This is a genomic window from Vibrio sp. 1457 (genome assembly GCF_033340195.1).
Lineage (GTDB): Bacteria > Pseudomonadota > Gammaproteobacteria > Enterobacterales > Vibrionaceae > Vibrio > Vibrio alginolyticus.
Genome location: NZ_JAWOWA010000002.1, coordinates 1 through 57671, shown reverse-complemented (window position 1 = coordinate 57671; position 57671 = coordinate 1). Strand labels below are relative to the sequence as shown.

The following is a 57671-nucleotide window of genomic DNA, read 5'->3' as shown; positions in this document are numbered from 1 at the left end:
CAACTGTTCGATACCTTTGCACAAGGTCGTAAGCGTCGCCGCCGTTCAGAACAACACGAGAAAAACTGGCTTCGTTTGGCTGGCTTTGCACTGCGTCCGGGCTTTGGCGATCCAACCGACTCATGGCGTATTGAGCAAGTTTGGGGTCTCTACCAACAAAACATTCAGTTTAAGAACCATCAAGGTTGGACCGACTGGTGGGTGTTCTGGCGTCGTATTGCCGGTGGTTTAAGCCAAGAGCAACAAGAGACCATCTTGGCGGACATCGCGAAATACCTACATCCTGGTGCGATGAAAAACCCACAATCCGCCAAAGCGGCACAAGATATGGGTTACGAGTCGATGGTGCGCTTGTCTGCCTCTCTGGAGCATTTAGAAGTCGAAGACAAAGTTCTATTGGCAACGTGGTTCTTGAGCAAAGCCATCAACCATAACCAGTTCGAACAAGCACACTGGTGGGCAATGGGTCGCTTGGCATCACGTACGCCTTTATATGGCAGTCAGCATAACGTCGTTCCTCGTGAACAAGCGGAACAGTGGTTGCCTAAGCTGCTAGAGCAGAACTGGCAGAAAGAGCCAATGATCGCTTTCGCAGCCGTAATGATTTGTCGTAAGACGGGCGACCGACTATTCGATATCTCTGACGACTACCGTGAGCAAGTGCTGGCTAAGTTGAAGCAAACCAAGGTACCTGAATCTTGGGTATCATTGGTTGAAGAAGTCAAAGAGCTATCTGAGAGCGAATCGAAGCGTATCTTCGGTGATGCACTGCCAAGCGGTCTGACGCTGGTAAATAACTAGGCTCTCACGCTTATAAACGCAACAAAGCCCTTCTCGTGAAGGGCTTTGTTTTATCTAATTCTAATAGCTGACGAAAGAAGACTCGTTAGTTCATTTCCGTATTGATCACCACATCACGCGTTTCGTTATCCATATCGCTGATGCCGACAACTGAGATTTCACGGTCAGATAAATTCTCAATCATGCTGTCTTCTAACCCACCGTCCGTCATCCACGCATAGAATTTTTCTGCAATACGATCCGAACCTTCCCCGACAAACGTTAATGTGACCTTCTTCATTTGTGACACTCCATCAATTTACGATTCAGCCACTTAAGCGTAGTATGTTTCGCAAATATCGACATAAACTAGGACTAACTTCTTTTATGAGTATCGAAAAATTTGACGCGATTTATCAGCGCGCTGCCGAGCGTAAAGGTGGTGAAGATCAACTTGAAGCGCTTTTGTCTCATCCACTAAGCAAAGAGGAACTGGCTGCGATTCCAGATGACCGTTGGCTGGCCGCTTTTTCGATGAAGGTATTCCAAAGTGGGATTTCATGGAGCGTGGTTCGCAACAAATGGCCGAACTTCGAAGAAGTGTTCTTCGGATTTAAGATTGAGCCGCTGTTGATGCTGTCAGACGAGCAATGGGAAACCAAAGCAACCGACAAACGCATCATTCGCCATCTCACTAAAGTCATGTCGATTCCTGCCAACGCTCGTATGATCCACGAAGCAAAAATCGAATACGGCTCGTTTGGCAAAATGGTTGCCGATTGGCCGCAAGAGAAAATCACCGACCTATGGGCATATTTAAAGAAACGCGGTAATCGCCTAGGTGGGAATACCGGTCCTTACACACTTCGCCAAATGGGCGTTGATACCTTTATCTTGTCTAGTGACGTCGAGGCTTACCTGCGCAATTGCAAAATCATTGAAGGTGGCAAAGATACGAAAAAATCGCTCGATGCAACCAACAAAGCGTTTGTTCAATGGCAACAAGAAAGTGGTCGAAGCCTGACTGAGATCAGCCAAATCATTGCGTTCAGCACCGGCGATAATCGCATTTAATCCAGACTGAACACAAAATAAAAAACGGCGCACCAAATATTGTATTTAGTGCGCCGTTTTTATTTTCATTGGTTCAATTACACACTTACTTTGAAGCTAGTGATTCCCACTCAGTCAGTAGCTGCATAATACGGTGAGAGTCTTCCCATGTTGCACAAGGGTTTTCTAACGAGGTACGCCCTGCTTCAACCGCTTGGCGAATATTGTGCACTTGATAGAAGAAAGCGCCCCCTGCAGCCGGTACAGACACTTCACGCTTCGACGTCTCGTAAATTTCCACACTAAACTGGTTTTCTTGCGTTGGTAGCCATGGGTTTGAATCTAACGTAATACAGCCTTTGCTACCCAGAATGGTGAATTGGTGTTTCAATCCATGATCTTCGGCGGTGTGTACGCTCGCCGTTTGTTGCTCACCGAATTGCATCATCAAACTCGATTCACAGATATTCCCATCGTTACCTCGTCGACCAATCGCCGTCATAGAGCGGTTTCCAAAGGCTTGTTCACCCAACATGGTTTTCACCACCAAATGCACCAATGACATTGGGTAGCAACCTAAGTTATACAAAGCACCTTTACTGTCTGGATTAACAAACTGCGCAATCGACGCAATATAAGACGTGTGGATGGAGCGAAGTTCACCAATCTCTCCCGATTTAAGCACAGAAACCAACTCGCTAATCAACGGGTGATGTAAGTACATCAAACCCTCAGTAAAGAATACCTTGTGCGTTTCGACTGCTTTTAGTGCCAACTCGGTTTTTTCCATATCTACCGACAGTGACTTTTCACACAGGATCGCTTTTCCCTGCTCTGCCGCTTTAACGATAAAGTCATGATGAAGGTGATTTGGCAATGCGATGTAAATAATGTCGACTTGCTCATCGGCAATCAACGCATCGTAATCGTTGAACGTATTCTCGATGCCATATTGCTCAGCGAATGTCTTTAAGTTCTGCTCCGAACGCCCAGCAACCGCGTACAGTTCACTCTTGTCATCGCCTTGGATTGCCTCAGCCATGACACCTGAGATAAAGCTTGTGCCTAAAATACCCCATTTCATGTTCGCCTCTCCTATTGAGCTTGGGTTTCGAATGCTTGAACTAACTCTGCCATTTCAGCCGCAATAAACGCTTGTGTATGCGGCATAGCAAAATGCGCTTCAATCGCGGTGCGGTTTTCATATCGCTCCCAAAGAATCACACGTTGTGGATCTTTAGAATCGTAGGTCGCATTCGCTTGCAAGCACCCCGCTTCGCTTTGCATATCAAGGCAAAATTGTTCAATGGCTTCAACCACTTGTTGTCTTGGCTTATCGGCATTCATTTTCAGTTCGGCGGTAACAAAAATCGTCTCGCTCATGATGGATCTCTTTCTCCATTCTTAATCATACGCCCACTGTAATTAACCTCATTTGATTGATAAACTCTGCTTTAGTTATTTCTTTATCAACTCTGGGTGTGCAATGGATAAATTAACAAGCATGAAAGTTTTCGCTTACGTGGTCGAACACGGCAGCTTTCGTAATGCAGCACACCACTTTGATATTTCACCGACCATGGTTGGCAAGCACGTGAACTTTCTTGAGCAAAGCTTAGGTACACAGCTGATTCATCGCACCACGCGCAAACAGTCCCTGACCGAAGCTGGCAGACTCTACTACCAAGAGTGCCACCGCATTATTGAAGACATCACCAACGCAGAGAACCTGATCCAGACGCTGATCAACCGTCCAACCGGAACTGTAAAAGTTAACTGCCCTGTCACGTATGGTAAAAAGGTGATTGCGCCCATCGTGGCTGACTTCTTAGCAGAATTTCCCGAACTGAACGTTGAGTTAATGTTGGATAACAGTTTGATTGACCCATATCGAAGCGAAGCAGACGTGATTATTCGTATTGGTGAGTTGGTCGATTCATCGTTAGTTGCAAGAAAACTCGGGCAATACGACATGACTTACTGCGCCTCACCCTCTTATCTTAAGCTGCATGCCCCTATCCAATCGCTTGATGACCTTGAACATCATCATTGTTTGGGATTTCAGTACCACCAAGGGGAAAGCCAACAGGTGGTGAACATGCCATCTAATACCTTTGGAAACAGCAACACCCGATTAACGTCTAATAATGGTGATGTGCTTAAGTTTGCCGCGTTAAAAGGCTCTGGTGTTCTTCTTCAACCAAAGATCTTAGTTGAACAGGAAATTCAATCTGGTGCCTTGGTAGAAATTCTCCAGCAACATACTCCCAAGCCAAAACCGATCCACCTGCTTTACCGTTCAAAACAGCTTTCCCTTAAAAACCGCACCTTGGTTGATTTTGTTCTTTCGCATGTGAATCCGTAACACCACCTCATAAAGCGGCGACAATTTAACCACTCAATCAACTTTTATTGTCGATATGACAAATATTATTGCTTGTTAATTGTCTTTATTTTTCAGGCCGTTAGTATAGAACGCTCACTTAGTGAACACTATTTGTTGATTCCCATCAATTGCATTGCTCTGACAAAGTGACTAGGATTGCCGCCTTTCCTGAGTGAACTATCAAAAAATATCGAGAAATTTAATCTAATTTCTCTTCCTGTTCGTGTGCAATCACAACATTTACACTCATTTCAAATTGCATAAGCACATTCCTTTGCTTATGAAAACGACATTGATTTCTCAACGCTTTTAGTCACGTATGTGGCTTTTTGGCTTGAGAGAGATTTTTATTCAAGGTAGGTCACAAGGACGCTACCCCTTGACTGCATTTACTGGAGGATAAGATGCCTAAAGGTCTAATGCTGACTGACTTAGCCATCGCTGGCTTACTATTGATTTTGGCAAAAGTCATTCGCGTTCACGCGCCATTACTACAGCGTATGTACATTCCATCGGCGGTTCTCGCAGGATTATTCGGTCTAATTTTTGGACCAGCCCTGTTAGACGTACTGCCTTGGACCGATACGTTTACCGCTAACGCAAGCCTATTAACTGCTGCACTTTTTTCTGCGTTAGGTCTGGCAACGGATGTTCCATCACCTAAAACCGTCGCACAGCGTGCTGGCTCATTGTGGGCGTTTAACCAAATCGCTTCTGTTTCTCAGAGGTTGTTTGCGGCAATGTTTGGTCTAGTTCTCACAACCTTCTTCTGGCCAGAGATTAATCCCGGCTTTGGTGTGACAATGTCTGCGGGCTTTATGGGTGGTCACGGGTCTGCCTCTGTTGTTGGTGAAATCTTCACGGGGCTTGGCTGGGAAGATGGCTTCACACTTGGCTTAACGTTCGCAACCGTGGGTATTTTCATTTCAATTTCTGTCGGCATGCTCATGCTGCAATTCGCATTGAAGATGGGTTGGATTCGTAGCTTTACGACCTTCGATAGCATGGATGAACACGAACGCAAGGGGCTCGTTAAGCCTGATGATCAAGCGCCGGTAATGAAAGACACCATGTCTTCCCTGTCGGTTGATTCTTTTGCGATTCACGCGGCGCTGGTTGTAGTGGTAACGGCTTTCTCGTATGTAGCGGCTAACTACTTATCTTCTTTCCACGATAAGGTACAAATTCCTACGTTCGTAACCGGCTTCCTTGGCGGCATGCTTGTGCGAATCATCGCGAAACAAACGAAGGCTTCACGCTATCTTTGTGACGGTGCATTCAAACACGCTGCGGGCATCAGTACCGATTATTTGATTATCTTTGGTATCTCAGCCATCAAGATTACCGTCTTAGCCCAGTATTTAATGCCGATGGTAGTGCTTGCAATCGGCGGTATCGCCTTCACACTATGGCTAATCTTCTGGGTTGCCCCACGTATCATGGGCGAAGATTGGTTCGAGAAAGGCATTTTCTCTTGGGGTTGGTTAACCGGTACGGTTGCCATGGGTATTGCGTTGCTTCGTATTGTTGATCCAAAAATGCGTAGCAAGGTGCTTGATGATTACGCCATCGCTTATGTCCCTGGCTCAATCACTGACATCTTCATCATCTCTTTGATGCCAATCGCGATGTATAACGGCATGCACTGGCAAGCGCTTGGGGTAGGATTAGGTTACATCGCAATTGTCTTATTTATTTGGCGATTCATTTTTAAACGTAACCGCAGTGCTCTGACACACGAATCTTAGTCGCTTTACTCGGGAGGATTTTATCCTCTCGAGTTCATTCCTTGGTTTTTATCAAAATCACTCCTCATTCCGAAAATAAGCAACTTGTTTTATATTTGAGATTTGCAATCCCGATCTCTTACTATCATTCTTTTTTAATACTTGACCTGAAAGTTTCTATATCAGAATAGCCGCCTATTCGTTTCTAAAACATGGAGAAAAGCTGTGCGTCGCTCTCAAGGATTTACTCTTATTGAACTCATTGTGTGCATCATCATTCTTGGTATTGTAAGCGTCGTTGCATTTCCTAAATTTCTTGGCTTACAAAAAGATGCCAGAGTGGCGGTTCTATATGGAGCCAGAGAAGCACTCATGACCGCCAACAACTTTGTCTACACCAAAGCAGTGATTCAATCTCAAGAGACAGTAGATGGCGGCATACAATATAACATTGATCTAGATAATGACGGCCATAACGACCTAATTGGTTACTTTGGATTTATCAAAAATGTTATTCCAGCAAAAGAGCTAGCAGGCTTTGATCCGCAACTCACTATCAACACTTGGTATGGGGTAGACAGCCCAGACGAGCCCTACTTCCTTATTGGTTTTGCAAACAAGCCTGTTGGTCCAGAACATATGTGTTATGTCGAAGTTTACTACCCAGAAACTCCAGGTGGCCAAGTGAAATACAAAATACAAACTGACGATTGCTAATTCCCATATAGAGTGGCAGTAACACTTTTACTTTTGGTGTCTTCATCGTTATTGCAAGGTAATGGCTCCAAAACAACCATTAACAACTATTTCACATAATGTCGTCGCACAGTTAGCTCATAGAGATAAAACCAGTAATTTGCGCCGACACATGGCTATAATTGAAACAATCTATCGTTTTTAAACCCGCCTATAACTTGTGCTTGTAAACTCATCATTTCGCTCAATAATAGTTCTATAACAAATTCAATAATTTAAAGCGGGAGGCGTAATGAGAATATTCTGGCAGCTACGTTGGTATTTCCAACAAAAGTGGAGGCACTATGTCGGATCCATTCTGCTTTTCGCTGTGATATCAGCACTACAGCTTGTTCCGCCCAAAGCAGTTGGCATCATAGTTGACGGCGTCGTAGACAACACTTTAGATACAAATACGCTGATTCTATGGCTCTCAGGGTTAACTGTACTGATCTTTACCATTTATGGGTGTCGCATCTTATGGCGAATTTGGCTTTTCGGCGCAAGCTGGGAGCTCGGGACCATTCTACGTAACCGTCTATATAGGCATTTATCGACACAGCCACCTCGTTTTTTTGAACGTTACAAGACGGGGGATCTGATGGCTCGTGGCACTAATGATGTGCGTAATATCGTTATGACAGCCGGCGAAGGGGTTTTAACCGCCGCAGACTCTTTGATCACTGGTATTGCGGTTTTAATCATTATGGTAACGCAAGTAAGCTGGAAGCTCACCGTAATGGCGCTTCTTCCAATGCCATTTCTTGCCATCATCATCTTCTTTATTGTGCGCATCCTACATCAACGCTTTCGTGTCGCTCAGGAAGCCTTTTCTACCATGTCAGACATGACACAAGAGTCACTTAATGGCGTGCGAATGCTGCGTGCTTTCGGATTAGAAAACCAAGAGCAGCAACGTTTTGAAGAGGTTGTGGATGATACTGGCGAAAAGAACATCGCTGTTGCAAGAGTCGATGCTAGATTTGACCCGGCAATTCAGTTAACCATCGGTCTTTCTTTCCTTCTTAGTGTCGCTGCTGGTGCTTACCTTGTTGATAAAGGTGAGATCACGCTTGGTGATCTGACCGCATTTACGATGTATTTAGGGTTGATGATATGGCCGATGCTGGCATTCGCATTCTTATTTAACATTTTAGAAAGAGGCTCTGCTGCATGGAACCGATTACAAGAGATCTTTGATGAAAAGCCAGCAATTATCAGTGGCAATAAGCCAATAGAAAATAAACCACTTCCGTTGAAAATTGATATCGACGATTTCCATTGGTCTAGTGATTTACCGCCCGCTTTGACGGAAGTAAACATCGAACTGGAACCCGGAAAAATGTTGGGAGTTGCAGGGCCGGTAGGAAGCGGAAAATCGACCCTGTTAACACTACTTTTGCGTCAACATGATTTAGAAAACGGCTCAATTAAATTCGGTGATGTCGAGATCAAGGATGCCCTACTTCCACAGTGGCGCAACCGTTTTGCTGTCGTTAACCAAAGTCCGTTTCTATTCTCCAAATCTATCTTCGACAATATTGCCTTAGGCAACCCTAATGCAGAGAAAGAAGAAGTCTATAGAGCAGCAAAGTTAGCCTGTATACATGACGATATTGAGAAGTTTCCTGAAGGCTACCAAACAGAAGTTGGTGAAAAAGGCATTACACTCTCCGGCGGGCAAAAACAACGTATTGCGATAGCACGCGCTATGCTGCTGAATGCCCAAGTGTTGGTTTTGGACGATGCACTTTCCGCTGTTGATGGACGGACCGAACATCAAATCCTTAAGAATTTGGAAACACACTACCGTGATCAAGCCCTAATCGTTATTGCACACCGCCTCACCGCATTGGAAGCAGCAGACGAGATCATTGTCTTGAATCACGGCCACATTACTGAACGTGGGCAACATAGCGCTTTATTAGCGCATCAGGGATGGTACGCCGAAATGTTAGAGTACCAAAAACTAGAGCAGGCGATGGAGGAATAATGAATGAACCAGACCAGCACGTTTAAACGGTTAATGTCTTACCCATTATCTCAACCAAAGCCAATGATTAAAGGACTCGCCTTGCTGTTTATTGCAGCGTTAGCTAGCGCCGGCGGCCCTTGGTTGATTCAATATTTCATTGATGAGCACATCGCTAAAGGTGACTATTCACAAAGTGTTCTGATTTCGCTAGCAGTAGGTTATATCGCTCTTCAGATCGTATCGGCAACATTCCAGTATTTTCAGTCATTGCAATTTAGCATTGTCGCGGCTAACACGATCAAAGCGATTCGTAAGCAAGTATTTTCTGGCGTGATTAAGCAGCCGTTATCTGCGTTTGATTACACTCCTGCTGGAAAATTGGTGTCGCGAATCACCAACGATACGGAATCTTTACAGCAATTTTATGAGCTTTTGATCGCGACCGTGGTGAAAAACGTGGTCATGATTGTCGTAATGCTTGGCGTTATGTTTTTCATGAGCTGGAAGCTCACACTCGTTGTGCTTGTATTGCTGCCGATCGTCATCGGCTTTATGTACTTGTTTAAGCAGCTAAGTACAGAAAGCTACCGAAAGATGCGTGACCTATTGACCGATATAAATGCGAATCTGAGTGAATCCATTCAAGGGATGAGTGTCATTCAATTAATGCAACAAGAAGAGCGTTTTAATAAACAGTTCAACGAGCTAACCGCAGAGCATCTGGTGGCATCTAAACGAGTGATTCGGCTAAACGGCTATCTGCTAAGACCATTAATGGACTTACTCGCTGGTCTTGCGTTGCTTTGCTTGGTTGCGATCTTTGGTTTTAATGGTATTGAGTTGATTGGTGTGGGGGTACTGTATGCATTTATCAGTTATCTTGCGCGAGTTACTGAACCACTAATTGAGATGACTCAGCAACTTGCTCTACTTCAGCAGGCGTTAGTATCAAGCGAACGTGTTTTTGAATTGATTGATGCGAAAGAACAAACTTACGGGGGCGATCATCAACCATTAAGGTCAGGTGCTATCGAACTTAAAGACCTCACATTTAGCTACGATGGTAAACAGGACGTCCTAAAAGACATTTCGTTGAAGGCCAACCACCAAGACTTTATCGCGCTTGTCGGGCATACAGGAAGCGGTAAAAGCACATTAGCGTCACTGTTAATGGGCTTTTATCCAACGCAATGTGGTGAACTGCTCATAGATGGTCGTCCACTTAAAACATTAGGGAAAGACGTACTTCGCAAAGATGTGGCAATGGTTCAACAAGATCCACATATTCTCCCTGCTTCAGTCAGAGAAAACATCTCTCTCAGTCGGGCGGTTGATGACAATCAAATATGGGATGCGTTAGACAAGGTAGGTTTGGCAGAACAAATTCATCGTTACCCTAACGGGCTAGACACGCAGTTAGGTCAAGGCGAAACTAATTTATCTGCAGGTCAGAAACAGCTTTTGGCGTTAGCACGTGTGCTTGTGGTAAAACCTAAGATATTGATATTGGATGAAGCAACCGCAAATATTGACTCAGGAACAGAGGCTTTAATCCAAAAGAGCTTGGCGGTACTCAGACAAGACATGACGCTCGTTGTTATTGCTCATCGGCTTTCAACTATCCTAGATGCAGACCAAATCATTGTTCTTCATCATGGGGAGTTAGTCGAGAAAGGCACACACAAAGCACTCTTAACGCAAAATGGTCGCTATGCCCAAATGTATCAGTTACAGCAAGCAAACCGACATCTACAACAGATTGAAGAAGACACCAAGCAACTCGAAGAAGCGGTGTGATTTTATGCCCGTGCCTTCTTTTTATTTAGTCGGCATGGGCATAATTGGTGTAACTTCAAAATTTAACCTGTTAGCTTCCAATTTCTTCATAATGTGAACTAATTTTCTATTTCTTACCTATTATTGACATAACCCCTCGCTATATCGCGCAAGGTCGTTGTAAAATCGTACGGTACTTAAGTCTACTGCCTGTGGCATTGGACTGAATTCCGCTTTCTAATTATGCACATTAATCTCATGACACAAGTCCATGGACAAAGATAAGTTTACTAACATCTATCGCTTGCCTGGTTCGATTCAAATTCGTATCGGTAAATGGCAAAAGACGTTCCGCGGCACCTCTGATTTAGTTTTACATCAGGCGCTAATGGAACGTAATAAGCAATTTAAGAAGCCAGACTTTTTACCTAAAGGCTGGTGTGTCACTCCTATTGATGAAAACGACATTACCATTACGCATCACGGTAAATATATCCAAACCGTTATGCGCACAATGCTGGACAGAAAGGTCTCATACAAGCGACTGTTCCTATCTCGAATGGCTCTCGAAGAAGGTGAAAAAGTGCTCCACAATTACAAGCTGGAGTGGGTAAGAAAACATAACCAGATCGCCAAAAAGTACAATCAAATTAAAAAGAAACAATATATGAACTTTGCAAGAGAAGAAGAGGAAACCCTCTACCCTTCGATTCCAAAGGGTGAGTTTGACAAAACGTTATGGAACAAACTTGTCGTATCATCGTTTGGCCCGCAGAAAAAGTACAAAAACCCGCACTTTGTCCGTAAAGCCGATTTCTAAATAAACACCCCTAAAGTGAGGGGTGTTTATTTATACGTTAACTCACCAGTCGTAAGTTAAACTTGCAATAACATTTTGTCGGTCGCCATACCAACAAAAGCCATCACATGTCGCTATGTACTTTTTATCCGCGATGTTTTTAGCTGCGACTTGTAGCTTGTAATCGCCGATTCGATAACTGACCGTCGCATCCATTAAGAAATAACTTGGTACTTTTAGTCTCTCTTCATTGTCTCCGTATGACTCACCTGTATAGCGCGCGCCTAAGCCAACAGCAAAGCCATCAAGAGGTCCATCAAAGAAACGATAATGTGCCCAAGCTGATGATACGGTATTCGCCACTTGGGAAGGTGTTTTGCCAACCCATGCCTTATTGATGTCTTCTTTTATCTCTGCATCAACGTACGCAATGTTCCCGATCAATGTTAAGGATGGTGTCACATTAGCTACAGCTTCAAACTCAACGCCGTTATTTTCTATTTTTCCTATTTGCGTTAATTCACTCAAGTAGATACGAGCCAAGTTTTCTTTTGTTGCCCGATACGTTGCAATATTGAAATAGCCATCAAATGAATCCGGTTGGTATTTCATACCGATTTCAAATTGATCACCGCTTTCAGGCTTCGCTGGCTTACCATTGCTGTCTTCTTGAATAATTGGATCAAAGTACTGAGAGTAACTAAAGTATGGCGTGAAGCCAGAATCAGAAATATAAGCCGTTCCCACGCTAAACGTCCACTCTCCATTATCGACTTTCGTGCGAGCACCCGTGGTAACATTATGTACTTCATTACTTGTATCGTCGTAACGTGCGCCCAATAACATCGCCCATTTATCGTTGATCAGCATATGATCTTGAAAGTAGACGCCGAGCTGCTGATTATCGATTTTCGTTCTTTGCTTATCGGTTTCGCTCAATGGTTGTAGCGTATTCGGATCGAGTAACATTATGTTATCCGAATAAGTAGGATTAAATACATTAAACCTAGGATCGGGCAAAGCTCCCATTGGTGTGTTTAATAATGCATTACCATTAGCAACGATAGGGTCATTGGCAAAATCTTTACCATCGATACTGATCATTTGAAAATCTATGCCCAACATCAAGTTATGCTCAACACTTCCCCAATTTACTTGGTGCATCAAACGATTATCGATATTAAAAGCATCAGATGAGCCATCTTCTGTTGAAGCACCCCGAAGTATGGTTTTGCGTTCATTTGATGGGTCCAAAGCCGGCCCCAACGCAGGCACGTCAGCCGAGTAAACGTACGAATACATTTGTCTTAGCTTAACATCCATTTCGCTGTAACGAGCTGCTTGAACAAATGAAGTGGTATCATTAAATGCATGAGAAAACTCATAGCCTAAAGACACCTGCTCACGCTCAAACGTCTCCCAGTTAGGATTGCCTATCGCTAAACTATCACTGATCTTTCCATTTTTGTTTGGCGTTAACGTTCCTTCAACTGGCAAAAATTGCAGATAAGGATCTGAGTCGTCTTTTTGATAGCTCGTTAGAAAGGTAATTTCAGACGTCTCATTAAATTTGTACGTCATCGATGGAGAGAGAAGAATGCGCTCTGCTTCTACCCCACTAATTCTCGTCCCATTTTTTCTCGCTAACCCTTGAAAGCGGAAAGCTAGCTGCTCACTCACCTCAGAGTTTACGTCAAGAGAAAGTTGTTTACGGTCTTCAGAACCGTACTCCAAAGATACAAGTCCTGACCCCCCATCAAATTGAGGTCGCTTACTGACAACATTGATAACCCCACCTGGAGGGTTTTGCCCATAAAGAACAGACGCTGCACCACGTAAAACTTCAACCCTCTCTAACGCAAACGGATCTATTTGCCAACTATAGAAGCCAGAAGAATATAAACGGGTACCATCTTGATACAACCCGCTGTTCGCCTGTTTAAAACCACGAATAATAAACCAATCTTGCTTGTTATCTTCGCCAAAATAGTTAGTTTGAATGCTTGGTGTGTACTGTAGCGCGTCAGAAATGCTAATAGAGGCACGATCATCCATTTGCTCTCGCGTAACAACAGACACCGCTCTTGGAGTCTCATTGATGGCAATATCAGTTTTCGTCGCTGCCCGACTCTTCGCTCCAAGATAACTAAAATCAGGACCAACTGCACTGTCTTGCTGCTGTCCAATCACAACTATATTTTCATCTTCCTGAGCCAAGACATTTGGCGTTGATAAAGCTAATACAACCGCCATCGACGTTGGTGTCAGCATAAACTGCCGAGTCATATTCTTCTCCTTTTTGTCGGCAGCCAAACCAACCCTTCATGACTTCAGCGACCGCTGAAAGAAAAGCGAGTTACGGCATCGCCAGTTGTTTCCGTAAAAGACAAACCAGAGGTTTTGCATAAAGCACTCGCATAGGTTACGAATGCCACTACGAGTGCTTATTTGTATAAGTACTTTCTTGGTTGAGGCTTAGCTCATTTCTATAAGCGGCGTAAACCCCACATTAAATACAAACCGCCAATGAGAGACGCCATAAGCCCTGTTGGTATTTCTTGCGGGTAAAGGACCTGTCGTCCCAACCAGTCAGCCAACAACATCACCCCTGCCCCCAGTATCGCGGCGCATAACATGTGTTGTGACGCTTTGTTAAAACCAAATAAGCGAGCTAAATGCGGAGCCAACAACCCAACAAAGCTAATCGGGCCAACAACCAATGTCGCACTGACCGTGAGACAAGCAACTAAAAGAAGCAGTATTGCGCGTGAACGATCAACTCGAATTCCAAGTGCTTTAGAGGAAGCGGCACCGACAGGAAGAATATCTAGCCATCTTACGCAGAGAAAACTCAACCCTATAAAGACAAGCGCAGATAAAGACAATGGGAGTAACGTTTCAACCGAGACATAGTAGGTAGACCCAGACAACCAAGCCAATGCTTGATAACTTCTTGGGTCACCAGTGGCTAGAATAAAGCTCTGTATTGCATTCATCAGTGCGGTAATCGCAATACCAGTCAACAAAATACGCTCCGGCTGAAAGCCTGACTTACGGTTTAGCAGCACAATAACTGATACCGTCGCTAATGCACCTACGAGCCCGCCTAGAGAAAGAGTGAAAATTGACGAACCAAACCCAGTAAACATCGCGATGATCAATCCCATCGCTGTCCCTGAACTGATACCGATCACTTCAGGACTTGCCATTGGGTTTCCACTTAGGCGTTGAATCATGGTTCCAGCAATCGCTAACATTGCCCCCGCAATTGCTGCTGCAAATAATCTAGGTGCGCGCCATTCCAAAAAAATCCAATTTTGGCTAGCAAATAAATTTGTCCACCCTTCATTTTGCACAGCAACCGTGGCAAAAAGAACAACAGAAATTAACGTGCCGATCAACGCCAATGAGATCGCTTTAGGGTTTAGCCTGTAAACATGTTGACGGTGTCGAGTTAACACTGTTTGAGTATGGCTCTGCGTCTTTTGTGATAAACGAGGTAACAGCCATAACAGTAACGGAGCGCCCAATGCAGCCGTTGCTGCTCCCGTTGGTATAAAACTCGCCATTAGCCCTGGCAGTTGCTGAATAACCAAATCGGTTAAAGTCAATAACATGGCACCAATCAGCATTGATACCCAAAGCTTATGCTGGATTTTATTGATACCTATCAATCGAGTAATCGCTGGCGCCGCTAACCCGATGAAACCGATGATTCCTACGGCAGAAACCACCCAAGAAGTGATTAACACCGCAAGCCCAAGACAGACAAAACGCAACTTAGCTAACGAGACACCTAAACTCTTGGCACCTTGCTCGGAGAGTTCCAACAGACTTAACGGCTTTGCAATCACAAATGCAACGACCGTAGCAAGTGCGATTCGAGGTGCAAGATACGAGAAATCTCCCCATCCACTCTGAACAAGCGAACCGGCTCCCCATATCATTAACCCATTCAGCTTTTCGGTATTCATCATCAGAATAACCGTACTTAATGATGCAAAGTACAGGTTTATCACTAACCCAGAAACGACGACAACCGTTGGAGATAACGCTCGTCGCCATGACAACAGCATCACCAACCCCATCGATATCACACCGCCGATGAGAGCAACCAAATTAGGCGCGATATCCAACATCCAAGGTGCGAATAGCGTAGCTAACATCAAAGCAAAACTTGAACCACTCGCCACACCAAGTGTCGTGGGTGAAGCGAGAGGGTTACGCAGCACTTGCTGCATCAATACCCCAGCAACCGCTAATCCAGCACCAGATATAATCGTGGTGAAGACTCGAGGCCACCAGCTAAAGTGAAGTAAAACAGAATCGATAGATTGAAAGTTAGGCTCCCATAAACTGCTTAGAGCTAACGAAAATGAGCTTACTTGGTACAATTGGAAAGCACCAATAGAAAAGGTAAATGCCGAAAGTAACACCACAAAGCTTAAAGGCATCGTTTTCATTGTGTTAACTCCTCGACCTTACTCGCCGTAACTAACTCTGCGAAACGGAGGGCTGAAGGCATAGAACCAAAACTCCAAACGGGCGCGACTTGCATGACCTTTTCACCAGATTGTTGAACAACATATTGCCAAAATGGGTCTTGAGAGAGCTGCTCCGCTCCACCATAAGGTAATGGCTCTACGATAACGATTTGAGCTTTTATGCCAGCTAACTTGTCGATGCCAACTAGGCTGAAGCCCCAGCTATTCGTCTTTTCATTCCATGCATTACTCAGCCCAATCTTTTCGATAGCCTGGGAGTAAAGACTATTTTGACCAAAAACACGTACGTGCTTTGTATCCATAAACTGAATCATTAGAAGTGGCGGCTGGCCTTTATTTATACGCTGTTTTAATAAAGACAAACGTTTTTCATATTGTTGGATAAGCGCCTCTGCTTCCGCCTCTCTTCCCAGCTCTTCACCAAACCTCCGAGTGAAACTGGTAAGTACCGACCAATCCGTAATCCCGCTTTCATATAAGTCAATGGTGGTAACCGGGGCGATATCAACTAAGCGATGCTTCATTGAGGAGAAGTACGGGGCAATAAAAATACGATCAGGTCTGAGCTCGTAAATGCGCTCTATATTGGGTTGAGTTCTTAACCCTACATCCTTCGTTTGAGGTGGTAACGGTGGCGATTTTACCCAAGCATCGTAATCTTGCCCTTGAGCAACGCCTACAGGTACGACCCCTAAAGCCAACATCGTTTCAGTTTGTGTCCAATCAACCGACATCACCCGAGGTGATGCGTCAGCTAGTGCTTGAAAAGAACTGACCAAAAGCGCACTAAGTGAGAGAGCGAAAGAGAAATGTTTAAGTCGAGTGTTTGTACTGCTCATTATTCCAACCTTTAGCTTGGCATCGCCACCGGATAACCCGCAGGGTGGTCAGAGATCATCATCTCTATCCCATATATGTCCCTCAACTTAGGTTCAGTAAACACCTGTTCAACATTGCCTTGTGCAATCAAATCACCTTGATGTAATGCAACGATGTAGTCGCAAAATCGTGCAGCCAAGTTGATATCGTGTAATACGATAATAACGCCCAAACCCAGTTCTTGACTGAGTTTAGAGATAAGCTTCAACATATCTACTTGATGGCTGATATCTAGCGCAGACAAAGGCTCATCAAGAAGCAAATACTCGGTTTTTTGGGCTAACAGCATAGCTAGCCACACACGTTGACGCTCTCCTCCAGATAACGTGTCCACTAAGCGATCTGCGTATTTTAGTGTGCCTGTCATCGCCATTGCTTCTTCAACAATGTCGTGATCTTTCTTACTCAAACGTCCAAGTAAACCATGCCATGGATAACGACCAAAACCGACTAAATCTCGACCTAAAATACTGTCGGTCACCGGAAGATGCTGAGGCAAGTAGGCAATATGTTGGGCGAATTTTTTCGCTGAGAGATCGTTAATGCTCGTTCCATGCAGAACCACGTCACCAGCTGTGTATTGCTGTTGCTGTGCCAGCAACTTTAACAATGTGGATTTTCCTGAACCATTGTGTCCAACAAGGGCGTATGTTTTTCCGGGTTCAAATGTCACATCAAACGCTTTTAGCAATGACTTGCCTTCAATCTCAAACTGGAGTGCTTTAGCTTCCAACATCCCTACTTCACCTAATAGCCATTTACGAATAACAGTTATTCAAAGCTCTCATTCGTTGATCACGTTTGCCGTTCTTATTCAACAGAACGATTAATAAGGGAGGTTTTATATAACAACAAAGATACAAATGCAAACCGTTGTCATTATCATTACATAAACAAGATCATTGAGAGAATTGCTAAGTGTTAGTGATAATTTGCTCTGCTGAACTTCATTAGTAAATTATAGGCAGGTCAACGAGAGCAGCGGTCTCCCACTGCTCTCGCATAAATTTGAACGAATACTGCAGCGTATGAAGAAATGAAAAATGCCGCAGTGAATACATTAATGACGAGCGTCAGCGCCAAACTCTACTTCTTTATAGATATCGGCCAGCGACTTTTTACCTTGTTTGTCTTTGGCTGAACGCTTTTTCTTAGTTTGATAATGGTATTCTTGCTCCTGAAGTGCTTGTTCGTGCTCTTTTGCTGACTCAACAAACTCAGGATTTGCAAGTGCTTGTTGGCGTAAGCGGTTTACTCTTTCAAGGGTTTCCCACAACATACTTCACCTCCAAACTTATTACTGTATATAAAAACAGTATTGTTTAAATATTCCTCCTCGTCAACATTTCAACTTTGTTACTGCTCTTCACATTAACCCCAAGCCTGTATAGTGCTCGGGATATTTGTGGATGATTTGCTTTATATAACCTTGATGCTCTCGCAGAGCATCAACACATTCTCGAGATAACCACCCCTGATATACCCATTTTTCAAGTTCTAACAATGCGTATGGGATGGACCACGCTTGTCTATACGGATGGTGCGTTGTCATAAAATCAAAGGCATTCGCGGCAGCCGTAATTTGGGCGACTATTGGTATATCATCATTGGTTAAACCATAAGGATAACCAGTGCCATTTAAATTTTCGTACTGATAAATAATCATCTGCAAAAACAAAGTCACACTCGGGTGAACCGGATTTCCGATACGGGCAACTATGTCATCCGCTGAATCGATACAACGCTCAATATGTTGAATCAATATCGCCTCTTGTTCTTGAGAGTAATTTGTTCGGCGGCTAGCAATTTCAACTGGCAGCTGACTATCACCGAGCGCATGGAACTGAGCAAAAATACCAATATCTTCGACCATTTCGTCATTCAGGTGATAACGATCCGCTAACTGCGTTGCGATAATTTGACTGTAGTACTTCATGCGTTTGGTATGCGCGTAATACTCAGGTGAATAGCCTGGCATCATACATTGCATTCGGTTCGCTAGCGTTTCTATCGCATTGACTACTTGAGTTTCTGATTCAACCGCAAATCGAATCATTTCGAAATAAGGTTTAAGACCATTCAGCGCTTCTAAACTAAACGCATCACGTTGAGTGGAGTTCAAAAATACAAAACCAGTAAAAGCTTTATTGTCATAACAAGGAATAGCAGCCGACGACTGATATCCGTGTTTGAGTAAAATTTGAACCCGAGGACAGTGATTAATATCATGAAGGTCTTCGACGATACGAGGAACCGCGTTTTTAGAGGCAATATTGAGGTGGTGGAGTTTACGGAATGCTGATTCGTGATGGGCTAGACACCAAGTGTCGAACTCACTTTCTGCAAATGATTTGAGCACATCTTGGTCTGGGTGATATTTTGCAAATGACACCCTATCAATACATGGCAAGTGCGCCTGCATCCTGCCTTTTAGCGTTTGCAGTTGCTCGTTAAGCGGTTTTGCAAACGGGTAAAAACTCCGGTGCGCCATGCTTCACCTCCACACCAAAGCAGAGAAACAAGAAAAGCTCATTGTGTTGCAAATTCAATGGTATTTTGAGCGGTTTTCTCCACTTAAACTATCGATATACCACAACTTAAGTGTACGAAATAAAAGCACATTTCTACCAATTTTTTCACCGGATATCTTACGGTAATTTGATCCAGATTAAAAAAGCCAACGAGCAAAACTCGTTGGCTTAACAATACTGATTGATTACGATGGATTCAGTAACTAGAGGTTATTCAAAGAACGTTCTGAACAACTAGCCTAGAGCAGGAAGCACACCCAGCGTAATTAACACCTGAGCGAATACGATGCCAGTGCCAGCGATGCCCGTTATCACTAGCGCACCTTGACCACCTGCGACGCGGTACTCCCCAGTAAAATCATCCGATTTACGAACCTTGATCACCATAACCAAAGGCAAAAAGATGGCTAAAATCGCTAAGGCAATCGCTGCATAGCCCAAAGCCATAATAAAGCCTTGAGGATAGAAAAGTGCGAAGCCTAGCGGTGGAGTAAACGTCACTAGTGCCGCAATCAAACGATTAGGCTTATCGTTACTTCCTTTGATGGTATCACCCAAAAATTCGAATAGACCCAAACTCACGCCAAGGAACGATGTCAACAATGCCAAGTCAGCAAACACACCAACAATGCTACCCAAATTTGATTGGTGTACTGTCTGAGATAGTTGACCAATCAGTGCGCTCAACCCTCCGTTCTCAACAAGCGTACTTTGGCTAACCACACCCAACGTCACGATTTGCCAAAAGATATAAATAACGAGTGGAATCGTCGAACCAATAATAACGGCTTTGCGTAAAGAAGAAGTGTCACCGTCTAAGTAATTCACAATTGCAGGTATACTTCCGTGGAAACCAAACGAAGTAAAGATCACCGGAATCGCCGCTACAACAAGGCCTTGTTCGATTGGCATACTTAACAAGTAAGACTCCGTAACGTTTGGAGCAAGAAAAGAAAGCACCGCAACCATCGCAATGAGCTTCATCGCGAACAGGACTCGGTTTACTTTATCGACCGTACCGGTACCCACTGTCACAACTAAAGTCACAATCAAGGTAAAGATTATCGTTGATGTACGCCCTGAAATATCGAGGTCAAACCATTGTGCAAGGCGGTCTCCGAACTGAGCACCACCGCCAGCGATATACGCTGCACATAATGAGTAGAAAAGAAACAACATCGCAAAACTTGCCACCCACTTGCCTTTTTGACCTAGGATCTGTTTCGCCAAAGTATGAAGTGTAGCACTACTCTCCGCATGTTGATGAAGCTCAAGCATAAGCAAGGCAGTGAAAGCCATCAGAGCCCATAAGCCTAGCATGATGATAATAGAAGTTGAAAAACCAATGCCGGCAGAGGCAAGTGGAAGCGCTAGCATACCAGCGCCTATTGTAGTGCCCGCAATAATTAGCGTACTACCGAATACTTTAGAACGACTCATTGTATATTAATCTTTACACTTTATTAGAAACTATCAGTATTAGATCGGGCAACGGCGGACCGAAACCAACACCATATTTGTATTGCCGTCGATATTGTAGGATCTTTAGCAGAAGATCAAGCAAAGTGTAAGGATAAAAAACCACAAATGTAAACTATAATTTACACCTTGCTGATATTTAACAATAACTGTGTGCATTCTTCCCTGTTCATGAACTTGGGAACAGGGTAATTCCAGTGCGCCTCTTTCAGAATTAAATCAACAAGCGCATCAGCATCTTCACGTTGAATGAGCGCACTGGTTTGCTCAATATCAATAGTTGAAAACAAGGACTCCAGATTCGCCAAAAAATGCTGAGCACTTGCGTTACCTAACTGCCCCTCGGCCGTCAACTCATCGAGCTTTCTTAGTTGAGGCTCAATCTCTGATAATGAAAAGCGCAGCACAGGCAACAAGGCTAATCCGTTTGCCATACCATGAGGTATTCCATATCTCGCACCGAATGTGTGAGCAAAGGCATGAACATAACCCAAACTCGCTTTGGTAAATGCTAAACCCGCGTAATAGGATGCCATAGCCATTTTATGACGAGCTTCGACATCATCCCCTTGCATCACAGCCCTAGGAAGATATTTAAAAATGAGTTTAATAGCGGCAACCGAATAAGCCATCGTTTCTTGAGTAGCGTTTTTCGATACATAGGCCTCAATAGCATGGGTTAATGCATCAACGCCAGTATCAGCCGTGATCTTAGGAGGTAAACCAATCATTAAATTCGCATCTAAAGCTGCCATTAGTGGCACCAACTTTGGATCCATTAAAGGGGTTTTAATGTGTGAGGAGGGATCTGACACGACCGCAGCGATAGTAACTTCACTTCCGGTTCCAGCCGTTGTTGGAATAGCAAAAAGCGGCGCTGGCATTCGCCATACCTTCAATAGTCCAGCTAATTTTTTTATTGGCCGTTTATTGGTAACTTTCGCAGCGATGACTTTTGCACAATCCATTGCAGAGCCGCCACCCAAAGCTAATATGCCCTCACAATGAAAACGATGATAAGCCTCTAGACCGCTCTCTACCTGATCATAGGTAGGATCGGGCTTAACTTGCGAGAAAACATCTAACTGTAAATCGAGTTGTGCTGCAGCCTCAAGCACCTTATCTACAATACCGACTTGGACTAACCCTTCGTCGGTAACTAACAAAACGCGTTTAAATCCCAGCTCGGTCATCGATTCTAATAGCTCATTCATCGAACCAGGGCCGGAAAACAAGGTTGGTCTCGGCATAGGAAGGATAAGGGCTGCTATTTTTAACCCAGCGGTGTAACTCCGATATAAACGATGCTTCAACATACGAAATCCTTTTCATTTAGAGCTATCATTCTAGCTACTTTTACTACCTATGCTTACTTTGCAATCACACATTTTCAATAAACTTATCTCACTAAAAGGGCTAGCATCGCTGGGAAACCGTACCATTTTATTATCTTCCCTCAACGACATGAGCTACAGAGAAAATGTTTTCAACGACGCTCTATTGTCATGTAGTTAACAAGCTGCTTTCCCTATTACTCTGTTAGTTACAGAGCAAGCCTCGAAGAAGTCTTCTTATTTTTTGCCTTCAAAAGCAACAATATGAATTCTGTTAATCAGACATCAATACCGTGTGTCTCTGGTTGAGCCCGAACACGATCTACAAAAATAAAAATAAGAATGCGTTACATCATGATTTATTGTCGTTTTCAAATAAGTCAACAAGAGCAACAATAATCTTTCAAAACTTATACTTAGTTCAAATATCTGACTCTTAACCATGAGCTTCAGGTGATATTATTATGCAACTAGGATTATTATCCCGCCCATAATCAAAACTATGTCTAAACGCCCACCTTTTTGGGGTCTATTCGCTGTCGTACCCAATTTTTCCTATCACCTTCTGATTTGGGTTTAGCGTGGGCTAATTAGCAATGTCGGTATAAACCATGAATCATTCTTGCCATTCCCATACGGACATGGGCTTTGAAGTCGATCTGAAACAAGCACTTATCTGGGTTGCTCGAGCACTCGACTATGTCGGTGTTGATGATACGCACCATAGCCATCGTGTCGCTTACATCGCTTACCAATGTGCTCGGGTCATGAACTGGGAACCAGAAAAAGCGGAGTTTTGCTACTTCGCAGGGATGATCCACGATTGTGGGGTCTCCGAAACACAAGAACATAAAATGTTACTTGAGGAGTTGGTGCCACAAGATGTAAAAACACATTGCTTAAGAGGATACCGAAGCCTCAAGCAGTGTCGTTTGTTGCGTCAGTTTGCTACACCTGTTCTTTACCACCATACACATTGGAGTGAATTAAAATATCTTGATTTACCGCCTTTTGAAAAAGAGGTCGCTGCCCTACTCTATTTAGCCGATCGTCTCGATTTTATGCGTTCCAAATACGTCATGAACTGCCACTGTGACATTGTCACACTTCATGAAGAACTAATTGCAGAATGCATCATGGCAAACGCTGGAACTTTGTTTAATCCAGACATGGCTAAGGCAATGGTTAAGCTCGTTATGACCGACGCATTTTGGTTCGCGATGGAGTCTGAAAATATAGAAACCATCGGATTAAACTTTAAAAGCATTGATTGGCTTCAAAAACAGCTCACCATCCAAGATATGAATAGTTTGGGAATGTTTATCGCTCGAATTGTTGACGCAAAAAGCCCATTTACTTATCAACATTCGCAAAAAGTGGCGGAGTTATCTCGGTATCTAGCCATCAAGCTTGGGTTTTGTGAGCACGACCAAGAGATGTTATTTATTGCTGGGTTGGTGCATGATATCGGAAAGTTAAAAACACCAGATGAGATTCTTCATAAAGAAGGCTCTCTTAATAAACAAGAGTATACGCGTATTAAACGCCATACAATTGATACTCAGCTCGCATTACACAAAGTGTTTCCCAACGCTAAAATAGCGGAGTGGGCTTCTAATCATCACGAGCGTTTGGACGGTTCTGGCTATCCTTATCATAAAACAGGAGACGAACTCGATGTACCATCGCGTATTGTCGCGGTTGCCGATGTTTTTCAAGCTCTGTCTCAGGACCGGCCCTACCGAGGACGAATGGCTCAAGCACAAATCGCCGCGATTATGGGTGAGCAAGTCGCTAAACAAGAACTTTGTTCTGACGTCTATGCAGTGCTAGAGCGAAACATGACCGAGTGTTACGAGCTATCAACTAATGTTTAATCGATAAAGGGCGTATCTACGCCCTTTGCTGATTTTATGCTGGTTGCAAACCAATCATTTTGCAATATCAAGTACATTGTCTCGCACACCATTGATTCTGAACCAACCTGCAATACTGAAACGCTCAGCATTGGTCGGTAAAACCTCATGCGGGAATTGCTCAGATAAGAATAAAAGTAAGCGTCCCGATTGAGGAGGGATGGTTGCTATCTTATTATCATTTAGATCGTAAACCACCAATTCACCTGCATCCTTTTCCGTCCAAGATTCGTTCATGTAAAAAACGGTTGTCAATCGACGGTTTTCATTACCTTTAAAACAATCTAGATGCTTTTGGTAGAAATCCCCTTCCTCGTACTTGGCAAAGTGAGCTTCATACTCAAAAAGTCCCAGAAACAAGTGACGGTTCACTTCTTGGCGTATTTCTTCCATCTTATCTAAGTAAGAAGTAACCGCGTGCCCCATATTGGGCGATAACCATTGAATTTTGTCACTTCGAATTGACTCAATACGAGTCACATCGTCATTACGACCAATACGCGCTTTTTTCCAGTTACTTGGAATGCAGTCTCGTAATTGAGCCACTTCTTGTTCAGAAAGAAAATCATCCCAGATGTAGTAGCCATGGGTTGCTAACGCATCGATCATTTTATCCATTATTGTCGTTCACTCATATTAGTTGGGCGGTCTATATAAAAAATCTTCAACCCCACAACAAATGCGATTTTTTGTCGAAACGACAACAAAATAAAAAGAGAGTAAAAATAGGTGATGACGAATATAAAAATGCCGCTCATATGAGCGGCAATATCTTTTATTATTGACGAGCTTCTAATCTGGTTGGATGAACTCGCAACGGACTAAGACGTTTAATAGTCGGGCGTTGTTTGTTTTTTAACTGGATATGACAAAGTTCCAGAATTAAGCCAAATGCCATCGCAAAATACACATAACCTTTGTTGATATGAATTTCGAAGCCTTCTGCCATCAATAAACCACCTAACAAAACGAGGAATAACAAAGCAAGTGTCTTAAAACCAGGGTAACACGACACCAGGTTATTGATTTTTTCGGCTGTCATGACCATCACGATAGCAGACGAAACAATCGCTGCGACCATAAGTGGGACATCACTTGTCAAACCAACGGCGGTTATCACCGAGTCCATCGAGAATACAGCATCCACGGCAACAATCTGCAACAGAACTACCGCTAAACCAGTACGGGCGTGAGTTGAGTGAGCCGACTCGTTGTGATTTAACCAACTCCACAACTCTTTCAGGCTTTTAGCCAAGAGGAATGCACCACCCGCAATCATGATGACGTCTCTTCCGGTAAACGCATGGTTCGCCAAAGAAAATAGCGGTTGAGTCAATTGCATGATCCAAGAGATTGAAAACACTAAACCAATACGAGCAATAACAGCAAGACCAATACCAAGGTTTCTTGCCAGCTTACGTTGGTGCAGCGGCAGTCTTTCACATAAGACAGAGATAAAAACGACGTTATCAACGCCTAAGACAACTTCAAGCGCAAACAAAGTGGCGAAAATAGCCCAAGCTTCTGGTTGCATAAAAAGTTCTAGCATGAGCATGTCTCCAATAATAAGAAGACATATGGTGAAGGGTTTTGTCGACTAAAGGGGTCGTCCATTAATTATTTATACCTTTGTTACTGAGGGATCATGAGTAAATCACCAAACAATCAACAAAACAATATCTATTTTAATTAACAAGGAACAAGTTTAATTCGTGTACAAATCAATCAACTCCTCCAAATTGATTAAAATTACATAGAAGCTTTAGAATTGAATAAATGAAAGCATTAAAGTCCAACAAAACTAAGATAAATTTCTAGACTTATAAGCACCATCAACCCTTATGCAACCCATTAAATGCATTGAGCTCAAAGAGAAACAGGCGTGTTTCCGAGATAAACAATAGTAAAAATTTGTTTCATGCTGATATACTGCCAAAAATCATAAGAAACCATGCTATTTATGGACTACATTGCTCTTTCGCGTATAAGCCTTAAACATCTAACTGTTTTACATATGTTGTTAACCACTCACAGCGTCACACTTGCGGCAGAACGCTTGTGTGTAACACCATCGAGCGTCAGTAAAACGCTCGGACAGTTGCGCGAAACGCTAAAGGATGACCTTTTTTATCGTGATGGCACTCGCTTAGTGCCGACAGCATTTGCGCTGCATATAGGCCCATCAATCCATGGCATACTCTCCAGTATGAATGGGTTATTACATCAAGGCTCTTTTAATCCGGCTTACTATCAAGGTAGTTTTTCATTAGCAATGCGTGAAAGTTCGTTTGAGCTCTTTGCGCCAGTTCTACAGCACTTGTCCCAACAACTGAGCAACCACGCGCACTTGAATGTCCATGCGAAAGAGGAAATGAGCTTCGATGCATTAGCAAGAGGTCAAGTGGATTTTTTGTTGCTTCCTCACGATCTCAGCCAACCACCCACACAAAATAAAGACTTGGTCTGGAAAACCATTTTGAAAGACGAAATGGTTTGCTTAATGAGAGCATCGAACCCACTCGCTGAGCAACCCTTATCTGTTGAAAGTTACCTTTGTGCAAGACACATCGGTATTCATGATAAAGATCTGTCACAACCTTATTTTGAGCAAAATCTCACCCAAAGGCATTCAAAGCGAAACTTGGCCATGCGTGTAGCCGACTTTGGTTCAGCTGCGGTGATGTGTCAGCACTCGGATTACTTGTTCACATGCTCCAAGCTTTGGGCAAGAGCGGCAATGCAAGCAAAAGGTTTGGTTGAACAAGCTCTTCCATTCGATTACGGACAGGTAGCCTACAGCCTCGTTTGGAACAAAGCGAGCTTAAACGATCCCGCTTTAAAATGGTTGCAGCAACAATTACTCGACGCCTGCGCCATGTTAGATGCCTGTGATGCGTAAGCATAGATAAACAACGGTACTACGTGAGTACTGTCGGCACTGTGATAGGGTTACTCACGTAGCATCGAAGCTCTGATTTTAAGCGTTCGATATCATGATGAGAGCACATATCCCAAGTTAACGCCTCCCCCACTACTCCGTGATGCTGAAAGGCATTTAAACGTATAATCACCGATTCAGGAAGAGTACTCAAGTAACGTCCAATTGCTACGATTTCTATATCTAAATCACTTTTTTGGGGAATATGCAGTAAGCGGACCTCGTACAATTTTTCGTGCTCAACAAGGTACTGAAGGGTTTTAAATACACGATGATTATCACGCCCAGTTAGCCACTGATGCGTCTCCGTCTGCCACGCTTTCAAATCGATCATTGCGCCATCCAGAAAAGGTAGAATACGCTGCCAACCAGCAACCGCTAAAGAACCGTTACTGTCGATGAAACAAGAGAGGTGCCGTAATTCAGGATCTTGTTTTATCCCTTTAAACAGCTCAATAATGAAAGGAAGTTGTAAGGTAGATTCCCCACCGGATACAGTAACACCACTGATGAAAAAGCGATGTTTGCGTATCAAATCGAGCATTGTTACTACAGAGTAGTCAGTAATTTTTGGAGGATTAGATTGGTTCTGACATATCTCTATACAATGATCGCAGTGGGTGCACTCCTCTTTAAGCCAAACAACGTTGTTGTTTTCGTCGAACTTCAATGCGCCTGCTGAACATTCACTCACACACTCACCACAATGATTACAATGGTTTATCGTGTGAGGATTGTGGCAGTTCAAACACTGATAGTTACAACCCTGTAGAAAGATGACTAGACGATTTCCTGGCCCATCAACACAAGAGAAAGGAAGGATACGAGTGACTTTTGCCAAAAGGCTTCCACTTCGTCTAGACATCTTGTTCTTTCCTAAACCGAACTTATGCCTGCGTGTAAGTCGGTGTTACTTCATGACTCACCACACGTGGCGAGCGTTCTAAAATTTTGGTATTTTTTGCTGCTTCTGCACCTAGAAACGTCGTGTTGGTTCTCGAACCTTCTTTATCATATTTCGCGACATCTGAAAGTTTGATCATGTAGCCTGTCACGCGAATTAAGTCATTTGAAGTGACATTCGCGGTAAACTCACGATAACCAGCATTTAGTGCCCCTTTACATAAATTGAACATCGCTTCTGGGTTAGATTTCACCGTTTCATCAATCGTCAAAATATCGCTGATACCCGCACGATAATACTGATGATGCTTCGCCGTTGCTTGTACATAAGTGACAGGGTCTGGCTCTGCACCATAAGGCAGACGTACACCTGGCGTAACATCATGATCTAAGCTAATGCCGCCTTGTGCATGTAAGAGCGCTTTGCCATCTAAACCATATTTCACCGGGGTTGAGTCCACCAGTTTAGCCAGTGTTGCTGAAACATCATGAGCAAAAGTATTTGCTCGATCATTTTTTCCGTATCGCCCTATTTGCCCTTCTTTTTCAAATAGAAGGTTTACCGCTTCGGCCATGCCGTAAACGCCATACATTGGCGCGAAATAGGACTCTTTTATCAACCCTTCTTGCGTCAAAAAGCCTTGAAAGAAGTTCGATTTTTCATGCAAGTGCGTGCTTCTTGCGTTTATGAGCTCGACCATTAATCGATGGTAAGAAGGCAACGCACTGTTTAAGAAGTCGTTACAGTCTGATGCTCGTTTTGCAACTTCTTTTAAATTCATTCGCACCAATGTGTTCGAGCCACCTGCTAATGGAAGCGAGTTGTAGCAACTTACAATACCAAAGCGTGAGCCGTTGTAGGCTTTCGTGTGCATTGGGTAATTGGCGATATGCGGTTTACTGCATTCACAAATGTTCTGTGTCGCTTGACGAAGTAAATCATCAGGTGTAACTGTCTCGTCGTACATAAAGGTGAGATTCGGTGCGATCTGCTTGAGCTCCGCATCTACTTTTAAAACAGTGCGACAAATAATGTTGTCTGTCGGTCCGACATTCACATGCATAAACGCATCTGGCAATGTGCGATCCAGCATGATCCAAAAATGTTTTAACTTTTTGTAAATCTGGCTCTCTGTTAGGTCGCCTATGTAAGGCAACAAGACATCATCTAACTGGCCTAAGTAAACCGGAATGTTCGTTACCGAAGGAACATGATGGTAAATGATGGTCAGCATGTTCAACGCATCATCGAAATCATCAGCCGGAGACAACTCTAAATAGTCTGAGCCTTGCGATAGAAATTTAGCGTAATCAGGCAACACATAGCGAGGTTTAAACGGTGCATGACCTTCAAACATATCGCAGATGATGCCTTCATCCATTGCTTGTCTCAGTGATGGAGATACGGTCATGTAAGGAATGCACGCTTCAGCCTCTAAAGCTAAAAAACTCGACTTCTGTTTTGGAGAAAGACGGACGTCGGTCGCGATATCTAGAAAACGTTGTTGTAGTTTAGAAAGGCTTGTCATCTAAGATATTCCTACAAAGTAACCACAAGCCCACAAGACAAAATACGAGCTCTACCCCTAAAGAGTAACGTGATTTTACTCCTGCTTGGCTGTTGCCACTAATGAAAATAAACAAAACGTCTATTTCCATTCTGGAAATAAGACAAAGCTAAATTAGCGCATTCCAACTTACTATATGGGAAAACCTAACTGCGTACCGAAGTCTGTCTTATTTATCGGTTTGCCGTCGACAACATCACGCCTGCACCAATAAATACTCCCCCAGTCAAACGATTAAACAACTTCGCCCTTCCAGCGACAAACAACCAATCGGAGGCTTTTACCCCTAACAATGCATAAAATGTTAGCCAGCTAAGCTCAAAAACCACAAATGTAGACGCGAAAATCGCGTATTGAGACAGTAGCGGTGCGGAAGGTTCTATGAATTGAGGAAACAAAGCGGTGAAAAAGACTATCGCTTTGGGATTACTAGCGCCAACAATGAAACCACTAGTGAACGCGCTAAACGCTGTCGCGGAACTTTGAGTCGTTGCCGTTTTATTAAAATCTGTCTGAGATGAGCGCAACGCTTGAATACCTAACCAGATTAAATAAGCGGCGCCACACCATTTGATAATATTAAAAACTAACTCAGATGAAGCAATGACAACTCCCAGCCCGGTAAATGAGAGCGTAAGGATGATCGTAATCGCAGACAAACTGCCAAGTGCAGTCATGAAAGCAATACGAAACCCACTACTCACTCCTTTACTTAAACACAACAGTGAGCTTGGTCCTGGTGAAGCTGTGAGCACGAGAATAGCAAGAGTGTAAAAAATCCATGTATCTATTTGCATTGGCATCCCTTCCAGCAAAATGAGGTTTATAGCCCATTGTGTATAGAACTATTTTATCGCCCGGTTTCTATCCATGAAGCCGAGGTCTTAATAACCATCTTGCATCTAAACAACTTAGAAAAAATTAATAGATAGTTATGCAAATAAAATACGATCTACATGCAAGGATGTAAAGCCTGTTGTATAAGCTTATCTATTTCTCTTAATCATAAAAAGGCTTAGGATCGATCTCTAACGATGAAGGTGCTATCGCTCTTTCAATTTTGTACGCACTCGTTTTTAAATCCACCATCGTGACATCAATGTATCGTTTATACTTGCGGGAGTAGAAACATTTCACTTCTGGCTTTAATGCTTGAGATTCATTTGAAGACCAAACAATACCAACACGCCCATCGTTCAACTCGACAATAGAGCCTACGGGGTACATCCCAATGCAATTAATGAATTTGTAAACTAAGTCGGCGTCTAAATGAAATGGCGTTAGACTCAACAAGATTTTAAACGCTTCGGCAGAACTCATGCCTTTTTTGTAACAGCGATCAGCCGTTAGCGCATCGTAGATATCTACAATACAGCTCATACGGCCGTGAATTGGAATCTCCTCCCCCTTCAAGCCTCTAGGATAACCATTGCCATCTAACTTCTCGTGGTGCATCAAACAAACATCACGGCTTACGTCACTAAGTCCTTTTACGTGAAGGATAATCTCACCTGCGAACACTTGATGTAGCTTCATATGTTCAAATTCTTCAGGCGTTAGCTTCGCTGGCTTGTGCAAGATCTTATCATCGACTTTAATTTTACCTACATCATGAATAATGCCACCTACAGCAAGCTGTTTTAGCGTTGGCTTATCCAAGCCCAAGTACTTACCGAATGACACTAAAAGACAAGCGACATTGACGGAGTGTTCCAATAAGTAAGAGTCTTTTTTTCGGAGTGCAGAGACACACTGCAACGCATCTGAGTCAATCAAAACACTTTCAATGACATCGTCAGCCCAAGCTTCTACTTCATCAACTTCAATGATTTTTCCTTCAAAAGTTTGATTCAATAGTTTCTGCGCCAAATCTTTTGCTTCGGCGATCAGCTTTTTGGCTCGCTTGTGTTGGATGTCTCTCGAACGATAAGTTCGTTGACCCCTCTTAAAATCTGAGTGTTTCTGCTCTCTCGTCTCTTTAGTGGCATCAGTTGATTCATCTACAGGCTTGAAGACACACTGCTGCGAAGATAATGTTTGATCTACCCAAACATACTTTACGCCACTTGTAGCAAGCTTCTTAATGCCTTCAGGGCTAGATATCCGCCCTGCATTGGCTAAATTGACGCGCTTGTTGTGCTCTATCGCGGTAACAAACATACCAACGCCGATATCAGCGAGCGCAATTTTGATTGAATTTTTCGGATCGTACTGCATATAAAGAAGGCTTACTCGATATTAACGTCCGCATTATAAGAGATTTGATTACTTGGCGTGATAATAAATTTGAATTGATTATAATTAATGAGCATCCTGTCAATTAATAATCGGTCGCGCTCATTAAGTCCTTTTTGTTATTATGGTTTTATCCAAGATAACATATATACAAATGACGTTAGAAAACAGCACATTGATACCGACACAACTGAAAATAACTTTAGGATAATTATTCATAAATATTTATAGATTGCGGACGGCATCAATAACTGTATTTTATAAATGATTTTTACTGTTGACTATTTTTTATAAATGTCGATGATTAGCCGCCTAATCTTAGTATGTTATTAACCTAGTAGCGCATAAAATGATAGCCAAACAATTTGAACTGACACTTTTGTGATTGTAATGTACGCCAGCAGATCCACTCTATGTTATCAACCCCAACACTCATCTCTGATGCTAAAAGGCTCGAGGAGGAAATATCTTGACCACCATATTTGACCAACAAGTCTCAGATAGTGACCGAGAGTTCCTAAAAATCGTCGAAGAACGATTCATTCATATCTTCGATGTATTTAACGAAGGCCTCTTTTACATGGATGAGTTTGGCACCATGGTATTTTATAACAAGGGCTTTTATGAGCAGCTTGGTATCAACGCTGGTCGAATCAGCTTAGAGCAATGGTTAGACCTTGTTCACCCTCTCGATCGAGAAAGACTCTCCACTCGGGTCGATGCTCACATCATTACCAACAACACGAGGGTCACAACGACCTACCGCGTGCGTAAACCCAATGGACAGTACGTCTGGATTGAAGGCGTAGCCATGACCAAAGAAACAGAACATGGTCATTATATGGTTGGTAGCCACCGTGATATTTCTGAACGCAAGCTGATGGAAAGCTACATTCATCAAGTCGCATTTCATGACAATGCGTCAGGTATGGCTAATCGCGCCCATCTCTTGCTGGATATTGAAGATAGTGTGCGAGCCACCGATTCTTGTGCATCTATCTGTTACATTCAGATAGAAGAGATTAAATCTTACTTAAATCAATATGGCAGCGAGTTGGTCGATGGGTTAGTGGAAAAATTGCTACAAACTCTCAGTCACCTACCTTCTCCAAATAGTTCTGTATATCGCGTACATGATGATGACTTTGCGATTTTGATTCACGATGAATGCTCGGTAGAAACGCTGCAAAGTTATGCCGAAAGTTTAAAGGAAACCTACCACGAGGCAGTGATTGAAGAGGGCCAATACTTAGGAAGTAACATTAGTATTGGTTTGTATCCTTGCATAGATCCAAGTCACTCAGCAGAGGAAATATTACGTAAAGCAGCACGAACTTGTCAGTACGCAAGCGAGCAGAATAAAGACCGTGTTGCGGTTTACAGTGAGAAAACTCAGCATGCCGTAGACCGTTATTTCTTTATTGAACAAGGTCTAAAAAGTGCACTAGAAAAACAGACATTAAGCGTTAAGTTTCAGCCAATTATTGACGCCAAAAGCTCAAAAGTGGTGAGCTTCGAATCTCTGGTTCGCTGGCGTAGCAAAGAGTTTGGCGAAATTTATCCAGACGAATTCATCCCCGTCGCAGAGAACAAAGGTTTGATTGTCGAACTCGGATATCAAGTCTTTGCCAAAGCGTGTGAATTTATCAAAAACTACCGTGAGCGTTACCAAAACCAAGTTCGTGTCAACGTGAATGTTTCTGTACTTCAGTTAATGAATAGTGAATTCCCTGCGCGAATTAAAGCCATGGCGGATGAGGTTGGTGTCGAACCTGAGTCTATTGTGTTGGAACTAACAGAAACGTTTATTTTGGATAATAATCAGACAGCCATTGCCCCTCTGAATACCCTCAGGGAACTAGGATTTGCACTCTCTCTGGATGACTTTGGATCGGGTTACAGTTCATTAAATAGCTTCTTCGACCTCCCGATGACACAAATCAAAATAGATAGGTCGATGGCGTGGAAAACACTAACCAACCGCTCTTCACAAGAATATCTGAAGTTTCTTATCACTATGTGCCAGGAAAATAGTATTGAAGTAGTGATTGAGGGAATTGAAGACGCCAAAATGTGTGAATTTTTTACCGAAATGGGCGTCGATTATCTGCAAGGTTATTGGTTCTCTAAGCCACTGTCTGTTGCCAGTGCAAGCCGCTATTCGTTGAGTTAAGCATACTAGAGCAATATTCCGCACGGCCACGTTAAACATGCTGAACTATTCACTATAGATTTCAGACACTAACTGGCCGTGACGAAAACAAAGCTTAATGCCCCCTAATTAACGTAGGCGTTCAAACACCACACTCTGATCTAAATGTTCGTGATACTGAGTGTAATCTAAGCCCACATCAAAGATATATTGGGTCACCAGGTTTCTAACGCACTCTATTAATTGGCTTGCTTGCCATGGTTTTTCAAAGTAGCGGTCAATGCCTGCGGAGTTGATCGCATTAATCGTATCGGTGTGCGTCGCTTGCCCGGTAAGAAGCACTTTCCTCGTAAAGCCAAAACGACCGTCTTTTGATACATCGGTCAGCAGTTCTACTCCCGTTTTACCTGGCATCACATGATCGGAAATAATCAATGCGATCATCTCGCCTTCTGCATCAAATTCATCCATCAGTTCTAGAGCCTCACCTGCTGATTCGCAGTCTTCGACATTCAACCATTGATTTAACGGCTCTAAATCTTGTAGAACCGCGCTTAGTACCTCTCGTTGGTCATCAACGCAAATTACATTAAGCTTCTCCATGTTCACCCTCTACTGGTAACTTGATTCTAAAAATCGTTTTTTCACTGTCGCTCTTTACCACAATAGAGCCGTTATATCCGGCGATAATGCGCTTCACAATCGACAGACCTAACCCTAAACCAAACGACAATCCCCCCTTTTTAGTGGTGAAGTTTGGCCGGAAAATTTTTCTACGTGTCGCTTCATCAATTTCTGGTCCGTTGTTAGCAATCGTGACCAAAATTTTACCCTTACTCTCCCGAGTATGTATTTCGATACCGGGTTTCTCCGTTTCACCAAGTGCATCGCACGCATTCTTTAAGATATTTACCCAAACTTGGACGAGTTCGGTTTGAGAACTAATAAAAGCAGGTAAATCCGCAGGGCTAAAACGAACACTCACTCGTCTTAAGTCACTTTGCAATAGAGCCAAGGCGCGATTGATTGAATCATTGATGTTAATCGCTTCATCCAAGTCGATATCCGTGCGCCCCAATTGTTTTACGGATCGCACAATGCCAACGGTATGTTTAGAAGCGATGCGTAAGTCATGGAGATCTCGCCCCATTTGCCAGAAACGTATCGCTTCTTCTGGTCTTTTTAGCCAATGTTCTGAAAGGAAGTTATTTGGAACGGCACGTGCAAGATCACGAGCAACCTCCTTGGTTAAACCGTAGTATTTTTCGAAGTGACGCCCCCGCTTTCTCGCTTCGCTAGAAGAGACTTTCTGCCCTTGCATTAAACCAAAATCAAAAAATTGACTCGCTTCCGGATGAACTTCTTCAAGCAGTTCCATGATAACTGTCTCTAGCCGTTCTGATTTACTGCTTACAACGCCTATCGCATTGTTCAACTCATGAGCAATACCCGCTGCAAGCTGCCCCAACGTTGTCATTTGCTCTGCGGTATGAAGCTTTTGTAGCGCTTTTTCTTTAGCTAATGCCTCTTGCATTGCACGCCGTTGACGACGAGATAATTCGTTAACCATCACAGGCATAAATTGTGTCGTCAATGGTCCGTATGTCGCCTCTTCCACGGCAGGCGTATCACGCTGTATCCAAGCCAATTCAACATCGGTTTGAGCAATCACTGTCGAAGAGGCAGTCCACGTACCAGAAAAGAAACTATGTACGCCAATAAACGCACCTTGAGACGCAGAAAATACCTGAATCGGTTTCTTGTCATCTTCCGCGTAATAGCCCGCCAGTTCTCCCGACAGCACATAGTACAAGCGATCATTGTAGCCAGCTTGCTCAATAAGCACCGACCCGGATAAAACCGTTAATCGGCGTTCAAGGTGATTAAAGTAGCGTTGTACTAACGCGTCTAACTTCGTTTCGTACATGGGTTATCCAATATGCCCAACAGTATGTAAAATCCACACCATCACAAAGCTGAGTAATACGCCAATCACGCCTAGCACGGCACCGATACGAGCCATTTGGCCGCTCTCGACATGCCCTGTTGCATGAGCTAACGCGTTTGGTGGCGTACTGATTGGTAACGACATACCGAGTGAAGCAGCAAATGTCACGACTAAGATCAGAGTAACTTCACCGCCGAGAGGCGTTAACGAAGCCATAGAGGTACCTAACGCAGCCATAATCGGCATCAGCAAGTTTGCGGTGGCAGTATGCGACATAAAGTTTGCCATTAACAAGCACAAGAAAGCCGCACCAAACAAGACAACATATGGCGAGAACTGATCAAACGGAATGCTGTGTACCACCAGCTTCGCAAGCCCGGTTTTATCTAGAGCAAGGCCCAGAGCAATACCGCCTGACACCAACCAAAGCACATCCCAAGAGATTTTCTTCAAGTCTTCTTTGTTGATGATGCCCGTCAATGAGAACACTGCCACCGGAATCAATGCTACTGTGTAAGAATTCATTCCATGTGCAGAACCCATCAACCAAAGAATAATCGTGCCGGCAAAGGTGACGTAAACCATTATTGCTTTGGGTGTTTTCAAAAACTTGCTTTTAATGTTCAGATCGATGGTGGTTTGTTCGGCTTTATACAAAAAGCCAATCAGAAACCAGGCTAACGCCATCATCACAATAACGAATGGCACACCAAATACCATCCATTCACCAAACGTAATTAAGTTGTCACCAACCAAATATTTTAGGGCGATGGCATTCGGTGGCGTGCCGATTGGAGTACCAATGCCACCAATGTTGGCTGCAACAGGAATACACAAGGCGAATGCAATTCGACCTGGGTCTTTAGGCCCGAAAACCGCTATCACAGGGGTTAAAATGGACAACATCATCGCTGTTGTTGCGGTGTTTGACATAAACATAGAAAAAACAGCGGTGATCAGCATCAACCCCAGCATAACGAACTTTGGTTTTTGTCCAAATGGTTTGAGTAACACTCGGGCTAAGTTGACATCTAACCTGTACTTTGTCGCCGCCATAGCCAAAAAGAAACCGCCGAGGAAGAGCATGATAATCGGACTAGCGAAGGTCGCCATTATCTCGTTGTATTGTAATAGCTCACCAAAATGTGGCTGCCCTTCTTGCAAACGAAAGAGCACAATACCTTTATTTGATACAAGCAATAGCTCTAGGACAATGATCACAACCGAAGTGGCGTAGATTGGAATTGGCTCGAATACCCAGCAAAGTGCGGCAAGCAAGAAGATTGCAATCACTCTTTGCTGGACGATAGTAATGCCATCAAATGGGAACGCAGAGAGAGGCATCAACCAAACAAGCAATGGTATCAATGTTGGAACAACGTATTTGAGATAAGGGCGCATAGTACTACTTCTCTTCCTGAGATGGTTAGCCAGACACATTTGGCGTTTGGAACGCTATTACCCGCCGCAAAACCAAAACTTTCAGACTGTTTTTAAGCCTTCAGAGACGAAATGCGGTAATGGCGTTCCAGAGAAGATTATGTACACTGTTTTCAAACAAAACGTTGGTGCGAGATCAATGAACTCGTTTTCACATTGGAAAACATTTTATATCGGTGTTCAAGCTCACTAAATGCTCACTATTTAAGTTAAATATACTTTTCCATCATAAAGTTAGTTAAGGTTTCTCCCCTAACCTCAACATGTTGTCGAGACTTAACTGTGAAACCCATTTTCTCGTAAAAAGGTCGGGCGGTAATACTCACTTCAGAATACAGTCGTTTTATCCCCTGTACTTTCGCCTGTGAAAAAAGAAAAGACATCAAATCACGACCAACACCTTGTCCTTGGTATTCATGATGGCAAAAGAAATGATCAATCAAGCCGTCACCTTGCAAATCACAATAGCCAACGACCTGCCCTTCTATCTCCGCGACGTATGGTTGAATATCGTCCATTTTTCGTTGCCACACATCGAGGTCAAAATCTGATGGTGCCCAAGCGGAAACTTGTGATTCCGTATAATCGCGACGATTAATGATTCGCACAGTATGGTAAAAGAGTGCCCACAGTGTTGGGGCATCCTCGGTGCGATAGCAGCGTATTGAGAGCATCAATTTCCTCATTCTTATTCAATAAATACTAAGCATTAACGCAAAGTGATACTAGTGAACTCATCATTTTCAATGCCAATCACTAAAGGCTTCCCAACCTGATCACTGTTCATCAGTACGGTTGTATTCAGCTCTCGGCTTGATCTGCGTATTTTGCTTTTTCTTATGATATGAACATTCACAATATAATCGGAATACTCCTTTATGATTCCTCCGGAAAATTCTACGTGCTCACTTTCATTGTCTCGGACAACATGAAATTTTCGATTGGCTTGAATATCAGTACTGATGGAGGAGTCACCATAGTTCAGCACAACGGACGTTGGTTCGCTATCTTGATTGGCAAAACAGCCAAATGCGAACATGCTTAATGCGAGTATACTTTTTGATTTAAACATTAATTATTCTATTTCTAGTTATTTTTCTGCTATTTGCATGACCAAACAGCACTTGTTCTGTGAGCGCCTATTGTGCCATAGCTGAGCGCTGACTCTAAACGCGCAAAAAGATGAGCGATGAAAATTCCGCCCAAAACAAGCAAATGCGAGACAATGTGAGGGTCCCAAACTCACTCAATCAGTCAAAATCCACTGTAAACCTCTGTTTTTTCGATTTTTTTAATTCATGTGGCCGTGTAAGGAATACATACAACCTCTTACTTTTTCATACGCAACTAGACGAATCGTTCGAGAAATACGGCATCGTCTATGCCACATGTTACAAATCGGCTTACCTTATTATTACGTATGAACTGGAATTATGGCACTAACTTCCCTCTCTCTTTTAATAAGGAGAGGATTTCAACTATCAGACTTGCCACGTTTTTATAGCTAAAATCAATAGAGCGTTACCAGCATCGGTTGGTCTAGGAGCAATAAATGAAAGACCCTCTCAACTTTACTCACCTTGTAAAAATTTGGCTCATGTCAATCGCGGTTATGCTGGGTGGATGCACTCAAGGAGATTGGCGTACCGCAAGCAGAGAACCTGCGGGTATCGCACCCGATCCTTCCAATGTCAAGCATGCTGTGATTGAGTTTTACGCCGCAGACGCGTTTGGTTGGCGAGGCTGGTTTGCCGTTCATACATGGTTTGCAATAAAGCCTGAAAATGCGAACGAATATACAGTGTATGAAGTAGTCGGCTGGAGAGTGAATCGCGGACAACCCGCTCTATATCAGTACCAAACTGGGACGCCAGATCGATATTGGTATGGTGCAAAACCAGAAAAGATCCTCTCCATACAAGGTGAAAAGGCCCACCAGCTTATCCCTAAAATACAAAGTGTTATTAACCAATACCCTTGGGCTGAAGAATATACGCTGTTTCCAGGGCCAAATAGCAATACATTTCCGGCTTGGGTGGGTAAACAAATACCAGAATTAGAGCTGAACTTGCCGTTTCGCGCAATTGGTAGCGGTTACGCCAGCGATTAACAGCAAAGATTAGTCACTGGCTCGTTTTATGTTCAGCATAAAGCACAATATCTATTGTGCGTCGTCACCCAACTCCGTTCTATTTCTTCCATTATGTTTCGCTTTATACAGTGCATTATCGGCGTCTTTCATTACCGCTTCAATTGGTGTGTCATTGCCTTTCCAATGAGAAACACCCAACGAAACCGTGACCTTACCAACCACCTGAAAGTCATGTTGTTCCACGTTGTGTCTAATACGCTCTGCAACATCCATAGCGTGGTTTACGTCTGTTTTTTCCAAAAACATCATAAATTCTTCACCGCCAGAACGACACAGGTGATCATTAGAGCGAGCTTGGTCTTTCATTAACTGCGCAAACTCTCTAAGTAAATTGTCACCCACGTCATGGCCATAGTTATCGTTTACGCTCTTAAAGTGGTCAATATCTAGCGCCAAAACAGAGAACGCGGTATTTTCCTGCTTAAACAAACCAAGAACTTTATCTAATCCACGTCGATTCAATAATCCAGTCATCGAATCTGTTAATGTATCCAGTTGCAGCTTATCAATGGTTTTTGACACGATACCAAATGCTTTAAGAAAGCTAAGCTTCAAATGTGAGACCTCAAAATACCAAGACTTAACCAGTTTGAGATCATCGATAGAGGATGAATGTTCTTCGACACCTCGCACAGCACCCGCTAACTGCCAAAGTGGTCTAGAAATAAGAAGGGACAAGAACCAAATTAGCAACAAAGTTAATAAACCAATTGGAATCGACTTAAGGAAAACATTCCACATCTGTTCATCTAGCACAGATAACGTCATCGATTTCGGGCGCTGAGCAACAATTCCCCATCCTGATGACTTTACTGGTGCATAACCAGCAAGCATTTCGACGCCGCGAGAGTTAACAATTTCTTTGTTACCGCTCTGCCCCATCGTCACCGCTTTGATTGCCTCATTATCGTCGATTACTTCACCAACTCTCGATTGATCTGGGTGATAAATCAGAGTGTTACTCTCATCGACAACGTAAAGGAAAGAACCATCTTTGTATGCGTGCTGGCTGAGTAACTCTGCAAGAATATTTTCTTTTTCTAGATAAATAGTGCCGCCGATATAACCTAAATATTCATTAGATTGAGAAAATATAGGGTATGAGATGGTTAACAAGTAATTTCCAGCTGGCGATATAAATGGTTCAGTAACAACCGGTGCTTGAGCGTTTAAAGACTGGCGTTTTCTTTCACCCACTAACCTTACACCTTTCACCTGAAGTGTTTCAGGGGATACAGAAATAATAACCCCTTTTGCATTAACGACAACCACAGAGTTAAATGATTTGGTTTGCGTTCTTAATCTCTCAGCCTCTTTATCAAGAAGCTGAGCGTCATGCATCTTGTCTTTTAGCACGTTCGCACTGTATTTTAGCTGCGACATTGAGCTTTCTATGAAAGAGTCTGTCATTTCAGACATTTTTTGGGCGTAAACACGGTTTGATTCTAACGTGTTATTGATGATGAGATCCCTTTGAACACGATAAATCGAGTAGAATGCGTTGATCAAAGTGACAAGCACACTGAACACACATAGGGTGACAATAAGATTTCTAAGATTGAGTTTTTCTTTTCTTCTAAAAGACATTGCCAATGGCCAACTTTGAAGGCTTTCTGTATAAATGAGCGTATAGGTTATATGAAATTGATTTGATTTTCAGGTAGTAAGTTGGGATCAATGTTAATATTTGCTCACATTAAAGAACACTTTATGAGCTAAAAAGAGAATTCAGTAGCACGATAAAGAACCGTGCTACTTTCATATTTGGCGTTTAAGAGGGTTTTGTCTCTGTCATCGTTTTTAATATATCCACAACTAGCTGATGATCATCTAACTGCGGTAAACCCGATACCGTCACAACCCCAACCAAACCAGACCCAGAAAGCCGAATTGGGAACGCGCCACCATGAGCACAGTACTCACGAGCATCGAGATGAGGCTGATTTTCGAAATCACGTTGCTTTTGCTTGTTGTACAGAGAAAGATAGTAAGAGCTGTGGCCATACCTTAATACTGAGTTTCGCTTCCTACGGACCCAATCTAAATGATCAGCACAGGTTCCTGCCATCGCGTATTGAAATAGCGTTTGTCCAAAGCCGTAAACCTCAATAGCAACAGCCGCGCCGCGAGCTTCAGCCTCTTCTTTTAGAGCGAGGCCGATAGACCACGCAATATGATGATTAAATTCCGCCAACTGAAGTTCATGCTCTTGCCGGGCCACGAGTTCAAGCGTCAAACTCATGGTTTCACCTGAATCGTTTTACCCGTTTTACTGCTTTCCAATGCCATCTCAATCAGAGCGATATTCTGTACTGCTTGAGCGGCAGGGACCGGGTTATCAGTGCCCAAACGAATGGCGTCTGCCACACCAACAAAGTAAGCTTGGTACGCGCCTCTCTCCGTTTTGATAGTTTGCGCACCGTCTTCGTCGTAACGGACTCCGTATAACGCCTCATCTTCTTCCGACCAAGCATCGTTTTCCGGCAAACGGCCTTCTTTTAAGTAGCCCTCTTGAGGATCTAATCCGAACTTTTCATATTTAGCTTCCGTACCCAATACTTTGTATCGGAGATTCGGCTCTGGGCTATACAAGTTTGAATGCAAGTGCACAATATGCTCAGGGTAATGAAGTATCAAGTTGTAATAATCAATCGTCGTCGCGCCCGGACGCATCATTCGACATTGTGCGTCTATCGCATCTGGCAAGCCAAACAACACCAATGCTTGATCGAGAAGATGAGGAGCAAGGTCGAATAGAATACCACCGCCATCTTGAGCCTGCTCTCGCCATCGTTGACGAACTTCAGGGCGGTAACGGTCAAAGTGTGACTCGAATAGCTTTATATCACCTAACTTACCTTGTTCGATAAGAGATTTAACCGTGAGAAAATCTCCATCCCAACGTCTATTGTGAAAAACGCTCAGCACCAGACCTTTCTCTTCCGCCAAGGCGATAAGTTCATTACCGTCTTCTATACGAGTAACAAACGGTTTCTCGACGATGACGTGTTTCCCATTGTTCAACGCACGCTTTGCAAGTTCGTAATGTACGTCATTTGGCGCAGTAATGATTACGAGCTCTGCATCACTATCATCGAGTAAAGTATTCGCATCAGAAAACCACTTAGCATCTGGCCAATCATTCTGAACCGCCTCCTGTTGACGAGAGCTTATCGCGCTCAGCGTTAAATTTGGTAGCGCTTTAATGAAGGGTAAATGAAACGTTTTTGCTGAATATCCGTAACCAATCACAGCGGTTTTTACGGGATCGTAAGCCATTGTAAGATTCCTTATTTCGGTGATACAACAATACATTCAATATCATTGTGATCGAGGAGTTGTTGAAAATCTGATTGAGGGGGATGATCGGTAATAATGATGTCGATCTTTGACAAATCACATACGTGGTGGAAATTGTCGCTACCAATTTTTCGGGATTCACAAACGACGATGACCTGCTGAGCTTGAGCAATCATCGCTTGTTTCATTGTTGCTTCTAACAAACTATTTGTTGTCAGCCCTCGGGATGACAATGCACACACGCCAATGAACGCTTTGTTCACGTGATAATGCTGCATTTGCTGCTCTGCTTGCGCCCCTAAAACTGCTCTGGCATAAGGGTCAAAGTGTCCGCCTAAGAAATAAACGTCCATTGTGTCGTTTGTCTCAGCAGCGGTCAGCACATCAATGCTGTTAGTAACGACGTTGAGCTTGTTTTCTCCACAACGCGCTTTTCCTGCATAGAGTGGGAGCAGAGATAAAATGGTGCTGGTATCAATAACAAGATGGTCGCGCTCATCCAACAACGCTGCGGCAGATTGAGCCAGTCGATGTTTAACGTCACTCACGGGTCGACTCGCGTATGCCTCGGTATGGGAAGAGATCGGCGCAAGCATGACACCACCTCGTATTCTTTGTAACCCAGGTTGCTGACTCAACTTAACTAAGTCTCGACGAGCTGAATCTCGCGAGATACCAAAGTACTCACAAACTTCAGACAACGTTACTTTATTTTGCTGATCCAGCTTCGCTCTGAGCGCTACGAGTCTTTCTTCTTGTGTCATGACTTAAATTCACTTAAGTGGTTTTAAGCAAACTTGCCACAATAATAGAAAAATTACCAACAAAACCACTTACAACCAACTCAATTGACCAAAGGTTAACCAAAGATAAATGAGCAGCAAGGCAAAACTTCCTAGGACGGTACGTTCACTCAAGCCCACATAGTTAGGCGTATGAAGTTTATTTATACCCGTTTAAAACAACTGGCTCATCTAGCCCTAACTTCACTCTATTTCTTTTAATAAGCGCTTTTGGTAGTGGAATAAACCCAGCATTTCGTACCTGTTGTGTATTGTGGTCTGTTGTAAGGAGTTCAAATAGCTTTGATTTTTTGATCTTCTGATTAGTGTCGAATTGTTTATTTATATAAACGTAATAGACCACGGAAAATGGATAGCGAAGAGAATAGATGCAATCTGTGCTCAAAGAGCATGAGTCATCGTTATGATGAACAGAGAGAGCCTTGTAGCTCGACCACTGTTCTGAGTATTTAAAATCGGAGTATCGCATATAAGCTTTGGCTGAAAAGTCGTCGCTTAAAGCCCGTTTCAATCGGTCTTCATCAAGCATTTGAATCGATGATTGACAACCATTAGAGCTCACATCTGGGTTACTTAAACGCATCTCCCCGAAAGCATACGTATTTGCATCACAGCGTTTCAATTCACTAACGGAAACACTATCTACCGTACTCTTTTGACTATTGATTACGACAATAGCGTTTGCCATTAAAAACAAACGTGTAGGCCTGTGGCCTCTTTCTCGTTGAAATCGGGAGATGTTTTCATCTGACCATTTCTTAGATGTGATCGCAATAGAGGCTCCGTCATTTAGCATGTCGTTAAAACCACCAGACTGAGATGCAAGCGCTACATTTACACTTGGCTCATCTATCAATGTTTCTATCGTTTCTAGTATCTCTGGTTCGACAAAAATCGATGTTCGAGCCTCAGAGTCAGCAAATGCCAGCGGTGAAATCAAACATGAAGCTAGAGCAAAGAAAGGCAAGACTTTAATTTTCATAATTCAACTCCAACTTCGAATTAGGTGTCAACTCGCTGTCCGAACTAAATATAGTCCACGCTTGTTCAGTACTTTCAGCTTTCGTGTTTACAACAGCAATTGTGCGCCTTTCCCGTTTTTTTAGTTGTACCGTCAATGCCGTATTCTGATAAAACTCTTGCTCTTCAATTCGATTATCTTGAATGCCGTTTCTCACTAGCAATTTTCGTATAGCTGCCGTTCTTTTCTTTGCCAACGCTTTGTTGTATTCGAGTGACGCTTCAGGGCTTGTGTCTCCTATCAGTATGACTTGCGCATTTGGGTTACTCTGAAGCAATGCTTTCAACTCGCTTAGCGGCATATCATGAGATGACGTTACCTGATGCTCATCCATCGCAAAGAAAAAACTGATCAGGTGTGTCTGCGAGTCGTTGACCCAATTCGCACAACCCTCACTGTCAACAACCACACCTTTGGGCGTATCTGCGCAGTTATCTCGTTGGTTTATCACGCCATCACTATCATTGTCTTTAAGGTCGTTGTACTGGTAAGTGGTCAACATCGTATCCGGTGATTCAGCACAGCCTGCTAACATGAAAACTAGAAGACTCGCCACTGCGAATTTATCCATTATTGTTCTCCTTCCAGTTCTCTGGATACTCAACTCGCAACGCATAAGTCAGAATCCCCATCGAGTTGAATAAACGGTAAGTGGCAACCAAATGATCGTACTTTGTTCGGGTATAGTTCCGTCTCGCAACAAACGTTTCAACTTTGGCATCTAATACATCTAACAAACTGCGTCGCCCTACATTGAACTGCTGGATGTACCCTAATTCAGTTACTTTCGCCGCATCAACGTTGACTTTTAAATACTCCATTTGCTGTTGAAGCAATGTATGTGCGTCCCATGCCAGCCTTACACCTTCATTCGCATCTAGTTCTGCATTTGCTCGAATAGCCCTCGCCTCCTCTACTCGCCAGGCAGATGACTCCACTCGGGAGTCTGTAGAAAAGCCGTTAAAAAGATCGTAGTTGACCGTCAGCATAACCTTTGCATCTTCGTTAATGCCTTCAATATTATCCACGTTGTCTGTTTTGTTGGCTGACAGCTCAAGCTTGAGCTCTGGGTAGTAATCCCCCTTTTCTCTTTTTACTTCATGTCGAGCCGCCTCTAAATCTTTCATCGCCGACTGTATGGATGGGTGCAACCTAACCGCTTGTTTGAGTGCTTCGTCAAGCTTATTCGGAAGCAATTCCTGCGGGTAAACAGGCTCAACTAAGTTTTGCGGCGCTCGACCAACCAAACGTACAAATCTTGTTCTAGCATCGGAAAGATTGTTTTGGGCGGCAATCAATGAGGACTGTGTTGTCGCGACACGCGAAGAAACCTGCGCTAAGTCGGAGTTGCTGGTTAAACCTTTTTCTTTTTTATCTAGAATGAAACGGTAGATCTCTTGGTGTTCACTTAGGTTTCTTTCTGTCAGTTTCATCAACTCTCGGGCATGTAAAACGTCCACATACGCTCTGACAGTATCTAATGCGACATTTTCCGCAGATGCCAATAAGCCCAAGCGTTCAGCTTCAGCCTCGTAAGATAAGCGATCAACGTCAGCACTTGTTTTAAATCCATCAAATAACAGTTGGGAGATTCTTACGCCCATCTCCGTTCTTTCTAATGTTCTATCTTCACTGTCGATGTAGTTTCCGTTGTTATATCGAGTACCTTCGTACCCTGCTGCTGCATACAAATTAACCTGAGGAAGAAATGAACCATTTATGGCATTTCGGTCTCGTACCATCGACTCATAGCGAGAATAGCGAGCAAGCAAACTTGGGGAGCTATCGAGAGATAACGTAACTGACTCTTCTAAAGTCAAAGCGTTTGGCGACGATGATACTGCAAACAAGACCAATAACGTTGATTTAAGCCGCATCTTATATCCTTATGTCTATCTTTCTCTGAGCGAATTCTCTTTCGCACGTAATATAGGTTTTAACCAATAATTCAGTACTGTTTTTTCTCCTGTAAGAATGTCTACCACAACCTGCATTCCCGGGATGATCGTAAACTTATCATCAACCTTGAAAGTAACGTTGGCACGGTAGTAGGCATTGCCCTCTTCATTTTGAAGTGCATCGGCGCTTACGTAGGTCACTTCTCCTTCTAGGCCTCCGTAAATGACAAAGTCATAGGCAGACAACTTTACCGTTGCCGGCAGGCCAGGCCTTATAAAGGCGATATTCTGAGGAGAAATTCTCGCTTCAACGATTAACGTGCTATTACGAGGGACTATTTCTAAAATAGGCTCACCCGGCTTAACCACACCTCCGATGGTTCTGACAAAAACATCTTTGATGGTTCCATCGACCGGAGAAAGTAACTGCGTTCGATTCAACTGATCCGCAATCGCCTGACGACTTTCATTGAGCTGCGCTAGTTGCGTCACAACTTCATTGAGCTGCCCTTGTGCCTCTGCCCTAAAAGCAAGCGCAGTACCACGATAATCTGCGATGGATTCAGAATACACAGCCCTTTGCTTTTGGGCAGCAGCTTGTGAACTCGCGATGTCTCCTTTGAGCTTTATAACATCTCTATTCAGTTTTAATAATTCCACTTCAGCCACCGCGCCACTAGAAACCACCTCTCTCAACATATCTCGCTCTTTCGAGACAATAACCAGACTGCTTTTTAGTGTTTGAATGGTATTCAAGGTATCTAGATAAGCTTGCGATTGTTGCTCAATTCGCAATTTAGCCTCCTCCAGCTCAGACTCCAGTTGGCTCAACCGCTCAAGATAGTTTGCTTTGGCATTCAGATAGGCAGAGTGGCCGGTCATCGAAATATCAAATGGCTGAGGCTCGATACTCACTTGTTGTTTCCAATCCAGTTGGAGGCTATTCACTTTTACCGTTTCTAATTCAATTTGAAGCCTCTGCTTTCTGGCGAGCAAAGATTCAACTTGTTCAGAGGTCTCCGAATAGGTCGACTTAAACCTTGTATCATCCAGAATGGCGATGGTTTGCCCCTTAGTGACGCTTTCACCAGGCATGACAAGTAACTCCTTTAGAATGCCGCCCTCTAAGCTCTGAATCGTCTGAACAGACAAAGTAGGAACAACTTTTCCTTCGCCGACAACCACTTCGTCTAACCTCGCCCACGAGGCCCAAATAATCACACTCAGCACTAACGCGGCAGACAACCAAATCAACGTTCTCGAACGGTTTGCTAAATGAGCATTACTCCAACGAACTGTGCTCATCATTGACCTCCTTCGCGTACAATTGATACTGCGCGTACTCTGTTCGTCTTCGCGTTAGACTGTTGTTTAGCAAAAATTTCTTGGGGCGCTCCTTCCCTCAAAATTGCGCCTTTATCAAGCACAACAATTCGATCACAAAGCGATAATAAGGAATGTTTATGAGAGCTAATAATCATCGTCGTCGAGTGCGGCAACGATTTAAGAGCATTAAACAACGCATTCTCAGCTGGCTGGTCTAAGGAACTGGTTGGCTCGTCTAAAATTAATGCTGCTGGGTTTCGATAAAAAGCTCTTGAAATCGCTACAGCTTGCCTTTGCCCCCCCGACAAATAACGCCCTCCTTCTCCGACTTGCGTTTCTAGACCATGAGGAAGGCGACTCATGTACTGGTTCAAACCCGATAATTCTATCGCACGGCGTAATCGTTCTTGATCAATAACATGATGTCCTAATACTATGTTTTCCATAATGCTGCCGTATATAAGATGCGAATCTTGGCTAACCCAACCCGTTTTCTCTCTTATCAATTCGGCGGGCCAAAGCTGACTGTCAATGTCATCAAAATAAACGCTACCCTGTAAGGCACTGAGTTGATTGGTAATAATAGAAAGGAGTGTAGACTTTCCTGCTCCTGCACTACCAATAACGCCAACGCGTTCGCCTTGCTTGATAGTAAGATTAATATCTCTCAAACATGGCATATCAACATCTGGGTATTGGAAGCTCACGTTTTCTAAACGTATATTCCCTGTAAATTCGGCAGACGTAATGACCTGACTGCGTTGCGCCTCCTGAGGTAAAGACATGATAGAATTTAAGCCTTCAACCGCTGTTTTTGTCTGTTGATAGCGAAGTAACAGCATAGCTAACTGGTTAATCGCCCCTGCAGCACGACCGCTAAGCATGACAATAGCAATGAGCCCCCCCATGCTGAGCAATCCCTCAGAAATTCTGTACACGCCTGTTACAAGTAACATTACGGTAATTATCTGCTGGCTAGATTGAATGGAGTAAGCAACGATATTCGAATAGTTTCGCGATTGATTTTGCCAATCAGAAAGCATGGATACCGTTTGCTCCCAACGCTTTTGTGCTTCTCCCGTAGCGTTATTTTGCTTAATCTCTTTTAAAGAGGACAATGAATCAAACAAGTGAGCTTGTCGCTTCATGGATAGTGCAGCACTTTCCGTATGTGATTGTTCTATTTTTGCTTTTACCGCAAAGCCAAGGATCAGCAGGGTAAACATGACGGCAATAGGTATGAACATCATTGCCCCACCTAGCCAACCAATTAAGACTAAAAATAACAACGTAAATGGGAGATCAACTAAGGTCACAAGAGATGCAGAAGTAAAAAAATCGCGAACACTATCAAAATCTTGTAGTTGTCGAGCGAATGCACCGACTGATGCAGGACGGTGTTCAAGTTTCATCCCCATAACTTTAGAAAAAAGTATCGAAGAAAGCTTGTTATCGATGTACTTACCCGCGGTATCAGTGGCAACTCCCCTTGCTTTACGCAATAGCCAATCAAAAATAATGATGACGGAGACACCAGCGACCAAAACCCATAATGTACTGAAAGCTTGATTAGGCACTACACGATCGTAAACGTTCATAGTGAAAAGCGGAATAACTAGCGCTAGCGTATTGATAAGGAAAGAGGCAATCAAAAGATCTCGATACCACGGAGACATTTCTTTCACTACGGCGAAAAGCCAATGTTCATTATAATCCGCTTGAATAGAACTTATCCGTTTGTCCAGCTCTGGACGCATAGAAACTTGCCATGCTTGAGGCTGGAATTGATTATGCAGCTCCTCGCTCGTGACGTATTGCGTTTCACCTTGATCTTCACTAAATAACGTGACTTGATAATCGCTGTTATGTCGCTCAGATATAATAGCGGGTTGTAACGTCTTCCTATTGATTACCACCAATGGAAAGCTCAACATTGCGGTGGATTTTAAATCGATTAATGTGAGTTCAAGATCGGCTCGCTCAGCGGCTCTGATGAATAAGTCACTATCCAATCTACCCTCAACAAGAGGTAATCCAGAAAGCACCTTTTTTGTATGGTGTCTAACCTCAAAATAACGCATCAACCAAGTTAACGATTGCCCCCAAGGATCGTTAGTCAGCTCACTTGATGAGGATGAGTGATGCTTCATGACATACCACCTACTAGCAAGTTGTTGTCATCAATCATCTTCTGTAAGACATTTTCTTCGGCTACGCCAGTCGAGTCACCTTTGTAAAGCTGATCAAGAGTGACGCCCTGCATAAGAATCTGTTGTTTTGTCCCCGTCTCTTCTGGTTTTATGTGAAGCGTTACGCCATCATCATTCTCTGTTAAATCGAGCTTATTATCGACTTCTGTTATCGAGGTAGCGGTGATTATCGAGGCAATGTCAATTGTGTCATTATCATCACCAACAGCGGATATTTGGAAATAGTTGATCACATCGTACGAGGGCTTTAACTCGTTACCGAGCCCTGAACTGTCAAACTGGAATACATCGCTGCCACTTCCTCCAATAAGCAAATCATTAGCATCTGTCGCAAGTAATGTTTGGCCCCCTTCTTCCACTAAGGTAACATTGACTGTCTGAGCAGCACCTTCTGCGACTGTAGCACCCAGTGTTGCAATCGGTTTTATCGACAACGTAAAATCACTTGCACCGCTAAACCCGCCAACGATGGAAAGATCAGCGACATCCTCTTGATCAACAGTATAAATGCCGTTCAATCTTTCACCATGACTCAACTCTAGATCTGTTGGTAATCCGCGAATCTCCACACTTCCAAACTCTTCGGGTGCAGGATTGACTAAATTCATGCTCAACCCCAAAGGAATACTCCCAGACGCTTCAGACACAATAGACTGATAATCGGCCGTTAGTGTTGGCTCATCAGCTTCAGGGGTAACAACAATGGTTAGATCGGTAGTTTGCACATCTCCAAAATCGGTTTCGAGTGTCTCTGACACTATCGCTTGATCAAACGTTCTAACATTGAGAGCAACATCCATCGTTCCAAATGCATCCTTCGGAATGAACTCCAAACCTGACACTTCATTTGCTCGCACTAATACCGTCGCCACGGCATTGCCCGCGTCATCGAAGGTAAAGGATGAGAATTGAGTTCCAATACGAATCCTACCTAAGCCTTCCAATGCAGAGGGTTCAGAGCTTGCTTTGATCAACATCGACACTTCTATATATTCGTTGCTATTTGTTTCAAAACCGCTCGCTAAAAAGTCAATCGAAATGGAATCACCTTCATCTCCAGTGAACGTGTTAGAGGTTGTATTCAACGATACATCATCGCCAATCGGTTTTACGCCGACGTTGAACTGAGAAGTGGTATAGTTATAGTCGTTTGATCCAGACTCTTGGGTAATAGCTTGCAGTGTTAATGAAATATCCCCACTAAAATCTAGTGGCGGTAGAAAGTAAACCTTATCAAGTTGTGCTTGAGTTAGCTGCCACTCCTTGCTCTCACCATCCGTTGAACCGTTATCAGGGAGTAATTCGAACGTCCCATTATTGTCCCAAACCAACACGGCTCCGTCTGGCACTCCTGTCATGACCAAAGACATCGACTCAGAACCATCTTGATCGATTAATGATGCAGATAAGTTTCCTAAATAAATATAATTATCTTCATTACCAACTACGTCTTCTGTTTCCAGAACCGCTTTATCAACCACTGGGGCAATGGTAACGGTAACTTCTGTTGATTGAGTTTGAGTATCTTTCGCACTGTCAGTACTTAAACAACTTCCCGTGACTTCATCAGTAATGTTTGCGTCAACGGAAATAACAAGCTCTCCACTGTAGTTTTCAGGTGGGATTAACTGAATTTCGTTTAGACGCGTAACATCTGTCACTACCCATGTTCCATCACCGTTGTCAATGAGTAGGCTCGGGTCCACGGCAGTAAACCGCGCATTCTCGTCAGACACCGATAAAGAAACCCAATTGACACTTTCAAGGCCAGTCGCTGCGTCACCTTCTCCAGTAATGGACTGCATTGGCCCTTCACTATCGCCCAATACAAGAGCAAGATTCAGGTTGGTTATAGTATCTTCTTGAACCGTAACTTGGCTTGGTGCTATCGCGATATCATCGACAACAGGAGAGATTTGTACCGTAATGGTCTGAGAGGTTGTTTTCGAGTCACCATCGCATGGGGCCGTTTCTGTCACTTCTAAATTGAAAGTAATGCAACCAGCAAAGTCCTCATCCACGCCAGTAAGCGTCAAGGAAGACAATCCAGCGCTAGAAATTGAATAACCCAACAGATTGCCCGCATTATCATAAGCAGGTATCACACCTTCGCCAGTAAGCTCGACTCCTTCAGGTAAAGAATCTGCGGCGACAAAGAAGGAAACTAAGTTACCATCACTACTCGCTACATCAGGGTTTAAAAACGCCCCAATTGAGACATCTTCACCTTCTTTACCTACAATATCCCCACTTTGAACGCTTCCTGGTTCACCAGGATCAGCACACTGGTCTCCATCTCCTTCATGGCCAGTAATTTGAATTTGGAACTGACCTGTGATGTATTGAGCATCCGTTCCATCTCGAACATACGCTAACACATTCACATCAAGTATCTCTGTATTAGATGGGCTATAAATCGATGCGCTAGCAAGCAAATCTTGAGCGGTTTCCAACACGCTATCACTTGTGATTCCTTCCATTGGAATCAGCCAGTTCCCATCGGCATCTTGAGAAGCACCATTCGGATGAGTAACAATGAGGTCTTGACCCTGCGGTATCTGTAAAACGATGTAATCGAGATACTCTGAACCATCAATATCCGCTTCTGTAAATGTAATGCCTCCACTCACGTCGACAGCAGACCCATCCGTACTTGTGAATACTTCAGTCGCGCCTTCTAAACGTGTTTTGTCAATATCTTCATTACCAATATCCACTTTGCCAGAAACCACGACGCTCAAAGAGCCATGGATTGCCTTTACATCAGTCTCCATCGTCGGAGACGTGTCTGTCACTTCGTACTGAACTTCCAGGCTAAATGTCCCACTTAGGTCTTCATTAGCTTTTACAGTGATTCGTCCACTGTTTAACAACTCAGATAATGTTGCCGAGCTACCATCAAGTAGTTCATTGAGTTCTAACGGTAAGTTACTTTCCTCTACTGCATTACCATCAAAGTAAAGTGTTAAGCCATCTGGAATGGATACAATGGTGTATCCTGTCAAGGACTCACTAGAATCTATATCTTGATTAACGACAGGCTCAAGATTTAGTGTGATGAAATTGTCCTCAATACCATTGCTTTGTAATTCTTGACCGTCAGTTTGATCAACAATAGGTGAGATTTCCATTTCCACTTTAAGAGGGGTTTCAGCAGAATCACCATCCGGCTCTGTTGAAACGACGATAACATCCATGCTCAGTGTTCCACTAAAATCTTGCTCTGTTTTGAGGTAAGTGTTTTCAAGAACAGCGTTTGAGACCTGATAAACTGGCCCCGTTATTGGGTCCACGTAAGCAATTGGAAGAACAATAGGGTCACCATTTACATCTGTCAGTTGTGTTCCCAAAGGGATGTTCTGAAGCAAGATATTAATTTCTTCTGATAGATCGTCGTCTGATGTCTGGATGATAAAATCCAGTTGTATCAGATTATCTTCGTCTAACGTAGAGAGATTACTAATTACTTTAGTCGCTTGATCATATTGCCAATTCCCCTGTCCACCATCTAGAACAATTGGTTCATCGACCACGCCTTTTAGCTTAATGTCAATGGTTGCAGATTGGCTCTCGGCGGTTTCATTAAGAGGTGCTAAGCCATCAATAGTCGACTCTGTTGAAATGGCGGTTACTTGAAGGGATAGAGATTCAGTAAATGAGCTGATATCCGATTTTGGTTGAAGTAACGCCTCCGAATTGGCTAGAGCATTGGAGGTCACTAGGTAGGTATTAATACCGATAAGCGTAATCCCAGCTCCGACAGGCAATGTCCAACCATCTTGAACTTCTATGCGATAAGACAGAGACTCCGAGCCATCTGTGTCAGTGAGCCGCCCTAGGATGTACTCTTTTAAGTCAATCGCTTGGTCTTCAAGCCCCTGAATGTTTTTAACGGTCAGCGTAGGCACATCGGCATCTGGAGATATATCGATAACAACTTGCTCAGTGATCTCCGCTGTTTTATCTTGCTCATCGGCATACACACTACCCGACTCAGTCGTTACTGCCGTCACATCAAAAGTAAATCTTCCGGCTAAGTTTTCGTTAGATGTGATTTCAATTTGATCTAACTCGGATTGGCTATACGCTTTACCTTCCTCAATAGCACTTCCATTAAGTGTTAATATAAGTCCATCTGGAATATTCGAAATTTGGTAGTGGAGCGTTTCAGAACCGTCTTGGTCAAACTTTTCAGCAACAATATTGAGTGAAAGTGATTCAGCGGAATCTTCAACACTTTGATAAGAAAAGTCCGAATCACTAGACCACTCTGGCAAATCTGCAACCGGTAAAACGTTAACATTTAACGTGTTATTGCCTTGTAATACAAAACCATCTGGTTCGACATCAGATACGATTAATGCAGACACTGCTAACGAAACTTTGATAGTGTTGCCCGACAGGTTTAGCGCTGGTTGATAAGTGAGATCACCATTTGGAACGGTGAATATACCCACCCCCATTAGCTCTGTACCAGAAAGACTAATAAATCCTTCATTATCATCATCTTCAAGGCGCACTCCGTCTAAAAACAGAGCCCCTCCTTGTAGAGATTCAACAGAGATCCTTATCGCTTCAACACGCTCATTATTCTCCGTATCCCCAGGAGAAACTCTAATCGGTAACGCGACTGGCGTGGGGTCTCCACTGTTATTCGCGCCATTATCTTCTAACGTATCTACATTAACGGTTCGAATAAAGCCCCTGGCATCATCAAGAATTAATTGAGCTTCACTGCTTGCTTGGTCACCGTCTGCATCCGTCACAGTTATCGTTAGATCATCAAGCAAACCACCTACAGGCGTATTAACAATAAGCTCGGTAGTTAGCGTAAATGTCCCATCTTGAGCAATAGTCAGCGTTCCATATTTTAAGTTACCATCACTACTATTGATTAAATCGATAGTCCAAGCATCATTGCTAAATACCGAACTCGCCGTATCGTATGTTTCACCTGCATAGGTCAAACTTGAAATCAACGTGCCATCTGAACTGATTAAGTCGGCATTATTGCTAAACCAGTTTCCCGAAAACTCATCCCCCTCGGTAAGTTCAATTTCTATTGGTGAGCTTGTGTCTTCAGGGATATCATCTACTACACTAACGGTATATGTCTCAGCTTCAGACTGGTCGCCATCCTTATCAACGGCATAAATTGAAAAACTGAGTTCTAATGTGTTCTCGTCCGCTGGAACACCGTCAGGTTCATCGTGTTCAAGTGCACGGTATAGATCAAACTCGACAGTCCCATCGGTATTAAATCTAATTCTAAAGACGTCTTGCTTGCTTTCATCTCTTGCATATAACCAACCATTCGAGTCCGGTGAATCAAGCGAAACTAGGCTACCACTACTTGTTTTATAGCCGAGCGCATTGAACATATCGATATTCACGCTCACACTGGCGATAGAGTCTGAACCTTGTAATAGCGTAATGGATGGTGACGAGCCCTCGATGCCAGAATCAAGCGAATCATCATTCAGCCCGCTTTCATTGACTGTGATTCCCTCTGTAATTACTAGTTCCGGAAACAAGCCATCATAGACCAGTATGTTGGACTCCGTAGAGATCTCGCTTCCATCAGAATCTCTCGCCACGATGGGCATAGAGATCGACAATTGCGTCCCATCACCTAAAACATGGTCAAGCGAGTGATAAAGCTCTACAGTTACATTAACGGTAGACGTATCATTTGATGGCAAAGAGAAGTCACTAGGTAACGTGACCCTAAATACAACGTCTCCAGTGTCTGAAATTGCGTCAAAGCTTCCATCATTGTTATCGTACCAAGTGACAGCCTCTCCGTTATAAGTAACAGCATCACCAAGTGTAGTTTTGACAGTATCTCCATCATTTATGTCAACACCCAGATACACAATCGGATCGAATGATGACGTAACTATCACATCCGTATTCGCTATGGCTGAAACACCATCAGGAGCAATGTTTGTATCGACAGGTATTTCGGTCAACTCGACATTGCCACTATTGATTAGCGCTTGCCCATTGTCGTTATCTATCACATTAATGTCTAAAACGACCGACGTGTTATCTTGGTCTGAGTCCATTGCAGTAACAACGAGAGGTACGTTTGGATCAGTATTTTCTTGTTGGTCGAGAGCCTGAAAAAGCTCAAAGGAGTAGGTAATGTCGCTATTTGCATCAATAGGTAATGAAGCATTGAGGGTAGCTTGAAAGATGGGAATCTGAGTTTGCCCATCTTCGTCAAGAATATAACCATCAAGTGTTTTGCCATCCGCAGAGACTTGATAAAGCACAACTTGTTCACCACTCGTCAACAAGGGTTGTTCAGAGACGATGAACGACAAAGATTCGAGGTAATCACTGCCAACCTCAACTTGAAAATTCCCTGAGCTCAACACACTTCCATTTACGAGATCAGATTCTTTTACTTCTACCCCATTCAAATTATTTAAAGTTGGGTCTGCGCCATCCTTTAGAATATAGTCAATTTCATTCTCTACAAGCGGTGTGGCATCTAAATCTACGCCACCAATGGTCAACGGGAAAGTGACCGTATCACTGCTATTGAATTGATCGATAGGGTGCTCAAGAGTAAGCGAAATTGAAGCTAATACATCGTTACCCGATTCAACGCCACTCAATGTTAACGTAAATACAGTGACACCATTGGCAAATGCTGTAATTTGCTTTCCACTGGAGCTTAACGTGTAGCTAAGCTCATTATCAGAGACTGAGCTTGTAAGCCCTAATGCTTCTAACTTAGTAATAGATGACCCACCGAAATACAAACTACTCGGATCCGGATTGTCAGATCCCGCGACAATATTAACAGTTCCTTCAAAGTTCAATATCGGGCCATCCAAAGGGACTTCTGTTACGTTTATAGTCGCATTGCCTACGTAACCTGCTTGTCCATCAGTAATGTCAATGGTCGCGTTAGCCAAGCCATAGTCTTGGGAGTCATCTGCAGCTAAATAGCTGAAAGAAACACTTTGCTCGACCGAATGATCTAGGTTTCGACCTGCATCAAACTGCCAAGAGCCATCAGAAAATACGGTTAATTCGCCTTTTTCTAAACTAAAACTTACGGATCCCCCCTCTAGAATTGACTTCTGCTCCCCGCCAGCCTCTACAAATTTCACATAAAGTGTTCCATCAAGATCAATATCATTTTCAAGTAGATTGCCCGTAATTGTTTGATCTTCTAAGACTGAGTATGTGTCATCTCTAATCACCGGATCAGAGTCATAAATAGTAATCGTTAACGGTGCCACAACCGTCTCTTGTGTACCGTCAGCATCACTTTGAATGCTTTCAACCAATACGTTAGTCACCAGCTCATCTTGACCTACACCATGATCAATCGCTTCATAAAAAGTAATTTGAACCGTACCATCATCATTGACTTCTGCTGAGAAAACTAATCGGTCGTCGGTCGATGTTCCTTGTAAGCTCAACCCATCTTCTGCAACAACAACATTAATAGATTGACCGACCGATGTAAGCGCGCTCAAACTTGGCTGCTCTGCATGCAGTGCTGGCACACCATTTTCTATGTTGATGGCTGCCGAGCTGCTTTGCTCACCAAAAAATCCAGCGATGTTTTCAGAAAATACCGTTGAACCGGGTAGCACTATTGTTGGCATGGTATCGACCGCATGGTTGCCGGCGGCATCCAACACTTCAGCTTCAATGGTCCACGTGCTGTTTAGATTGAGAGTGTTTACGTCAATTCCAGTTACTGTCCACGAACCTGATGCATCAACAAGGCCAGTAAAATTTAGCGTGCTGTCTCCGTCACTTACCCGAATCGTCACTGCCAGACCTTGCTCTACACCATTGGTTGTCCCTCTCATTTCCGTGACTATACCCTCACGGAAATCATCAATGGCAAGACCACCGCTAATATAAAAATCC

Annotated in this window: 44 protein-coding genes (1 of these 44 running past the window's edge); 12 read left to right on the top strand and 32 right to left on the bottom strand. The window is 43.3% G+C overall.

Features of this window, described 5'->3' with window-relative positions; all coding sequences use genetic code 11:
* A protein-coding gene (locus R7Z41_RS02165) for an Hsp70 family protein (RefSeq protein WP_206970832.1) crosses the window boundary here: on the top strand, positions 1 to 801 show its final stretch. It extends 2010 nt beyond the left edge of the window; 801 of the gene's 2811 nt are visible here — the last part of the coding sequence; its start codon lies beyond the left edge, outside the window; it ends in the stop codon at positions 799 to 801.
* An 85-nt stretch (positions 802 to 886) separates the two neighbouring features.
* Here the strand turns inward: R7Z41_RS02165 and R7Z41_RS02160 are convergent, their stop codons facing one another.
* Positions 887 to 1081, bottom strand: a complete 195-nt coding sequence (locus tag R7Z41_RS02160) for a hypothetical protein (protein ID WP_005377692.1) — start codon at positions 1079 to 1081, stop codon at positions 887 to 889.
* 86 nt (positions 1082 to 1167) lie between these two features.
* Here R7Z41_RS02160 and R7Z41_RS02155 point away from each other — a divergent pair, with 86 nt between their 5' ends.
* Positions 1168 to 1854, top strand: coding sequence for a DNA-3-methyladenine glycosylase I (locus R7Z41_RS02155; protein ID WP_206970833.1), 687 nt, complete (start codon positions 1168 to 1170; stop codon positions 1852 to 1854).
* An 85-nt stretch (positions 1855 to 1939) separates the two neighbouring features.
* Here the strand turns inward: R7Z41_RS02155 and R7Z41_RS02150 are convergent, their stop codons facing one another.
* Together R7Z41_RS02150 and R7Z41_RS02145 are read right to left on the bottom strand one after the other, a co-directional pair.
* Entirely contained in the window at positions 1940 to 2917 is a 978-nt protein-coding gene (locus R7Z41_RS02150) for a Gfo/Idh/MocA family protein (RefSeq protein ID WP_206970834.1), read from the bottom strand.
* Positions 2918 to 2928: 11 nt separating this feature from the next.
* Positions 2929 to 3216, bottom strand: coding sequence for a putative quinol monooxygenase (locus tag R7Z41_RS02145; protein WP_039842932.1), 288 nt, complete (start codon positions 3214 to 3216; stop codon positions 2929 to 2931).
* Between the two features lie 103 nt (positions 3217 to 3319).
* Between R7Z41_RS02145 and R7Z41_RS02140 the strand changes: the two genes are divergently transcribed.
* The 6 genes from R7Z41_RS02140 (at position 3320) to R7Z41_RS02115 (ending at position 11252) form a co-directional block, all read left to right on the top strand.
* The gene (locus tag R7Z41_RS02140; RefSeq protein WP_206970835.1) at positions 3320 to 4198 is read left to right on the top strand and encodes a LysR family transcriptional regulator; all 879 of its coding nucleotides are present in this window, start codon (positions 3320 to 3322) and stop codon (positions 4196 to 4198) included.
* Between the two features lie 425 nt (positions 4199 to 4623).
* Entirely contained in the window at positions 4624 to 5967 is a 1344-nt protein-coding gene (locus R7Z41_RS02135) for a sodium/glutamate symporter (RefSeq protein ID WP_318136308.1), read from the top strand.
* Positions 5968 to 6171: 204 nt separating this feature from the next.
* Positions 6172 to 6663 carry a type II secretion system protein gene (locus tag R7Z41_RS02130; protein WP_005377704.1) on the top strand — a complete coding sequence of 164 codons (492 nt, stop codon included), beginning with the start codon at positions 6172 to 6174 and terminating at the stop codon, positions 6661 to 6663.
* Between the two features lie 271 nt (positions 6664 to 6934).
* The gene (locus tag R7Z41_RS02125) at positions 6935 to 8674 is read left to right on the top strand and encodes an ABC transporter transmembrane domain-containing protein (RefSeq protein WP_132936644.1); all 1740 of its coding nucleotides are present in this window, start codon (positions 6935 to 6937) and stop codon (positions 8672 to 8674) included.
* 3 nt (positions 8675 to 8677) lie between these two features.
* The gene (locus R7Z41_RS02120; RefSeq protein WP_047102215.1) at positions 8678 to 10453 is read left to right on the top strand and encodes an ABC transporter transmembrane domain-containing protein; all 1776 of its coding nucleotides are present in this window, start codon (positions 8678 to 8680) and stop codon (positions 10451 to 10453) included.
* Between the two features lie 250 nt (positions 10454 to 10703).
* Positions 10704 to 11252, top strand: coding sequence for a hypothetical protein (locus R7Z41_RS02115; RefSeq protein ID WP_085569861.1), 549 nt, complete (start codon positions 10704 to 10706; stop codon positions 11250 to 11252).
* A gap of 42 nt (positions 11253 to 11294) precedes the next feature.
* On the opposite strand, the gene R7Z41_RS02110 is transcribed toward R7Z41_RS02115, so the two are convergent.
* The 8 genes from R7Z41_RS02110 to R7Z41_RS02075 all read right to left on the bottom strand — a co-directional run bounded on the left by R7Z41_RS02110 (position 11295) and on the right by R7Z41_RS02075 (position 21941).
* Entirely contained in the window at positions 11295 to 13517 is a 2223-nt protein-coding gene (locus R7Z41_RS02110; RefSeq protein ID WP_205390854.1) for a TonB-dependent siderophore receptor, read from the bottom strand.
* Between the two features lie 200 nt (positions 13518 to 13717).
* On the bottom strand, positions 13718 to 15694 hold the full coding sequence (gene fhuB / locus R7Z41_RS02105) for a Fe(3+)-hydroxamate ABC transporter permease FhuB (protein WP_205390853.1): 1977 nt from the start codon (positions 15692 to 15694) through the stop codon (positions 13718 to 13720).
* Positions 15691 to 16575: an iron-siderophore ABC transporter substrate-binding protein gene (locus R7Z41_RS02100; RefSeq protein ID WP_005377718.1), complete on the bottom strand. Its 885-nt coding sequence runs from the start codon at positions 16573 to 16575 to the stop codon at positions 15691 to 15693. Before R7Z41_RS02100 ends, fhuB begins: the two co-directional genes overlap by 4 nt.
* Before the next feature lie 11 nt (positions 16576 to 16586).
* Positions 16587 to 17351: an ABC transporter ATP-binding protein gene (locus tag R7Z41_RS02095; RefSeq protein ID WP_005389081.1), complete on the bottom strand. Its 765-nt coding sequence runs from the start codon at positions 17349 to 17351 to the stop codon at positions 16587 to 16589.
* A 324-nt stretch (positions 17352 to 17675) separates the two neighbouring features.
* Positions 17676 to 17894: a hypothetical protein gene (locus tag R7Z41_RS02090; protein WP_005377723.1), complete on the bottom strand. Its 219-nt coding sequence runs from the start codon at positions 17892 to 17894 to the stop codon at positions 17676 to 17678.
* Between the two features lie 87 nt (positions 17895 to 17981).
* Positions 17982 to 19106 carry an HD-GYP domain-containing protein gene (locus R7Z41_RS02085; RefSeq protein WP_115385952.1) on the bottom strand — a complete coding sequence of 375 codons (1125 nt, stop codon included), beginning with the start codon at positions 19104 to 19106 and terminating at the stop codon, positions 17982 to 17984.
* A gap of 274 nt (positions 19107 to 19380) precedes the next feature.
* Positions 19381 to 20586, bottom strand: coding sequence for an aromatic amino acid transport family protein (locus tag R7Z41_RS02080; RefSeq protein ID WP_149191816.1), 1206 nt, complete (start codon positions 20584 to 20586; stop codon positions 19381 to 19383).
* Between the two features lie 161 nt (positions 20587 to 20747).
* A complete protein-coding gene (locus R7Z41_RS02075) occupies positions 20748 to 21941 on the bottom strand; it encodes an iron-containing alcohol dehydrogenase (protein WP_170890611.1) in 1194 nt (397 codons plus the stop codon).
* 629 nt (positions 21942 to 22570) lie between these two features.
* On the opposite strand from R7Z41_RS02075, the gene R7Z41_RS02070 reads away from it, so the two are divergent.
* A complete protein-coding gene (locus R7Z41_RS02070; protein WP_025766702.1) occupies positions 22571 to 23836 on the top strand; it encodes an HD domain-containing phosphohydrolase in 1266 nt (421 codons plus the stop codon).
* Positions 23837 to 23890: 54 nt separating this feature from the next.
* On the opposite strand, the gene R7Z41_RS02065 is transcribed toward R7Z41_RS02070, so the two are convergent.
* Both R7Z41_RS02065 and R7Z41_RS02060 read right to left on the bottom strand, forming a co-directional pair.
* A complete protein-coding gene (locus tag R7Z41_RS02065; RefSeq protein WP_005377733.1) occupies positions 23891 to 24493 on the bottom strand; it encodes a 2OG-Fe(II) oxygenase in 603 nt (200 codons plus the stop codon).
* Positions 24494 to 24653: 160 nt separating this feature from the next.
* On the bottom strand, positions 24654 to 25424 hold the full coding sequence (locus R7Z41_RS02060; RefSeq protein WP_017820626.1) for a TerC family protein: 771 nt from the start codon (positions 25422 to 25424) through the stop codon (positions 24654 to 24656).
* Positions 25425 to 25835: 411 nt separating this feature from the next.
* On the opposite strand from R7Z41_RS02060, the gene R7Z41_RS02055 reads away from it, so the two are divergent.
* Complete coding sequence (locus tag R7Z41_RS02055; RefSeq protein WP_005377737.1) at positions 25836 to 26774, top strand: LysR family transcriptional regulator; 939 nt, start codon at positions 25836 to 25838, stop codon at positions 26772 to 26774.
* Between the two features lie 19 nt (positions 26775 to 26793).
* On the opposite strand, the gene R7Z41_RS02050 is transcribed toward R7Z41_RS02055, so the two are convergent.
* From R7Z41_RS02050 to R7Z41_RS02035, 4 genes are all read right to left on the bottom strand, one after another.
* Entirely contained in the window at positions 26794 to 27678 is an 885-nt protein-coding gene (locus R7Z41_RS02050; protein WP_318136309.1) for a YjjW family glycine radical enzyme activase, read from the bottom strand.
* A gap of 22 nt (positions 27679 to 27700) precedes the next feature.
* A complete protein-coding gene (locus tag R7Z41_RS02045; RefSeq protein WP_053350580.1) occupies positions 27701 to 29245 on the bottom strand; it encodes a YjjI family glycine radical enzyme in 1545 nt (514 codons plus the stop codon).
* A gap of 212 nt (positions 29246 to 29457) precedes the next feature.
* Entirely contained in the window at positions 29458 to 30081 is a 624-nt protein-coding gene (locus tag R7Z41_RS02040) for a LysE family translocator (RefSeq protein ID WP_025766704.1), read from the bottom strand.
* 202 nt (positions 30082 to 30283) lie between these two features.
* Positions 30284 to 31501: an HD-GYP domain-containing protein gene (locus tag R7Z41_RS02035; protein WP_025766705.1), complete on the bottom strand. Its 1218-nt coding sequence runs from the start codon at positions 31499 to 31501 to the stop codon at positions 30284 to 30286.
* A gap of 487 nt (positions 31502 to 31988) precedes the next feature.
* Between R7Z41_RS02035 and R7Z41_RS02030 the strand changes: the two genes are divergently transcribed.
* Positions 31989 to 33692 carry a putative bifunctional diguanylate cyclase/phosphodiesterase gene (locus R7Z41_RS02030; protein WP_225477710.1) on the top strand — a complete coding sequence of 568 codons (1704 nt, stop codon included), beginning with the start codon at positions 31989 to 31991 and terminating at the stop codon, positions 33690 to 33692.
* Between the two features lie 108 nt (positions 33693 to 33800).
* Here R7Z41_RS02030 and R7Z41_RS02025 read toward each other — a convergent pair whose 3' ends face one another.
* The 5 genes from R7Z41_RS02025 to R7Z41_RS02005 all read right to left on the bottom strand — a co-directional run bounded on the left by R7Z41_RS02025 (position 33801) and on the right by R7Z41_RS02005 (position 38131).
* A complete protein-coding gene (locus R7Z41_RS02025) occupies positions 33801 to 34274 on the bottom strand; it encodes a response regulator (RefSeq protein WP_005377744.1) in 474 nt (157 codons plus the stop codon).
* The gene (locus R7Z41_RS02020) at positions 34261 to 35598 is read right to left on the bottom strand and encodes a sensor histidine kinase (RefSeq protein ID WP_225477708.1); all 1338 of its coding nucleotides are present in this window, start codon (positions 35596 to 35598) and stop codon (positions 34261 to 34263) included. Before R7Z41_RS02020 ends, R7Z41_RS02025 begins: the two co-directional genes overlap by 14 nt.
* 3 nt (positions 35599 to 35601) lie before the next feature.
* A complete protein-coding gene (locus R7Z41_RS02015) occupies positions 35602 to 37020 on the bottom strand; it encodes an SLC13 family permease (RefSeq protein WP_017634015.1) in 1419 nt (472 codons plus the stop codon).
* A 248-nt stretch (positions 37021 to 37268) separates the two neighbouring features.
* Positions 37269 to 37733: a GNAT family N-acetyltransferase gene (locus R7Z41_RS02010; RefSeq protein ID WP_005389117.1), complete on the bottom strand. Its 465-nt coding sequence runs from the start codon at positions 37731 to 37733 to the stop codon at positions 37269 to 37271.
* Between the two features lie 35 nt (positions 37734 to 37768).
* Positions 37769 to 38131 (bottom strand): hypothetical protein, encoded by a 363-nt coding sequence (locus tag R7Z41_RS02005; protein WP_206970839.1) that lies wholly within the window; start codon positions 38129 to 38131, stop codon positions 37769 to 37771.
* Positions 38132 to 38611: 480 nt separating this feature from the next.
* Here R7Z41_RS02005 and R7Z41_RS02000 point away from each other — a divergent pair, with 480 nt between their 5' ends.
* Positions 38612 to 39169, top strand: a complete 558-nt coding sequence (locus tag R7Z41_RS02000) for a DUF3750 domain-containing protein (RefSeq protein WP_031781286.1) — start codon at positions 38612 to 38614, stop codon at positions 39167 to 39169.
* A 51-nt stretch (positions 39170 to 39220) separates the two neighbouring features.
* Here the strand turns inward: R7Z41_RS02000 and R7Z41_RS01995 are convergent, their stop codons facing one another.
* The 10 genes from R7Z41_RS01995 to R7Z41_RS01950 all read right to left on the bottom strand — a co-directional run.
* Positions 39221 to 40798 carry a sensor domain-containing diguanylate cyclase gene (locus tag R7Z41_RS01995; RefSeq protein ID WP_005389121.1) on the bottom strand — a complete coding sequence of 526 codons (1578 nt, stop codon included), beginning with the start codon at positions 40796 to 40798 and terminating at the stop codon, positions 39221 to 39223.
* Between the two features lie 184 nt (positions 40799 to 40982).
* Positions 40983 to 41453, bottom strand: coding sequence for a heme-degrading domain-containing protein (locus R7Z41_RS01990; RefSeq protein WP_005389124.1), 471 nt, complete (start codon positions 41451 to 41453; stop codon positions 40983 to 40985).
* On the bottom strand, positions 41450 to 42490 hold the full coding sequence (locus R7Z41_RS01985) for an oxidoreductase (RefSeq protein ID WP_167415181.1): 1041 nt from the start codon (positions 42488 to 42490) through the stop codon (positions 41450 to 41452). Before R7Z41_RS01985 ends, R7Z41_RS01990 begins: the two co-directional genes overlap by 4 nt.
* Before the next feature lie 11 nt (positions 42491 to 42501).
* A complete protein-coding gene (locus tag R7Z41_RS01980) occupies positions 42502 to 43275 on the bottom strand; it encodes a DeoR/GlpR family DNA-binding transcription regulator (protein ID WP_167415180.1) in 774 nt (257 codons plus the stop codon).
* A 178-nt stretch (positions 43276 to 43453) separates the two neighbouring features.
* The gene (locus R7Z41_RS01975) at positions 43454 to 44296 is read right to left on the bottom strand and encodes a hypothetical protein (RefSeq protein ID WP_005390219.1); all 843 of its coding nucleotides are present in this window, start codon (positions 44294 to 44296) and stop codon (positions 43454 to 43456) included.
* Complete coding sequence (locus R7Z41_RS01970; protein WP_031781401.1) at positions 44286 to 44906, bottom strand: OmpA family protein; 621 nt, start codon at positions 44904 to 44906, stop codon at positions 44286 to 44288. Before R7Z41_RS01970 ends, R7Z41_RS01975 begins: the two co-directional genes overlap by 11 nt.
* Positions 44899 to 46212 carry a TolC family outer membrane protein gene (locus R7Z41_RS01965; RefSeq protein WP_054579453.1) on the bottom strand — a complete coding sequence of 438 codons (1314 nt, stop codon included), beginning with the start codon at positions 46210 to 46212 and terminating at the stop codon, positions 44899 to 44901. The genes R7Z41_RS01970 and R7Z41_RS01965 overlap by 8 nt, the downstream gene beginning before the upstream one ends.
* 15 nt (positions 46213 to 46227) lie before the next feature.
* Positions 46228 to 47541 (bottom strand): HlyD family type I secretion periplasmic adaptor subunit, encoded by a 1314-nt coding sequence (locus tag R7Z41_RS01960; RefSeq protein ID WP_021033865.1) that lies wholly within the window; start codon positions 47539 to 47541, stop codon positions 46228 to 46230.
* Positions 47538 to 49709, bottom strand: coding sequence for a type I secretion system permease/ATPase (locus R7Z41_RS01955; protein WP_206970842.1), 2172 nt, complete (start codon positions 49707 to 49709; stop codon positions 47538 to 47540). Before R7Z41_RS01955 ends, R7Z41_RS01960 begins: the two co-directional genes overlap by 4 nt.
* Positions 49706 to 57671, bottom strand: a 7966-nt coding sequence (locus tag R7Z41_RS01950; protein WP_405523107.1) for a DUF5801 repeats-in-toxin domain-containing protein, incomplete at its 5' end; no start/stop codon positions are given. The genes R7Z41_RS01950 and R7Z41_RS01955, both read right to left, overlap by 4 nt.

What these genes read in the sequence shown, in the direction of transcription:
- R7Z41_RS02140 (WP_206970835.1), top strand. Translation starts at nt 3,320, where the DNA reads ATGGATAAATTAACAAGCATGAAAGTTTTCGCTTACGTGGTCGAACAC.
- R7Z41_RS02110 (WP_205390854.1), bottom strand. Translation starts at nt 13,517, where the DNA reads ATGACTCGGCAGTTTATGCTGACACCAACGTCGATGGCGGTTGTATTA.
- R7Z41_RS02080 (WP_149191816.1), bottom strand. Translation starts at nt 20,586, where the DNA reads ATGAGTCGTTCTAAAGTATTCGGTAGTACGCTAATTATTGCGGGCACT.
- R7Z41_RS02085 (WP_115385952.1), bottom strand. Translation starts at nt 19,106, where the DNA reads ATGGCGCACCGGAGTTTTTACCCGTTTGCAAAACCGCTTAACGAGCAA.
- R7Z41_RS02065 (WP_005377733.1), bottom strand. Translation starts at nt 24,493, where the DNA reads ATGGATAAAATGATCGATGCGTTAGCAACCCATGGCTACTACATCTGG.
- R7Z41_RS01955 (WP_206970842.1), bottom strand. Translation starts at nt 49,709, where the DNA reads ATGAAGCATCACTCATCCTCATCAAGTGAGCTGACTAACGATCCTTGG.
- R7Z41_RS02015 (WP_017634015.1), bottom strand. Translation starts at nt 37,020, where the DNA reads ATGCGCCCTTATCTCAAATACGTTGTTCCAACATTGATACCATTGCTT.
- R7Z41_RS02160 (WP_005377692.1), bottom strand. Translation starts at nt 1,081, where the DNA reads ATGAAGAAGGTCACATTAACGTTTGTCGGGGAAGGTTCGGATCGTATT.
- R7Z41_RS01970 (WP_031781401.1), bottom strand. Translation starts at nt 44,906, where the DNA reads ATGGATAAATTCGCAGTGGCGAGTCTTCTAGTTTTCATGTTAGCAGGC.
- R7Z41_RS02010 (WP_005389117.1), bottom strand. Translation starts at nt 37,733, where the DNA reads ATGCTCTCAATACGCTGCTATCGCACCGAGGATGCCCCAACACTGTGG.
- R7Z41_RS02125 (WP_132936644.1), top strand. Translation starts at nt 6,935, where the DNA reads ATGAGAATATTCTGGCAGCTACGTTGGTATTTCCAACAAAAGTGGAGG.
- R7Z41_RS01985 (WP_167415181.1), bottom strand. Translation starts at nt 42,490, where the DNA reads ATGGCTTACGATCCCGTAAAAACCGCTGTGATTGGTTACGGATATTCA.
- R7Z41_RS02050 (WP_318136309.1), bottom strand. Translation starts at nt 27,678, where the DNA reads ATGTCTAGACGAAGTGGAAGCCTTTTGGCAAAAGTCACTCGTATCCTT.
- R7Z41_RS01975 (WP_005390219.1), bottom strand. Translation starts at nt 44,296, where the DNA reads ATGAAAATTAAAGTCTTGCCTTTCTTTGCTCTAGCTTCATGTTTGATT.
- R7Z41_RS02025 (WP_005377744.1), bottom strand. Translation starts at nt 34,274, where the DNA reads ATGGAGAAGCTTAATGTAATTTGCGTTGATGACCAACGAGAGGTACTA.
- R7Z41_RS02055 (WP_005377737.1), top strand. Translation starts at nt 25,836, where the DNA reads ATGGACTACATTGCTCTTTCGCGTATAAGCCTTAAACATCTAACTGTT.
- R7Z41_RS02095 (WP_005389081.1), bottom strand. Translation starts at nt 17,351, where the DNA reads ATGTTGGAAGCTAAAGCACTCCAGTTTGAGATTGAAGGCAAGTCATTG.
- R7Z41_RS01995 (WP_005389121.1), bottom strand. Translation starts at nt 40,798, where the DNA reads ATGTCTTTTAGAAGAAAAGAAAAACTCAATCTTAGAAATCTTATTGTC.
- R7Z41_RS02040 (WP_025766704.1), bottom strand. Translation starts at nt 30,081, where the DNA reads ATGCAAATAGATACATGGATTTTTTACACTCTTGCTATTCTCGTGCTC.
- R7Z41_RS02135 (WP_318136308.1), top strand. Translation starts at nt 4,624, where the DNA reads ATGCCTAAAGGTCTAATGCTGACTGACTTAGCCATCGCTGGCTTACTA.
- R7Z41_RS02060 (WP_017820626.1), bottom strand. Translation starts at nt 25,424, where the DNA reads ATGCTAGAACTTTTTATGCAACCAGAAGCTTGGGCTATTTTCGCCACT.
- R7Z41_RS02115 (WP_085569861.1), top strand. Translation starts at nt 10,704, where the DNA reads ATGGACAAAGATAAGTTTACTAACATCTATCGCTTGCCTGGTTCGATT.
- R7Z41_RS02045 (WP_053350580.1), bottom strand. Translation starts at nt 29,245, where the DNA reads ATGACAAGCCTTTCTAAACTACAACAACGTTTTCTAGATATCGCGACC.
- R7Z41_RS02075 (WP_170890611.1), bottom strand. Translation starts at nt 21,941, where the DNA reads ATGTTGAAGCATCGTTTATATCGGAGTTACACCGCTGGGTTAAAAATA.
- R7Z41_RS02020 (WP_225477708.1), bottom strand. Translation starts at nt 35,598, where the DNA reads ATGTACGAAACGAAGTTAGACGCGTTAGTACAACGCTACTTTAATCAC.
- R7Z41_RS02155 (WP_206970833.1), top strand. Translation starts at nt 1,168, where the DNA reads ATGAGTATCGAAAAATTTGACGCGATTTATCAGCGCGCTGCCGAGCGT.
- R7Z41_RS02000 (WP_031781286.1), top strand. Translation starts at nt 38,612, where the DNA reads ATGAAAGACCCTCTCAACTTTACTCACCTTGTAAAAATTTGGCTCATG.
- R7Z41_RS01960 (WP_021033865.1), bottom strand. Translation starts at nt 47,541, where the DNA reads ATGATGAGCACAGTTCGTTGGAGTAATGCTCATTTAGCAAACCGTTCG.
- R7Z41_RS02120 (WP_047102215.1), top strand. Translation starts at nt 8,678, where the DNA reads ATGAACCAGACCAGCACGTTTAAACGGTTAATGTCTTACCCATTATCT.
- R7Z41_RS02150 (WP_206970834.1), bottom strand. Translation starts at nt 2,917, where the DNA reads ATGAAATGGGGTATTTTAGGCACAAGCTTTATCTCAGGTGTCATGGCT.
- R7Z41_RS02005 (WP_206970839.1), bottom strand. Translation starts at nt 38,131, where the DNA reads ATGTTTAAATCAAAAAGTATACTCGCATTAAGCATGTTCGCATTTGGC.
- R7Z41_RS02070 (WP_025766702.1), top strand. Translation starts at nt 22,571, where the DNA reads ATGAATCATTCTTGCCATTCCCATACGGACATGGGCTTTGAAGTCGAT.
- R7Z41_RS01965 (WP_054579453.1), bottom strand. Translation starts at nt 46,212, where the DNA reads ATGCGGCTTAAATCAACGTTATTGGTCTTGTTTGCAGTATCATCGTCG.
- R7Z41_RS01990 (WP_005389124.1), bottom strand. Translation starts at nt 41,453, where the DNA reads ATGAGTTTGACGCTTGAACTCGTGGCCCGGCAAGAGCATGAACTTCAG.
- fhuB (WP_205390853.1), bottom strand. Translation starts at nt 15,694, where the DNA reads ATGAAAACGATGCCTTTAAGCTTTGTGGTGTTACTTTCGGCATTTACC.
- R7Z41_RS02035 (WP_025766705.1), bottom strand. Translation starts at nt 31,501, where the DNA reads ATGCAGTACGATCCGAAAAATTCAATCAAAATTGCGCTCGCTGATATC.
- R7Z41_RS02100 (WP_005377718.1), bottom strand. Translation starts at nt 16,575, where the DNA reads ATGAGCAGTACAAACACTCGACTTAAACATTTCTCTTTCGCTCTCTCA.
- R7Z41_RS01980 (WP_167415180.1), bottom strand. Translation starts at nt 43,275, where the DNA reads ATGACACAAGAAGAAAGACTCGTAGCGCTCAGAGCGAAGCTGGATCAG.
- R7Z41_RS02145 (WP_039842932.1), bottom strand. Translation starts at nt 3,216, where the DNA reads ATGAGCGAGACGATTTTTGTTACCGCCGAACTGAAAATGAATGCCGAT.
- R7Z41_RS02090 (WP_005377723.1), bottom strand. Translation starts at nt 17,894, where the DNA reads ATGTTGTGGGAAACCCTTGAAAGAGTAAACCGCTTACGCCAACAAGCA.